At 66.1% G+C, this 45,532-nt stretch carries 38 protein-coding genes and 1 tRNA gene; 18 read left to right on the top strand and 21 right to left on the bottom strand.

Annotated features, from left to right (window positions below; all coding sequences use genetic code 11):
* Window positions 1–109 precede the first annotated feature (109 nt).
* The 3 genes from drt3a (at window position 110) to C6P61_RS05595 (ending at window position 5,063) form a co-directional block, all read left to right on the top strand.
* Window positions 110–1,462 carry an antiviral reverse transcriptase Drt3a gene (drt3a, locus tag C6P61_RS05605; protein WP_211296929.1) on the top strand — a complete coding sequence of 451 codons (1,353 nt, stop codon included), beginning with the start codon at window positions 110–112 and terminating at the stop codon, window positions 1,460–1,462.
* A complete protein-coding gene (gene drt3b, locus C6P61_RS05600) occupies window positions 1,455–3,503 on the top strand; it encodes an antiviral reverse transcriptase Drt3b (RefSeq protein ID WP_105728950.1) in 2,049 nt (682 codons plus the stop codon). The genes drt3a and drt3b overlap by 8 nt, the downstream gene beginning before the upstream one ends.
* A gap of 468 nt (window positions 3,504–3,971) precedes the next feature.
* Window positions 3,972–5,063: an RNA methyltransferase gene (locus C6P61_RS05595; protein ID WP_105728949.1), complete on the top strand. Its 1,092-nt coding sequence runs from the start codon at window positions 3,972–3,974 to the stop codon at window positions 5,061–5,063.
* 48 nt (window positions 5,064–5,111) lie between these two features.
* Here the strand turns inward: C6P61_RS05595 and C6P61_RS05590 are convergent, their stop codons facing one another.
* Genes C6P61_RS05590 through C6P61_RS05565 form a run of 6 tightly spaced genes read right to left on the bottom strand, consistent with a single transcriptional unit; the run spans window position 5,112 to window position 11,371 of the window.
* On the bottom strand, window positions 5,112–5,633 hold the full coding sequence (locus C6P61_RS05590) for a molybdenum cofactor biosynthesis protein MoaE (RefSeq protein WP_244908781.1): 522 nt from the start codon (window positions 5,631–5,633) through the stop codon (window positions 5,112–5,114).
* Window positions 5,634–5,646: 13 nt separating this feature from the next.
* Window positions 5,647–5,898 carry a MoaD/ThiS family protein gene (locus tag C6P61_RS05585; protein WP_105728947.1) on the bottom strand — a complete coding sequence of 84 codons (252 nt, stop codon included), beginning with the start codon at window positions 5,896–5,898 and terminating at the stop codon, window positions 5,647–5,649.
* A gap of 6 nt (window positions 5,899–5,904) precedes the next feature.
* Window positions 5,905–7,284: a molybdopterin molybdotransferase MoeA gene (locus C6P61_RS05580; RefSeq protein ID WP_105728946.1), complete on the bottom strand. Its 1,380-nt coding sequence runs from the start codon at window positions 7,282–7,284 to the stop codon at window positions 5,905–5,907.
* 57 nt (window positions 7,285–7,341) lie between these two features.
* On the bottom strand, window positions 7,342–8,772 hold the full coding sequence (thrC, locus tag C6P61_RS05575; protein ID WP_105728945.1) for a threonine synthase: 1,431 nt from the start codon (window positions 8,770–8,772) through the stop codon (window positions 7,342–7,344).
* A complete protein-coding gene (locus tag C6P61_RS05570) occupies window positions 8,772–10,094 on the bottom strand; it encodes a homoserine dehydrogenase (RefSeq protein WP_105728944.1) in 1,323 nt (440 codons plus the stop codon). The genes thrC and C6P61_RS05570 overlap by 1 nt, the downstream gene beginning before the upstream one ends.
* 35 nt (window positions 10,095–10,129) lie before the next feature.
* Window positions 10,130–11,371 (bottom strand): pyridoxal phosphate-dependent aminotransferase, encoded by a 1,242-nt coding sequence (locus C6P61_RS05565; protein WP_105728943.1) that lies wholly within the window; start codon window positions 11,369–11,371, stop codon window positions 10,130–10,132.
* A 52-nt stretch (window positions 11,372–11,423) separates the two neighbouring features.
* On the opposite strand from C6P61_RS05565, the gene C6P61_RS05560 reads away from it, so the two are divergent.
* From C6P61_RS05560 to C6P61_RS05545, 4 genes are all read left to right on the top strand, one after another.
* Window positions 11,424–11,798 (top strand): Mth938-like domain-containing protein, encoded by a 375-nt coding sequence (locus tag C6P61_RS05560; protein WP_105728942.1) that lies wholly within the window; start codon window positions 11,424–11,426, stop codon window positions 11,796–11,798.
* Window positions 11,799–11,957: 159 nt separating this feature from the next.
* On the top strand, window positions 11,958–12,434 hold the full coding sequence (locus tag C6P61_RS05555; protein ID WP_105728941.1) for a peroxiredoxin: 477 nt from the start codon (window positions 11,958–11,960) through the stop codon (window positions 12,432–12,434).
* A gap of 192 nt (window positions 12,435–12,626) precedes the next feature.
* Complete coding sequence (locus C6P61_RS05550; protein WP_211296928.1) at window positions 12,627–14,618, top strand: PhoH family protein; 1,992 nt, start codon at window positions 12,627–12,629, stop codon at window positions 14,616–14,618.
* A 46-nt stretch (window positions 14,619–14,664) separates the two neighbouring features.
* A complete protein-coding gene (locus tag C6P61_RS05545) occupies window positions 14,665–15,420 on the top strand; it encodes a hypothetical protein (RefSeq protein ID WP_105728940.1) in 756 nt (251 codons plus the stop codon).
* Here C6P61_RS05545 and dnaB read toward each other — a convergent pair.
* The 11 genes from dnaB to C6P61_RS05490 form a co-directional block, all read right to left on the bottom strand.
* Window positions 15,402–17,867, bottom strand: coding sequence for a replicative DNA helicase (gene dnaB / locus C6P61_RS05540; protein ID WP_105728939.1), 2,466 nt, complete (start codon window positions 17,865–17,867; stop codon window positions 15,402–15,404). The genes C6P61_RS05545 and dnaB overlap by 19 nt on opposite strands.
* Before the next feature lie 108 nt (window positions 17,868–17,975).
* Window positions 17,976–18,428, bottom strand: coding sequence for a 50S ribosomal protein L9 (gene rplI / locus C6P61_RS05535; protein WP_105728938.1), 453 nt, complete (start codon window positions 18,426–18,428; stop codon window positions 17,976–17,978).
* Window positions 18,429–18,442: 14 nt separating this feature from the next.
* Window positions 18,443–18,724 (bottom strand): 30S ribosomal protein S18, encoded by a 282-nt coding sequence (gene rpsR / locus C6P61_RS05530; RefSeq protein ID WP_105728937.1) that lies wholly within the window; start codon window positions 18,722–18,724, stop codon window positions 18,443–18,445.
* Between the two features lie 12 nt (window positions 18,725–18,736).
* Window positions 18,737–19,027, bottom strand: a complete 291-nt coding sequence (priB, locus tag C6P61_RS05525; protein ID WP_105728952.1) for a primosomal replication protein N — start codon at window positions 19,025–19,027, stop codon at window positions 18,737–18,739.
* Window positions 19,028–19,051: 24 nt separating this feature from the next.
* Window positions 19,052–19,417 (bottom strand): 30S ribosomal protein S6, encoded by a 366-nt coding sequence (gene rpsF, locus C6P61_RS05520; RefSeq protein WP_105728936.1) that lies wholly within the window; start codon window positions 19,415–19,417, stop codon window positions 19,052–19,054.
* A 110-nt stretch (window positions 19,418–19,527) separates the two neighbouring features.
* On the bottom strand, window positions 19,528–21,612 hold the full coding sequence (locus tag C6P61_RS05515) for a sodium:solute symporter family protein (protein ID WP_105728935.1): 2,085 nt from the start codon (window positions 21,610–21,612) through the stop codon (window positions 19,528–19,530).
* On the bottom strand, window positions 21,609–21,875 hold the full coding sequence (locus tag C6P61_RS05510) for a DUF4212 domain-containing protein (protein WP_105728934.1): 267 nt from the start codon (window positions 21,873–21,875) through the stop codon (window positions 21,609–21,611). The genes C6P61_RS05515 and C6P61_RS05510 overlap by 4 nt, the downstream gene beginning before the upstream one ends.
* A 181-nt stretch (window positions 21,876–22,056) precedes the next feature.
* Window positions 22,057–23,046 (bottom strand): Bug family tripartite tricarboxylate transporter substrate binding protein, encoded by a 990-nt coding sequence (locus C6P61_RS05505; RefSeq protein ID WP_105728933.1) that lies wholly within the window; start codon window positions 23,044–23,046, stop codon window positions 22,057–22,059.
* A gap of 49 nt (window positions 23,047–23,095) precedes the next feature.
* On the bottom strand, window positions 23,096–24,010 hold the full coding sequence (locus C6P61_RS05500; protein WP_105728951.1) for an SDR family NAD(P)-dependent oxidoreductase: 915 nt from the start codon (window positions 24,008–24,010) through the stop codon (window positions 23,096–23,098).
* 8 nt (window positions 24,011–24,018) lie between these two features.
* Window positions 24,019–24,816: an enoyl-CoA hydratase/isomerase family protein gene (locus C6P61_RS05495; protein ID WP_244908780.1), complete on the bottom strand. Its 798-nt coding sequence runs from the start codon at window positions 24,814–24,816 to the stop codon at window positions 24,019–24,021.
* A 27-nt stretch (window positions 24,817–24,843) separates the two neighbouring features.
* Window positions 24,844–26,700: an AMP-binding protein gene (locus C6P61_RS05490; RefSeq protein WP_105728931.1), complete on the bottom strand. Its 1,857-nt coding sequence runs from the start codon at window positions 26,698–26,700 to the stop codon at window positions 24,844–24,846.
* A gap of 135 nt (window positions 26,701–26,835) precedes the next feature.
* Between C6P61_RS05490 and C6P61_RS05485 the strand changes: the two genes are divergently transcribed.
* From C6P61_RS05485 to C6P61_RS05470, 4 genes are all read left to right on the top strand, one after another.
* Window positions 26,836–27,612, top strand: a complete 777-nt coding sequence (locus C6P61_RS05485; protein ID WP_105728930.1) for a helix-turn-helix transcriptional regulator — start codon at window positions 26,836–26,838, stop codon at window positions 27,610–27,612.
* Between the two features lie 69 nt (window positions 27,613–27,681).
* Window positions 27,682–28,611, top strand: a complete 930-nt coding sequence (locus C6P61_RS05480) for a prenyltransferase (RefSeq protein ID WP_211296927.1) — start codon at window positions 27,682–27,684, stop codon at window positions 28,609–28,611.
* A 137-nt stretch (window positions 28,612–28,748) separates the two neighbouring features.
* Window positions 28,749–30,041: an exonuclease SbcCD subunit D gene (locus tag C6P61_RS05475; protein WP_105728928.1), complete on the top strand. Its 1,293-nt coding sequence runs from the start codon at window positions 28,749–28,751 to the stop codon at window positions 30,039–30,041.
* Entirely contained in the window at window positions 30,038–33,940 is a 3,903-nt protein-coding gene (locus C6P61_RS05470) for an AAA family ATPase (RefSeq protein WP_105728927.1), read from the top strand. Before C6P61_RS05475 ends, C6P61_RS05470 begins: the two co-directional genes overlap by 4 nt.
* On the opposite strand, the gene C6P61_RS05465 is transcribed toward C6P61_RS05470, so the two are convergent.
* Genes C6P61_RS05465 through C6P61_RS05455 form a run of 3 tightly spaced genes read right to left on the bottom strand, consistent with a single transcriptional unit; the run spans window position 33,941 to window position 39,466 of the window.
* Window positions 33,941–36,949 carry an Hsp70 family protein gene (locus C6P61_RS05465; RefSeq protein ID WP_105728926.1) on the bottom strand — a complete coding sequence of 1,003 codons (3,009 nt, stop codon included), beginning with the start codon at window positions 36,947–36,949 and terminating at the stop codon, window positions 33,941–33,943.
* Window positions 36,950–36,965: 16 nt separating this feature from the next.
* The gene (locus tag C6P61_RS05460) at window positions 36,966–38,867 is read right to left on the bottom strand and encodes an Hsp70 family protein (RefSeq protein ID WP_105728925.1); all 1,902 of its coding nucleotides are present in this window, start codon (window positions 38,865–38,867) and stop codon (window positions 36,966–36,968) included.
* On the bottom strand, window positions 38,864–39,466 hold the full coding sequence (locus C6P61_RS05455; RefSeq protein ID WP_105728924.1) for a DUF2760 domain-containing protein: 603 nt from the start codon (window positions 39,464–39,466) through the stop codon (window positions 38,864–38,866). The genes C6P61_RS05460 and C6P61_RS05455 overlap by 4 nt, the downstream gene beginning before the upstream one ends.
* Window positions 39,467–39,658: 192 nt before the next feature.
* Here C6P61_RS05455 and C6P61_RS05450 point away from each other — a divergent pair.
* From C6P61_RS05450 to C6P61_RS05420, 7 genes are all read left to right on the top strand, one after another.
* Window positions 39,659–39,735: transfer RNA gene (locus C6P61_RS05450), tRNA-Met, on the top strand.
* Between the two features lie 74 nt (window positions 39,736–39,809).
* Window positions 39,810–40,958, top strand: coding sequence for an ABC transporter permease (locus tag C6P61_RS05445; protein WP_105728923.1), 1,149 nt, complete (start codon window positions 39,810–39,812; stop codon window positions 40,956–40,958).
* Window positions 40,955–41,740, top strand: a complete 786-nt coding sequence (locus C6P61_RS05440; RefSeq protein WP_105728922.1) for an ABC transporter ATP-binding protein — start codon at window positions 40,955–40,957, stop codon at window positions 41,738–41,740. Before C6P61_RS05445 ends, C6P61_RS05440 begins: the two co-directional genes overlap by 4 nt.
* A 5-nt stretch (window positions 41,741–41,745) precedes the next feature.
* The gene (locus C6P61_RS05435) at window positions 41,746–42,687 is read left to right on the top strand and encodes an MlaD family protein (RefSeq protein WP_105728921.1); all 942 of its coding nucleotides are present in this window, start codon (window positions 41,746–41,748) and stop codon (window positions 42,685–42,687) included.
* A gap of 20 nt (window positions 42,688–42,707) precedes the next feature.
* Window positions 42,708–43,418, top strand: a complete 711-nt coding sequence (locus C6P61_RS05430) for an ABC-type transport auxiliary lipoprotein family protein (protein WP_211296926.1) — start codon at window positions 42,708–42,710, stop codon at window positions 43,416–43,418.
* Between the two features lie 121 nt (window positions 43,419–43,539).
* On the top strand, window positions 43,540–44,073 hold the full coding sequence (locus C6P61_RS05425) for a phasin family protein (protein WP_161126539.1): 534 nt from the start codon (window positions 43,540–43,542) through the stop codon (window positions 44,071–44,073).
* Window positions 44,074–44,327: 254 nt separating this feature from the next.
* Window positions 44,328–44,813, top strand: coding sequence for a c-type cytochrome (locus C6P61_RS05420; protein WP_105728918.1), 486 nt, complete (start codon window positions 44,328–44,330; stop codon window positions 44,811–44,813).
* A 61-nt stretch (window positions 44,814–44,874) separates the two neighbouring features.
* On the opposite strand, the gene C6P61_RS05415 is transcribed toward C6P61_RS05420, so the two are convergent.
* Window positions 44,875–45,532, bottom strand: a 658-nt coding sequence (locus C6P61_RS05415; RefSeq protein ID WP_105728917.1) for a succinate dehydrogenase iron-sulfur subunit, incomplete at its 5' end; no start/stop codon positions are given.

Below are 45,532 nucleotides of genomic sequence, written 5' to 3'. Positions count from 1 at the left end.
ACTTGTGTTAGCGGCTGTAAGGCTTATGCTTTAGCAGCTTGACCTGAGCAGAAACCGCTGGGTCAATACACGCATGGACAGCCACATTCGACTAACGGGGTAGTTAATAATGTCTATTGACCAGGCTTTTTCGTTAAAAAATCTAAATAAATTGCTTAATGAAGACCGCGAAAAGGGCGGCGATTTAGAAGAGCGGTACATCCCGGAAGCATACACCTTACGCACGCGTATTTATGAGTTAAAAAAATATAAGTCTCTCGTCCGTTACAAATATCGAACAGGTGTGGCAACAGCTCAACTTTACGAGCTTCGCACCGACCGATTAAATAAAGTCATAAAAGGGCGAAAAGAATCTCACTCTACGCTTGTGGATACCGTGCTGCAAAGAATTTCTGGCCAAATTTCGTCAAAAAATTTCAGGGTAGAACTTAATGTATTGCCAGCACCTATTAGAGACAAGACAGTATATGGGGTTGGCAGAGATCTAGCGCAAATTCTTGCTATAAGATTCGTGCAGAAAATTCTTAAGGATGTCTATCATATCGAGATGCCGCCTAGAGATATTTTAGTAGCCCAAGTCAAATCGCTGGCTATGGACGGTGCGCCAAAGATTATTCTGCGTGCGGACATAGAATCGTTTTATGAGTCTGTGCAGCATAAAGATTTGTTAGAAAGCATTCATCAATCACCCCAGCTCTCCGTATTTGTTAAGAGAATCATAACTCGGCTTTTAAGCGATTACTTAAAACTATCAGGTACAGATAGAGGATTACCTAGAGGGGTCGGGATAAGCGCATATCTATCGGAGATCTACCTAGCATATATAGACACCGAAGTCAGAAGGAATAATGAGATTTTTTATTATGCTAGATATGTGGATGACATGATAATTATGTTCGCACCCAAGAATAAGAACAAAGTCAATGAATATCTAACTTCCTTCGGCGAACTTCTCGCCAAGAAAGGCTTATCTCTGAATGATAAGACTAAAGTGTTAAATTTAATGGATGAACAGCAAGGAAAATTTACGTATCTTGGTTATGAATTTGACGTTTCCCCAAGCAACCGTGGCGTAAGAATGAGCACTGCTAAGCTCAAGAAGTATCGGGAGCGCATAGAAAAATCTTTTAACGACTATCATGCTAAAGTAGCGTTTATTCCCAAAAAGGCAGCCAGAGAACTTATCACAAGGAGCCTATTCTTAACGGGAAATATGCGGCTTTTTAATAGAAAAAGTAATGCGTTTATTGGCATATACTATAGCAACAAGCATATAACCGAACTTTCTCAACTGAGAGGTTTGGATGGTTTTTTTCTAGCCAAGATCAATTTATTAACGGATACTGCGCTAAAAAGGAAACTCTCTCGATTATCTTTTGAAAATGGATTTATCAAAAAAGAGTTTAGAAACCTCAGCACAAAAAATCTCTCAGAAATATCTCGAGGATGGAAGCATGCCTAAGAAAGCACTATCAATAAATTTTCCAATTCAGAGAGTGGTGCTTTCTGATGTTCTACCATATGAAGTACCTATTGTATTCTCAAACAAGTACTTCTATAGATTTCTTTGTGAGCACGACATAAGGTTCTTAGGCTCAAAAATAGAGTGGGAATCCAAGGATAGTGTTCTCGATAAACTGGTTAAGATATTACTGAGCATTCCACCAGATGTTATTGTGAAACGTGACACCACTAGCATCCGAGAGAAATCTTACGTTGATGTTTCTCAAACGAAAACGGATTATCACAGCGTTCCGTTTGCTTTCTTCACAACGCATAAGCAAGATCAGCTGCGACAACTTTCTCTTATGCATCCTAAAGCCCAACTATTGGTCGTGGAATTTTATGATCAATATAAAGACCTTATTATTTACTTTGCTGGAAAAAGTAATTTTAGCTTGCGATCCCCTAAGAGGGTTGCAGGTTGTACGTTCATAGATAGCAGAACCCTAATAGAAAAACAGGATCAACTTGATTCCTTGGTCGAGGTTTCTGGCGAAAACTACGAAAATTTAAGATCTTTTTTTGTTTACGAGAAGTTCAGTAATGTCTTTAAGTTTTATGAGTCTTCGGAGCATCTTCAGTGCGAGCGCGATTTTAAGTTTCTAACAAAGTATGATATCTCTGGTTGTTTTGATGGCATCTACACTCATTCTCTTCCGTGGGCTATATATGGAAAGAGCTACTCAAAGGTATACATGACGCCTTTGAAAGAATCTTTTGGCAGTAAATTTGATTCTTTGATGCAAAGGATAAATTACAACGAAACAAATGGCATCCTAATTGGCCCCGAAGTATCTCGGATATTCGCTGAAATTATTTCACAAGCTGTAGATGCAGAGGTGTCGGCTTGCCTCATGGAAAAAGGATGGAGGCTTAACCAAGACTTTAAAATCTACAGATATGTGGATGATTATTTCGTTTTTTACAATAGCGAGGAGTGCTGCCATCAAGCTAAAATGCTACTTCAAGAGATTTTAAAACGATTCAAGCTGTCTCTAAACAAAGGTAAGGAAGAAACCTTGTCGAGACCCATAATCACTCCAATATCAATTGCCAAGAAAAAAATATCAGACTTGCTTGACAAGTCGCTTACCTGGAACATTGCAAGCGATTTAAAAGATGGTGAGAGTCGTCCTCGAGGAGAGATCTATATAAGGCGATCAACCTTAGTTACCGACTTTAAGTCAATTCTTTCAGCCTCCGGTGTTGGGTACGGCGACGTGCTCAACTATTCGCTTTCCGTGGTTGAAAGGAAGGTAGGCGCATTAATTGATTCTTATGCCAAAATAGAAAAACTACCAGACCTTGATAAGGGATTATCTAAGGCGCTAGAGTCTCTATTGTGGTTTGTTTTTTTCGTTTACGCTGTCTCACCCAAGGTAAACACAACTATGAAGCTGTGCAGAATCTGTCAGCGAATATTGGCGTTTTACAGTGAGAATCCGATTGGACTTAACTATGGGGCTCTAATCTCACAAGTTATACATAAAAGATGCACTAGCATCATTGATAAGTATTCGGATGGCAAAGGTGCTCGGATTGAAATTATGTATCTATTGGTACTGATGGGGCAACTTGGAAAAAACTATCGCGTAAGCGAGAGCCTTCTTGCTCGTTGTTTCGGATTCGAGAAAATTGATGGGGTTTATACAGTAAAAAATGAAATAGATTACTTCTCCATAATCACATTATTATTCTATATAGGCAAGAAAGTTAGATATTCCGGGATTAGATCAGCATTGGAAACCTGTATTCTCCAACGCTTCTCTCAAAATCGCGGATCTTTGATTGGTAACTCAGAGATGACTCATCTGGCATTAGATCTTTTGGTGTGCCCATACGTTAGAAGAGAAACGAAAGAGTCCATACTGAGTTATTATGGAATGCCCGGCTCAGATCTTTCGCGACTCCAATCTTATAATGACTACTGGTTTACTAAATGGGCTAACTTCGATTTTTCCAAAGAGCTGGACGCCAAGGTTAGCCAGGAGGTATACTGATACTACGCGCTGCATGCACTACGAAGACCGTTTGCGGTCGCACACACCAGCGTTTTGGGCGAGTTGTTCTATGTACGAAAGCTTGCTCTCCTAAGGTCCGCATGCATCTTGGGGTCTTGACTCCTCGCCACCTCTCAGGAAGCCTAGGCTGACTGAAGAGGTGGCAGGGGGCTAGATTGTGAAATCCTCAGTTTTACTGCCCCGCCAAGCGGCGCGGTATCTTTTCACCCTCTTTACTAGGCTTCTTGTGGCCGCTTTATTGGCGCCTGCGCGGCGTGTCAGCAGCAGGCATGCCCCGAAAATGGGGTAAATTTGTCGCGCAGGTCACCAAACTGGCCAGCGGGCCGTCAAAGAACGCCGCTCTGGCTCACTGAAGAATTTTTCCGGGACGACTAGGTATCGGCTTCCACGCGGAACCAGACCCTGAGCCAGAACACTGTGCGCCCGTAGTGCTAGCATCCCCCCTCCATGCAGATCCAAGACATCAGGCAGCGCCTGCGCGCGCTCGCCGCCCGCCCCGTCCACGAAGACCGCATCCTGCGTGCCTGGCTGCAGGCGCGCCCGCTCGACCAGGGCCGGCGCCAGGCCGAGCATTTCTTTCCGCTACCGCTGCGCGAAGGCCTGCCGGCGCTGTCGGCCGATCTCGACGGGCTGGCGCGCGTCAACAGCGTGCACCCAGGCTCTGACGGCTCGGCGCGGCTGCTGGTCGAACTGTCAGATGGCCAGACGGTCGAGAGCGTGCTGCTGCCGCGCGGCGGCGTCTGCGTCTCGACCCAGGTCGGCTGCGCGGTCGGCTGCCAGTTCTGCATGACGGGCCAGAGCGGCCTGCTGCGCCAGATCAGCTCGGCCGAGATCGTGGCCCAGGTCGTGCTCGCGCGCCGGCTGCGCCCGGTCAAGAAGGTGGTGTTCATGGGCATGGGCGAGCCCTCGCACAACCTGGACAATGTGCTCGAAGCGATCGAACTGCTCGCCAGCCATGGCGCGATCGGCCACAAGAGCCTGGTGTTCTCGACCGTTGGCGACCCGCGCGCCTTCGAGCGCCTGCCGCAGGGCCGCGTCAAGCCCGCGCTCGCCGTGTCGCTGCACACGACCGATGCCGCACTGCGCGCGCGCCTGCTGCCGCGCGCGCATCGCATCAGCCCGGTGGAACTGGTCGAACGCGCCGAGGCCTACGCGCGCGCCACGGGTTATCCGATCCAGTACCAGTGGACGCTGCTCGAAGGCATCAACGACAGCGACGAGGAACTCGAGCGCCTGGTGCCGCTGCTGAAGGGCAAGCTGGCGATGATGAACTTCATCCCGTTCAACTCGGTCGAGGGTTCGGGCTTCAACCGTCCTTCCGAGCAGCGCGCCTGGGAGATGACCCAGCATCTGCGCCGCCACGGCATCATCGCCTGTCTGCGCGATTCGGCCGGGCAGGATGTGGATGGCGGTTGCGGCCAGCTGCGCGCGCGGGCGCTGGGCCAGCAGCCGGATCAGGAGACGGCTGGCAAGCCCATGACCGAAGCCCCGCTGAACTTCATGAAGCGGGAAAAGACCCCGGCGACCCCGACCTGTTGACCGCCCCTTGCAGCGGGAGGTTTACCGCGCGATTGATCAGGATCTCGATCAGGCGTTGCCCGAGGCGATGCCCCAGCGCGCCAGCGCGGCGTCGTCGCTGACGCGCGCATCGACCCAGCGCGCGCCCGCTGGCGTGACTTCCTTCTTCCAGAACGGGGCCTGAGTCTTCAGGTAGTCCATCAGGAATTCGCAGGCCTGGAAGCTTTCTCCGCGATGCATCGAGCTGACCGCCACCAGCACGATCTGGTCGAGCGGCTGCAGCAGGCCGACCCGGTGCACCACGCGCGCGCCCAGGATGTCGAAGCGCTCGAAGGCCTGCTCCATCATGGCCTCGATTGATCGCTCGGTCATGCCGGGGTAATGCTCGAGCTCCATCGTCGCGACCGACGCGCCCTCGTTGCGGTCGCGCACGGTGCCAACGAAGCTGCAGACCGCGCCGACGGCCGGCATGCCTTGGCGCAAGGCCGCGACTTCTGCGCTCAGGTCGAAGTCCTCGTGCCGGATGCTGACGCTGGCGCGGCGTGCACCCAAGCCGGCCCCTCCCCCTTCGGCGTTGTGGGATACTGCCAACGGCGTACCCATATTAGCCCCCCGTCACGGGCGGAAAGAAGGCCAGCTCGGCGCCTGGGCGCAGGGCAGCTTCGTCGCTGACCATGACCTGATCGAGCGAGGCCCGCACCGCGCGGCCACGCGCCAGCACCTCGGCCCAGACGCCACCGCGTGCGATCAGCTCATCGCGCAGCGCGCCGACGGTCGCGGCCTCGGTCTGCCAGCTCAGGCTGGAACTGCCGAGCGCCTCGCGGATGGAGGCAAAGAATCGGATCTCGATCTGCATGCGGTTTCAGCCCAGCAGGGCCGCCATGGGAATGAAGGGCACGCTGTCGCCGCGCGCGATGGTGCGCCCGGCCGGCAGGTCGACCAGGCCATCGCACCAGGCCACCGAGGTCAGCACGCCCGAACTCTGGTTCGGGAACAGGTCGAGCCCGCCCGCGGCATTGAGCCGCGCGCGCAGGAACTCGCGCCGGCGATCGGCACGCGGCCAGTCGAAATGCGCCGGCAGGAAAATGGCGGGCGGCAGCCCATCGGCCGCCACCGGTACGATCCCGAGGCCGGACGACACGCCCTGCAGCCGCTGCAGCAAGGGCCGCACCAGCAACAGGAAGGTCACGAAGCTAGAGACCGGATTGCCCGGCAGGCCGACGAAATGGCAGCGGCCGGCCGTATTGCCCGCCTCGCCTACCTTGCCCGCCTCGGCCGACTCGGTCGCTTGGCCGACCTGACCCGCGCGCGCGATCCAGCCATGGGCAAACGGCTTGCCGGGCTTGATCGCGATCTGCCACAGGTCCAGCCCGCCGAGTTGCTGCACGGCCGGCTTGACATGGTCTTCCTCGCCGACCGAGACGCCGCCGCTGGTCACGATCAGGTCATGCGATTCGGCAGCCTGGCGCAGCGCCTCCAGCGTGGCCTCGCGCCGGTCCGGCACGATGCCCAGATCGCTGACCTCGCAGCCCAGGCGCTTGAGCAGCACAGCCAGGAAATAACGGTTCGAGTTGTAGATGGCACCCGGCGCCATCTGCTCGGGCGCGACCTCGCCCGGCATGACCAGCTCGTCGCCGGTCGAAAACAGCGCCACGCGCAGGCGCGGGCGCACCGGCAGCTCGGCCAGGCCCAGGCTGGCGGCCAGGCCCAGCTCGGCCGGTCCGAGGCGTGTACCAGCCGGCAGCACCGTGTCGCCCAGGCGGATATCCTCGCCGCGGCGGCGGATGAAGGCACCCGGCTCGGGCACGCTGGAGAAACGTGCCAGGCCCTGGCCCTGCTCGTCGAGGCTGGCCTCGACCTCCTCCTGCATCACCACCGCGTCGGCCCCCGCGGGCAGCGGTGCGCCGGTGAAGATGCGCGCGACGCTGCCCGCCTGCAGCGCCGGGCCGAAATGGCCGGCCGGGATGCGCTGCGACACCGCCAGCGCCTGGCCGGCGGCCACGGCGGCCGCCAGCTCGGCGCGGTTGACCGCGTAGCCGTCCATCGACGAGTTGTCGAAGCCCGGCACGTCAAGCGCCGAGCGGATGTCCTGCGCCAGCACGCGGCCGTCGGCCTCGAGCGTGGCCACCGTCTGCTGACCGCCGAGCGGCTGCGCGGCGCCCAGCAGCTGCTCGAGCGCCTGCTCCAGGCTCATCAGGCCGGGACGGCGCGGGACTGGAACTGCAGGAACTTCATGACTCATGGCGGCAACCGGACTGGTGAAGGGACAGGCAAGCGAACGGTGACAGGCCGGAAGGCCTCAGTCGGCGCAATGAGCGACGATATAGGCCTTGACCTGCGCGACATCGGCCGGCATCACCAGCACGCGCTTCGGGAGCGCCTCGATGCCGTCGAACTTGGCCGGACGGCTCGGTTCCTGGCCCAGCGCCTCGACGATGGTGCCGGCAAACTTGATCGGCAGCGCGGTCTCGAGCACGATCATCGGCACGCCCGCGCTCAGATGCTCGCGCGCCACCTTGACGCCGTCGGCGGTGTGGGTGTCGATCATCTGGCCGAAACGCTGGTAGGTGTCGCGGATGGTGTCCAGTCGATTCGCGTGCGTGCTCTTGCCGCTGACGAAGCCGTAGCGGGCAGCAGCCTGCGCGAACTGCGGGTCGGCGCTCAGGTCGAAGCGGCCGTCGCGGTTCAGTGCGTCGCCGAACAGCGCCTTGACGCGCGCGCCATCGCGGCCCAGCAGGTCGAACACGAAGCGCTCGAAATTGCTGGCCTTGGAGATGTCCATCGACGGGCTCGAGGTCTCGAAGGTATCGGCGCTGCCACGCACGCGGTAGATGCCGGTGCGGAAGAACTCGTCGAGCACATCGTTCTCGTTGGTCGCGACCACCAGCTGGTCGATCGGCAGGCCCATCATGCGCGCGACATGGCCGGCGCAGACGTTGCCGAAGTTGCCGCTCGGGACCGTGAAGCTGACCTTCTGCGCGTTGCTCTCGGTCGCGTACAGGTAGCCGGCAAAGTAGTAGACCACCTGGGCCAGCAGACGGGCCCAGTTGATCGAGTTGACGGTACCGATCTTGTACTGGCGCTTGAACTCGAGGTCGTTGCTGACCGCCTTGACGATGTCCTGGCAATCATCGAACACGCCATCGATCGCGATGTTGTGGATGTTGGCGTCGAGCAGGCTGAACATCTGCGCCTGCTGGAACGGGCTCATGCGACCGTTCGGGCTGGTCATGAAGACGCGCACGCCCTGCTTGCCGCGCATCGCGTACTCGGCTGCGCTGCCGGTGTCACCAGAGGTCGCGCCCAGGATGTTGAGCTGCTCGCCGCGGCGCGCCAGTTCGTATTCGAACAGGTTGCCCAGCAGCTGCATCGCCATGTCCTTGAAGGCCAGGGTCGGGCCGTTGGACAGGGCTTCGATCAGCAGGCCGTCTTCGAGCTTACGCAGCGGGACGATTTCCTGGGTGCCGAACACCTGCTCGGTGTAGGTCTTGGCGCACAGCGCGCGCAGGTCGTCAGCCGGGATGTCGTCGATGTAGAGCGACAGCACTTGATAAGCGAGTGCAGCATAGCCCTGCTCGCGCAGGATCTTGCGCCAGGCGTCGAGCGTAGCGCCGTCGACCTGCGGGTAGGACTCGGGCAGATACAGGCCGCCGTCGGGCGCCAGGCCCTCGAGAAGGATTTCGCAAAAGCGCTTGCGCTCGGCGTGGCCGCGGGTGGAGAGGTAGCGCATCAGGCCAGTTCCTCCTTGCGGATGCGGGCGATCGGCGCCAGCACCGTCGGCAGCGCCTGCATCTGGGCCAGCGCGTCGTTCATCGTGCCTTCGCGCGTGTCATGGGTCAGGATGATCAGGTCGGTCTGGGCCGCGCCCTCGCCGGCCACCTCGTCGGCCTCGCGCTGCAGCACCGCGTCGATGCTGATGCCCAGGCCGGCCAGGATGCCGGTCACCTGGGCCAGCACGCCTGCCTTGTCGGCCACGCGCAGGCGCAGGTAGTAGCTGGTCACGACTTCGCTCATCGGCAGCACCGGCAGGTCGCTGAGCTCGCTGGGCTGGAAGGCCAGGTGCGGCACGCGATTCAGCGGGTCAGCGGTGTGCAGGCGGGTGATGTCGACCAGGTCAGCGATCACGGCGCTGGCGGTCGGCTCGGAGCCGGCACCCTTGCCGTAGTAGAGCGTGGTGCCGACGGCATCGCCCTGCACCACGACGGCATTCATCGCGCCTTCGACGTTGGCGATCAGGCGCTTGGCCGGCACCAGGGTCGGGTGCACGCGCAGCTCGACGCCGCCCTCGACGCGCTTGGTGATGCCCAGCAGCTTGATGCGGTAGCCCAGTTGCTCGGCGTACTTGATGTCGGCCGCGCCGAGCTTGGTGATGCCTTCGACATAGGCCTTGTCGAACTGGACCGGGATGCCGTAGGCGATCGCGCTCATGATCGTGGCCTTGTGCGCCGCGTCCACGCCCTCGATGTCGAAGGTCGGGTCGGCTTCGGCATAGCCCAGGCGCTGCGCTTCCTTCAGCACCACCTCGAAGTCCAGGCCCTTGTCGCGCATCTCGGACAGGATGAAGTTGGTGGTGCCGTTGATGATGCCGGCCACCCACTGGATGCGGTTGGCGGTCAGGCCTTCGCGCAGCGCCTTGATGATCGGGATGCCACCGGCCACCGCCGCTTCGAACGCCACCATCACGCCTTTGGCCTGCGCCGCGGCGAAGATCTCGGTACCGTGCACGGCCAGCAGCGCCTTGTTGGCGGTGACCACATGCTTGCCGGCGGCGATGGCTTCGAGCACCAGCGCCTTGGCGATGCCGTAGCCGCCGATCAGCTCGACCACGATGTCGATCTCGGGGTTGGCGATCACGGCGCGCGCGTCGTTGACGACCTGCACGCCCTCGCCCACTGCCGCCCGGGCACGCTCGACGTCGAGGTCGGCGACCATGGTGATCTGGATGCTGCGGCCGGCACGGCGGGTGATTTCTTCCTGGTTGCGCTTGAGCACGTTGAACGTGCCGCTGCCCACGGTGCCTATGCCCAGCAGGCCGACTTGGATCGGTTTCATCGGATGTTTTCCAGTTGCAAAAATTGAAAGGGAGGTCAGGCGCGGTCGGTACCGTGGCGCTTGCGGAAGTTGGCCAGGAAGCGCGCGATACGACCGACCGCATCGGCCAGGTCGTTCTCGTGCGGCAGATAGACCAGGCGGAAGTGATCCGGCGTCGGGTAGTTGAAGCCCGTGCCCTGCACGATCAGCACCTTCTCCTCGGCCAGCAGTTCGTAGGCGAACTGCTGATCGTCGGCAATCGGATAGATCTCGGGGTCCAGGCGCGGGAACATGTAGAGCGCCGCCTTGGGCTTGACGCAGGTCACGCCCGGGATCTCGGTCAGCAGCTTGTAGGCGAGGTCGCGCTGGCGGCACAGACGCCCGCTCGGCGCCACCAGGTCGTCGATGCTCTGGTAGCCGCCCAGCGCGGTCTGGATCGCGAGCTGGCCCGGCGTGTTGGCGCACAGGCGCATCGAGGCCAGCATGTTCAGGCCCTCGATGTAGTCGCTGATGCGGCGCTTGTCGCCCGAGACGATCATCCAGCCGGCACGGTAGCCACAGCTGCGGTAGTTCTTCGACAGGCCGTTGAAGGTGATGAAGGGCACGTCATCGGCCAGCGAGGCGATCGAGGTGTGGACATTGCCGTCGTACAGCACCTTGTCGTAGATCTCGTCGGCAAACACGATCAGGCCGTGACGGCGCGCGATCGCGACGATCTGCAGCAGCACCGCGTCCGGATACAGCGCGCCGGTCGGGTTGTTCGGGTTGATGATCACGATGCCCTTGGTGCGGGGCGTGATCTTGCGCTCGATGTCGGCCAGGTCCGGGTTCCAGTCCGACTGCTCGTCGCAGATGTAATGCACCGGCGTGCCGCCCGACAGCGAAATCGAGGCCGTCCAGAGCGGGTAGTCGGGCGCGGGCACCAGGATCTCGTCGCCCGGATTGAGCAGCGCGTTCATCGACATCGCGATCAGCTCGCTGGCGCCGTTGCCCAGATAGACATCCTCGACCGTGACGCCGGCGATGCGCTTTTCCTGACAGTAATGCACGACCGACTTGCGCGGCGCGAACAGGCCCTTGCTGTCGGTGTAGCCGGCGGCCTGCGGCAGGTTGCGGATCATGTCCTGCACGATCTCCTCGGGCGGCTCCAGCCCGAACACCGCCAGGTTGCCGATGTTGAGCTTGATGATCTTGTGGCCGTCTTCCTCCATCGCCCGCGCTTTGTCCAGCACGGGTCCACGGATGTCGTAGCAGACGTTGTCCAGCTTGGCGGATTTATGGATGATGGGGGCTGGCATGGTCTCAACCTCGGTGAAACCTATAATTTCACCACACTTTTGAGCTCACGCCATGAAACTCCAGCCCGACCGCTTCGACACCCTGTTCATCAATGCCTATGCAGAGGACTGGATCGCCGTCAGCGGCGAGAAAAAACACCACAGCCTGGTCGTGAGCTCGCAGGGCCGCTGCAGCGACTGGGGCTGCCAGAGCTTCGCCGAGCTGAGCGCCGCGCATTTCGCCCGCCTGGCCGACGAGGCGCCCGAGGTGGTGATCTTCGGCAGCGGCGCCAAGCTGCGCTTTGTCTCGCCCGCGCTGCTGCGCGGCCTGATCGAGCGCGGCATCGGCGTCGAAACCATGGACACGGCAGCAGCCTGCCGCACTTACAACATTTTGGCCCAGGAGGGTCGCCGGGTGGTTGCCGCGCTGCTGCTGGAGACCTCCTGAGCCAACGCGCAGCCGCCCGCCTGGGAGATGGGCGCGCTTCGGGGTAAAATAGCAGGCTGATTCCCGTAGCCATGCGCGCATGGACGGCCCTTGACAAGGTCGTCAAATGTCGTGCACGGCGGCATATTACCTTACCCGATCCGAGCAGGGAGCCGAACAATGGCCGTTGTCGTCAATAAACTTATTCCTGAATTTGAAGCCAATGCGACCGGGGGTGTCAAGGTCAGCAACCAGTCGCATCACGGCCAAGTCGTGGTGCTGTACTTCTATCCCAAGGACAACACCCCGGGCTGCACCACTGAAGCGCTGCAGTTCCGCGAGTATTTCAAGCATTTCGTCGAGGAAGGCGCTGTCGTCTTCGGCGTCTCGCGCGACAACATGAAGTCGCACGACGAGTTCAAGCTCAAACTCGAACTGCCGTTCGAGCTGATCGCCGACACCGAAGAAAAGATGTGCCACATGTTCGGCGTGGTCAAGAACAAGATCATGTACGGCAAGAAGGTCAAGGGCATCGAGCGCAGCACCTTCCTGATCGGCGCCGACGGCCAGCTCAAGCAGGAGTGGCGCGGCCTCAAGGTTCCCGGCCATGTCGAGGAAGTGCTGGCTGCGGTCAAGGCGCTCAAGCAGGCCGCCTGAGTTTCAGCCAGGCCGGACCCTGCGCCTGGTCGCAGCAGACCCGGCAGGCAGCAGCGGCCTCTTGCCGCCGACAGGCATGGTGCTGATGCATAATGGTTCGCATGTCACAAGGCATTGAAACGAACCCCTTTGCCACCCCATCATCCCTAGCCGCCCGGTGATCCTGGCGGCTTTTTGCTTTCTGGTCAGCCCATGCCCCTGCCCCCCGCCCCCTCCCGCAAAGCCGCACGAGTCCCGACCGAGGCCTTCGAGGTCAAGGCCAGCCGCAAGACCGTGGCAAGCCAGCCAGTCGCCGATGCCGACAGCTCGAGCCCGGACTTGTCGCTGGCATTGCCCGTGACGGTCGCGAGCGCCCCGGCTCCGGCCAAGACCGTGCGCCGCCGCCGCGCAGCCGCGCCTGCCGCTGAAGTCGTGCTGGCGGCGGAGACCGGGACCGCCGCAGTCGGCACGCTGGTGGCCGCCCAGGCGACAGCCGAGCCGCAGATCGGCACGGCAAGCGGGACCGCCACCCAGGCCAGCCCGGCAGTCAAGCCGGCGCGCAAGGCTGCTGCACGCAAGAAGGTCGCCGCGGCCAGCGCGGTCGCACTGCCCAGCGCACAGCCGCTGCCTGTTGCGGCTGCTGCTGTTGTGGTCACCGACGCCGTGGCGCCAGCCAAGCCACGGGTCGAAGCCGTGACCAGCGCCAAGGTCGCCAAGGTCGCGGCTGCAGCAAGCGCCGCCCTCCCCGCCGAGGAAGCGGTCCAGCCGACGCGCAAGGCCAAGGCGGCTATCAGGCCGCGCAGCCATCAGGCGCGCGCCGCCTCCTGCCTGTTCGTGCTCGACACCAATGTGCTGATGCATGACCCGATGTCGCTGTTCCGCTTCGAGGAGCATGACATCTACCTGCCGATGATCGTGCTCGAGGAGCTCGACGGTCACAAGAAGGGCATGACCGAGGTCGCGCGCAACGCGCGCCAGGTCAGCCGCTCGCTCGACCAGCTCGCAGCCAAGAGCGGCGGCGACATCACGCAAGGCCTGCCGCTGGCGGCGATCGGACACAAGGAGGCCACCGGCCTGCTGCTGTTCCAGACCGAACCGCTCGACGTCACGCTGCCGGCCCTGCCCCAGGGCAAGGCCGACAACCAGATCCTCGGCGTCGTCAAGGCCTTGACCGAACGCTACCCCGGGCGCGGCGTGGTGCTGGTGTCCAAGGACATCAACATGCGGGTCAAGGCGCGCGCGCTCGGCCTGCAGGCCGAGGACTATGAAAACGACAAGGCGCTGGCCGACGACGAACTGCTCTACCCGGGCTGGCTGGCACTGCCGGCCGACTTCTGGACCCACCAGAGCCAGAAGATCGAGAGCTGGACCCAGGGCCCGCATACCTTCTACCGCATCAGCGGCCCGATGGCCGAGCAGATGAACCTGAACCAGTTCGTCTACTTCGAGGCACCGGGCGAACCCGCGCTGCACGCACGCGTGACCGAGGTGCGCGGCAAGACCGCCGTGCTCAAGACGCTCAAGGACTACAGCCACCTGAAGAACGCGGTCTGGGGCGTCAGCAGCCGCAACCGCGAGCAGAACTTCGCGCTCAACCTGCTGATGGACCCGGAAGTCGACTTCGTGACGCTGGCTGGCACGGCCGGCACCGGCAAGACGCTGATGGCGCTGGCCGCCGGCCTGACCCAGGTGCTCGACGAGCGCCGCTACACCGAGATCATCATGACGCGCGCCACCGTCAGCGTCGGCGAGGACATCGGCTTCCTGCCCGGTACCGAGGAAGAGAAGATGGGCCCCTGGATGGGCGCGCTCGACGACAACCTCGAGTTCCTGGCCAAGGGCGAAGGCGGCAATGCCGGCGAATGGGGCCGCGCGGCCACCAACGAGCTGATCCGCAGCCGCATCAAGATCAAGAGCCTGAACTTCATGCGCGGGCGCACCTTCATGAACAAGTACGTCATCATCGACGAGGCGCAGAACCTGACGCCCAAGCAGATGAAGACGCTGATCACGCGCGCCGGCCCCGGCACCAAGATCATCTGCATGGGCAACCTGGCGCAGATCGACACGCCCTATCTGACCGAAGGCAGCTCGGGCCTGACCTATGCGGTCGACCGCTTCAAGGGCTGGCCGCATGGCGGCCACATCACGCTGGCGCGCGGCGAACGCTCGCGCCTGGCCGACTACGCCAGCGACGTGCTGTAAGCCATCACCCCCTCTCAATCAGCGCCCGCCTCGTGCGGGCTTTTTCATGAGCGAAGATCGCGTGCCAGACCTGCTTGTTGCCTATTTCTCGACCGATGATGCGCTGCGCAGCCGAAGCGTCAGCGACCGCTTGCTGACGGGACTATTGGAGCTGCCAGCGCCCCCGGCAAGACTGAGCGCCGATTGGCAGCGCGAGACCTTGCGCCTGGGCCTGGAAGCGGGCGATGTCGAGCCGCTGTCGCTGGCCAGGTCGCGCACGCGCTGGCCGGACTACCGGCTGTGCCTGCAGGCGATCAGCGACTGGATGGATTCACTCGGCCTGCCAGGGCTGCTGGAGCACTCCGAGTTGGCCTTGATGGCCTGCCGCGGCGCGCGCTATCACCATGACGCGGCACAGTACGGATCGGCGGCCTTTTGCAACCTGTTCCTGAGCGAGGACCGGGGGCAGGACCTGCATTTTCCGGCCACGGGGCAGCGCATACCGCTGCAAAGGGGCCGGGTGGTGATCTTCGACACCGCCCAGCCGCATGCCGTGATCAACCGGCACCAGGATGGCTTCGATCCGGACGATTTCCCGGCCGAATCGGACTGCAGCCAGGTGTTCCTGAGCTGGGAGCTGCCGATCGAGCAGGCCGGACTGGCACGCGCACTGGGAATCGACTTCGACATCGACCCGACGACCGCCGCACGACTGGATCAGCAGCAGGTCTGGCTCGACGGCGCGCCAGCCGAGCCATGCCCGGAAACGGGGCGCTGGCGCCAGATCGACGCCAGGCAGTCGGCTCAGAAATCGTCCGAGTAGCTCGCCAGACTCTCGAAGCGGGTCAGCATGTTCATGAAGGCGAGCTTGACGGTGCCGGTCGGGCCGTTACGCTGCTTGGCGATGATGATCTCGGCCACGCCGGGCTCCTTGCAGGCCTCTTTCGTGTAGTACTCGTCGCGGTAGATGAACATGATGATGTCGGCGTCCTGCTCGATCGCACCCGATTCGCGCAGGTCGGACATCATGGGCCGCTTGTCGGCACGCTGCTCGACCGAGCGGTTCAGCTGCGACAGCGCAATCACCGGACATTGCAGTTCCTTGGCCAGCATCTTGAGGCCGCGCGATATCTCGCCGAGCTCGGTGGCGCGGTTGTCGTTGTCCGAACTGCTGCCGCTCATGAGCTGCAGGTAGTCGACCACGATCAGGCCGAGCTTGCCGCACTGGCGCGCCAGGCGCCTGGCGTTGGCGCGCAGCTCGCTCGGCTTCAAGCCTGGCGTCTCGTCGATGTGCAGCGAGACGGTGCGCAGGCGCTCGATCGCCTCGGTCAGGCGCGGCCATTCGTCATCGGTCAGCTTGCCGGTGCGCAAGTGGCCCTGGTTGATGCGGCCGATCGAGCCCACGATACGCACCGCGAGCTGGGCGGCGCCCATTTCCATCGAGAAGATCGCAACCGGCAGGCCTTCGTTCAAGGCCACATGCTCGGCGATGTTGACGGCGAAAGCGGTGTTGTGCGTGACGACATCGCCGTCGGTGATGTAGAGCCGGTCCGGATGGCTGACCGCGATGCACTGGCAATCCGCCTCGCGGCTGGGCATGATCGACTGAACAGTCAGCAGCTTGCGGCGTTGCCGCGTCTCGGGCAGGCGCGCCAGCTTGTCGGACAGCAGGAACAGCGACCGGGGTTGCGGATGCGCGATGTTGCAGACATAGGCCGGCAAGCCAGCGATCCGCATGCCAGCCAGGTTGCGGCAATGGGGCTGCTTTTCGTTGATCGAGCACCAGCCACCCAGCGAACGCACCAGCTCGGCCATGTCCTCGGCGAGTTGGCGGCTCGCAGTGGAAAAGCGCACGCTGCCCCAGCGCTCGACCCAGCCATCGGTGTCGAGCAGGCCGCGCAGCAGGTCCAGTCTTGCCTCGCGTCCGGCTTCCAGGTAGAGGCGCGGAATGAACTTCTCGTCGCTGGCCAGCCCGGACAGGCGCAAGCTGTCGAGCGCCGTGCGCAGCGGATTGGGCTGCGAGCCCTTGATCCCGGTCGGATGGCCCCGGTCCTCGCGCACGATCCGGTAGTCGTAGCGGTCGGCATGGGTGATTTCCATGCCGGCGCCGACGCGCGCCTCCAGCGTGGCCAGGATCTCGGTCGAGGCGGTGGCAAAGCGCACCGTTCCGGTCCCCGTCAGGTTGCCGTCGCCCAGCAAGGCGCCGAGCACCCAGGGATCAACCGGCAGGGCTTCCTGGTGGCCGAACTGACCGTCATGCGGCTCGATCCAGAGCCGATCCTGGTAGCGCTGGCGGGTCAGCAACTGACGGATCTCGGCCGTCGCAAGCACGCGCGGCGCCTCCCAGTGTCGGCAATTGACGCGCCAGAGATGCTCGTCGCAGCACTCGGCCGAGCGCCCGTCGGACAAGGTCACGCGCCAGACCGCCTTGCGGCCCTGCGGAAAAATGCCGGTCACGATCGAGGGCCGGCCATCGACCGAGGCCAGCGCCATGCCGATCTCGAGTTCGCCCATGGTTTTCCAGCCCGTCAGCGTGCGAACCCGGGCATCAAGCGGCTGCGCCTTGCCCATCGAGGGTCTGGCCGCCAGCACCACCATGTCGCCGGCCTGCAGGCCCGAGGTCATGCGGTCGAGGTCGACGAAGCCGGTCGGCACTCCGGTGACATCGTTCGGGTTGTCGGCCATCTCGTTGACGCGGTCAAGCAGGTCGACCACCAGCGTATCCATCGACTGGAAGCCCTGCTTCATGCGGGTGCCCTCCTCGCCGATGTTGAACACCTTCTGTTCAGCCTCGTCGAGGATCTCGGCGACCTTGGAGCCCTTCGGGTTGAAGGCGCGGGTCGCGATGTCGTCGCTGACCTTGATCAGCTTGCGCAGGATCGAGCGCTCGCGCACGATCTCGGCATAGCGTCGGATATTGGCCGCGCTCGGCACATACTGGGCCAGCTGGTTCAGGTAGCCCAGCCCCCCGATCTTGTCGGCCTGCCCCTCGCTCTCGAGCTGCTCGAACACCGTGATCACGTCGGCCGGCTTGTTGGCGTTGATCAGCTTGGCGATCGCGCCGTGGACCAGTTGGTGCTCGAAGCGGTAGTAGTCAGAGTTCTGCAGCAGATCGCCGACGCGGTCCCAGGCGCTGTTGTCGAGCAGCAAGCCGCCGAGCACACTGGACTCGGCTTCGATCGAGTGCGGCGGCACGCGCAGCTGGGCGACCTGTCGGTCCTCGGAGGGCGCAGACAGGAATGCATCGTCGGGCGGAAAAACGTCTGACACGGGGGGTCCTTTCGAGCCTGGATCTTAAGTCCTGCGCATGACGCAGACGAAGGCAGAAACAAAAACAGCCGGCATCAGCCGGCTGCTCTTGTTGCGCGAAGGCAGGTATCAGGCAGTTTCGCCCAGCACCGCAACGTTCACGTCAACGACCACATCGGTGTGCAGGCCAACGGAGACGGTGTACTCGCCGACGTTCTTCAGCAGGCCGTTGGGCATGCGGACTTGAGCCTTGGCGACAGCGAAGCCTTCCTTGTTCAGGGCGTCTGCGATGTCGTGGTTGGTCACGGAGCCAAACAGGCGACCGTCGACGCCGGCCTTCTGCGACAGCTTGACGGTGAAGCCAGCCAGCTTCTCGCCGACGGCTTGCGCCTCGGCCAGCTTGGCAGCGGCTGCCTTTTCGAGTTCGGCGCGGCGAGCTTCGAATTCGGCAATCGCGTTCTTGGTGGCGCGACGGGCGCGGCCGGACGGGATCAGGAAGTTACGGGCGTAACCGTCCTTGACCTTGACGATATCGCCCAGGCCACCCAGGTTGACAACTTTGTCGAGCAGAATGATTTGCATGGTATTCGCTCCTATCAGACGCGGTGCTGGTCGCTGTAGGGCAGCATGGCCAGGAAGCGCGAACGCTTGATGGCGGTGGTGACCTGACGCTGGTAGATCGCGCGGGTGCCAGTCAGGCGAGCCGGGATGATCTTGCCATTCTCGGAGATGAAGTCACGCAGGACATCGACGTCCTTGTAGTCGACTTCCTCGACGCCTGCCACGGTGAAGCGGCAGAACTTCTTGCGCTTGAACAGCAGCGATTGGGTGTTGCGCTTGGGGCGCTTGTCTTTGTTGAAACGCTTGGGTGCAGCCATGATGGTGCTTCCTTAACTGAGAGGTGTGAAATCCTGGATCTGGAGAACGACGCCTTTGCCGTTGCGCGAATTGACGAGGAACCCGGAGAACTCGAAACCCTTGCCCAGCGTTTGCCGGGCCAGTGACTCGGCTTGGTGACCGAAGGCGGTGGCCCTCAGCTCCAGCCTGACTTGGCGGGCTTGCCCCAGTTGCTCGGCCTGTGACTGGTGTTCGAGCACCATGTCCAAGGCGGGCAGTCCGACTGGCGTATGACGCAGGGGGTAGACCTGCGCGATGACGGCAGCCAGTACGAGGCGGTTCACTTCATCCTGTGCGCGCGGCAAAAATTAGGCGGCGTTTTCCTGCTGCTGGGACTTGCGAGCTTCTTCGCGCTCGACAGCCTTCATCATCGAAGACGGGCCGGTTTCAGCCTTCTTCTTCTGGATCGTCAGGTGACGCAGGACGGCGTCGTTGAACTTGAAGGCGTGCTCCAGCTCGGACATCACAGCCTGATCGGCTTCGATGTTCACGCACAGGTAATGTGCCTTGGACAGCTTGTTGATCTGGTAAGCCAGTTGACGGCGACCCCAGTCTTCCACGCGATGGATCTGACCGCCACCGGTGGTGATCATGCCCTTGTAGCGCTCCAGCATGGCCGGAACTTGTTCGCTTTGATCCGGATGGATCAGCAGAACGATTTCGTAGTGACGCATGGTCTCTCCTTTTGGTTGAAACAGCCGCCCCCAGCGTCAACAGGGGTACGGCAAGGCAAGCCTGCGATTATAAGCCGAAACCAGCTCTGTCGCAAAGGCTGAGGCACTGGTCAGGCCTGGCCCGGGCTGCGCAGGCGCTCGACCAGGGCCTGCGCCTCGGGCGGCGGCGGCGGGGTCAGCCAGCTCACCAGCAGGATGACGGCAAAGCCCAGCGGCACGCCGAAGACACCGGCCGAGATCGGCTCGATGCCCCACCAGAGCTGGACCGGTCCGTCCAGCCCGAACAGCGAGCGCAGCCAGGGCTGGGTGGTCGCGACGTAGTAGACGGTCAGGCCCAGGCCGGCCAGCATGCCGGCGGCGGCGGCCGGACCGGTCGCGCGCTTCCAGAAGATGCCCAGCACCAGCGCCGGAAAGAAGGCCGAAGCCGCGAGCGAAAAGGCGGCCGAGACCAGGAACAAGATGTCGGCCGGCTTGAGCGCGGCGATATAGGCCGCGATCAGCGCCATCATCAGCAGCACGACCTTGGTCAGCGTGACGCGGCGCGCGGTCGAGGCGCTCGGGTCCACCATCTTGAAATAGAGGTCGTGGCTCAGCGCATTGGCCATGGTCAGCAGCAGCCCGTCGGCGGTCGACAGCGCGGCGGCCAGCGCACCGGCGGCGACCAGGCCCGAGATCACGAACGGCAGGCCAGCGATCTCGGCCGAGGCCAGCATGATCACGTCGCTGCCCAGGCTGAGTTCGTTGAACTGCAGCAGGCCGTCGGCATTGATGTCCTTGAAGTGGATCAGGCCGGCATCGACCCGGCTCCAGGCCGAGACCCAGGCCGGCAGCTGGTCGATCCGGGTGCCGACCAGCTGATACAGGATCTCGTGCTTGACCAGCACGGCCAGCGCGGGTGCGGTGAAATAGACCAGCGCGATGAAGAACAGCGTCCAGGCGACCGAGTTGCGCGCAGCCTTGACGCTGGGCACGGTGTAGTAGCGCGCCAGCACATGCGGCAGGCTGGCCGTGCCGACCATCAGGCAGAACACCAGCGCCAGGAAGTTCAGCCGCGAGGACTGGAAATCGAGCTGCTGGGCGGCGCTACCGGCCGGATCGCCCGCATAGGGCTGCGCATGCGGCGGCATGCCGCCCAGCGGCAGCATCTTGGACTCAGCCTCCTCGAGCTCGCGGCTCCAGAGCCGGCGCGCCCCGGCCTCGTCGCGCGGCAGCTGATAGAGCGCGCGCTCGGCGGTCGCGATGTCCTCGGGCGTCGCTGGCAGCTGGCGCAGGTCGTCGAGCCAGAGCTGGGCCAGCGCGCGGTCCTGGGCCAGGGCCAGGGACGGGTTCTCGAGCTTGGAGCGCAGCAGGTCAGCCCGGTGGCGATACAGGCTCATGACCTCGCGCTCGCGCGGGTCGCGCGCCAGTTCGCGCTCGCGCTCGCTGACACGCTCGAGCTGCTGGCCGTAGACCAGCTGCGGCAGCGGCGAGCCGGTCTGCTTGACCGAGAGCCAGGCCACCGGCAACAGGAAGGCCACCAGCATCACCAGGTACTGCGCGACCTGGGTCCAGGTGATGGCACGCATGCCGCCCAGGAAGGAGCAGATCAGCATGCCGCCCAGGCCGAGGAAGACGCCGAGCTCGAAGGCCAGGCCGGTCAGGCGCGAGGCGATCAGGCCGACCCCGTACAGCTGCGCCACCACATAGGTGAAGGAACACAGAACCGAGGCAAGCACGCCCATCATGCGCGGCCAGTGGCCGCCGTAACGCTCGCCCAGGAAGTCGGGAATCGTGAAGCCGCCAAAGCGGCGCAGATAGGGCGCCAGCAGCAGGCTGACCAGGCAATAGCCGCCGGTCCAGCCGAGCACGAAGGCCAGCCCGTTGTAGCCCTGCAGGTAGAGCGTGCCGGCCAGGCCGATGAAGGAGGCCGCCGACATCCAGTCGGCCGCGGTGGCCATGCCGTTGTAGAGCGCCGGTATACGGCGGCCGGCGACATAGTATTCGACCGGATCAGTAGTGCGGCTGATGATGCCGATGCCGGCATACAGCGCCACCGTCGAGAGCAGGAAGATCAGGCCGATGGCCTCGCGCGACAGGCCCAGGCTCTCCAACCAGGACAGGCTCAGGATGAAGACGACGAAGCAGGCCACATAGGCGCGGTAGACGCGATTGAGCTGGCGGCCGTAGCCCGGCTCACCAGCGCCAGCTGGCCTCATGCCGGAGGCCGCCCGGGGGCATCGAGCTGGCGGTCATCGAGCCGGTTCATGATCCAGGCGTAGCCGGTCACGATCAGCAGATAGACCAGCAGCGCGCCCTGGGCCGCGAGCCAGAAGTTGAAGCCCCAGCCTAGGAAGATGAAGTCGAGCTCGCGCGCGAACCAGCCCAGGCCGAAGGTCACGACAAAGCCCAGCAGCAGGCCGGCAGCGATCAGCCAGCGGTTCAGGCGCCAGTAGCGTTCGGGGCTCAGGGGTGTTGACATCGGAGGGCGAATATAGCAGCAGCGTCAATCCCGACCGCGGGCACGACTGTCACGCTATTGTCGTGTGTACTTCCCTACGCGATCCTGACAGCAAGAAACAGCAGGAAAATGGTCCCTGAATCAGATTTCACCCCATGCATTGATTCAGAAAACCATTCCCATCTACTCGAATCGAGCGCCGTCAGTCGCCGCGAAAGCCGCTGTTGCGCACGACCTCGGCCCAGCGCACGGTCTCGGCCTGCACCATCTTGCGCGCCTCGGCCTGGCTGCTGCCCGAGACGGTGAAGCCAGCCTCCTCCAACCTCTTGCGCGTCTCGGGGGTCTGCACGGCCTTGACCATCTCGCGCTGGACCAGGTCCATGACTGGCTGGCTGGTGCCAGCCGGCACGAAGATCACGAACCAGGCCGAGAAGTCCGCCTTGGGATAGCCGCTTTCAATGAAGGTCGGCACTTCGGGCAGCAGCGCTGAGCGCTTGGCGGCCGTGGTGGCGAGCGCGCGCATCTTGCCGCCCTTGACCTGGGCCATTGCCAGCGGGGTGGACATCAGGGCGCCTTGCACCTCGGCGCTGCCGAGCGCCGTGATCACGTCAGCGGTCTGGCGGTAGTGGATCACCTCCGTCTTGTAGCCGGCCATCTCGGCCAGCATCACGGCACCGAAATGGCCCGGAGTGCCGGCACCGAAGGTGGCGAAGTTGACCTTGCCGCCCTGGGCCTTGGCCAAGCGGGCGAACTCGTCCATATTCCTGGCCGGCGAACTGGCCGGGACCACCAGCACAAAGTCGGTGCGGGCGATTTCCGTCACTGGAATCAGCTGCTTTTGCGGGTCGTAAGGCAGCTTGGAGAAGGCCGCGGGCGCGATGCTGATGGATGACAGGTCGGCCAGCAGCAGGTTGTAGCCGTCGGCCGGGCTCTTGGCTGTCGCGGCAGCGGCGATCTGGCCGCCAGCGCCGGAGCGGTTGTCGACCACGACCGACTGCTTGATCAGGTCGGCGAATTGCTGGCCGGCGGTGCGGGCCAGCAGGTCGGGGCCGGTGCCGGGCGCAAAGCCGACCGCCAGCTTGACCGGCTTGTCGGGATAGACCTGGGCCCAGGCCGTTGGCAGGGCGGAGCCCAGTGTCAAGGCGATGCTGCCGGCCAGCAGGTGGCGGCGGGTGACGTGGCTGTTCTTCATGGTGTCTCCTCTTTTTCTCTGTGGGTGATGAAATCAAACTGAGGCAGGTCTAGAGCGGCGGCATTCCGAGGCTTTGCGGCTCGATGCCCACCGAGCTGTCCCAGACCCGGGCGATGTCCTCGGCGCTCCAGCCGCCTTCGCGGTAGGCCGAGCGCAGCTCCTGCGGGTGCGACCACAGGCTCAGCTTGTCGCCGCCCAGGCCGATGCACTGGCCCGTGATGTGGCGTGCCTGCTCCGAGGCCAGGAAGACCAGCAACGGAGCGACATCGGCGGACGTGCCCAGGCCCATGCGCTGGCGCAGCTCGGTCGGCAGCGGCTCGCCGCGCGCCACCGCTTCGGCATAAGGCGCGAACGCCGGCATCGAGACCACCATCTGGGTATAGGCCACCGGCACGATGGCGTTGACCGTGATGGCGGACTTGGCGCATTCCATGGCCCAGGTGCGCGCGAAGCCCGCGATGCCGGCCTTGGCCGCCGAGTAGCTGGTCTGGCCGAAGTTGCCACGCTGGCCGGCCGGCGAGGCGATCAGCAGCAAGCGCCCGCCTTGTCCCTGCTCGCGCATGCGGCGCACAGCCGAGCGGGCACAGGTGAAGGTGCCGCGCAGGTGGGTGTGGATGACGGCGTCGAAGTCCTCGTCGCTCATGTTCCACAGCACGCGGTCGCGCAGGATGCCGGCATTGGCGCACAGGATGTCGAGCCGGCCCCAGGTGTCGACGGCCTTGCTGACCAGGCGATCGGCCGCTTCGGCCGTGCCCACCGGCACGACCTCGTGCACCGCCTGGCCCCCCTCGGCCAGGATGGAGGCGACGGCGGCCTCGGCCGTGGCGGGATCGATGTCGTTGACCACGACGCGGGCTCCGGCGCGGGCCAGGGCCTGCGCGAAGGCCAGTCCCAGGCCGCGGCCACTGCCGGTGACGATGGCCACCTGGCCGCTCAGGCTGATGGGTTTCGATGGATGGTTCATGTCGTCCTTCAACGGCCGCGGTAATGCGGCGCACGTTTTTCCATGAAGGCGCGCGGTCCCTCGCGCGCGTCTTCGCTACCCAGCACGATGCGCTTGGTTTCGTCCTCCAGCGCGAAGCCCTCGGCCAGCGACCGGCCGCTGGCTTCGGTCACGGTCTGCTTGAGCCGGCGCACCGCCAGCGGACCGTTCTGTGCGATGCGCTCGGCCAGTTGCAGGGCACGGGTCATCACCTCGGCGGCCGGCAGCACATGGTTGACCAGCCCGATGGCGAGTGCCTCACGGGCGTCGATCGGGTCGCCGGTCAGCATCAGCTCCATGGCCTTGGCATAGGGAATCTGCCGCGGCAGGCGCACCATCGAGCCGGCAAACGGCACAACGGCCCGCTTGACCTCGGGCAGGCAGAAGGTCGCATGTTCGGCGGCGATGCGGATGTCGGTCCCGAGCATGAGCTCGAAGCCGGCGGCAAAGCAGGCGCCGTTGATCGCGGCAATCACGGGCTTGTGCAAGGGATAGTCACGCAGCGAGGAGGCTCGCATGACCTCGGGGTCCTCGAGCACGCGGTGATCCCAGGGGTCGGCGGGCGCGCGCTCGCCGCTCATGAGCGGGAGGGTGCGAGCCAGGTCACCACCGGCGCAGAAAGCCTGCTCACCGGCCGCGCCAATCACCAGCACCTGCAAGCCGTCGTCACGCTCGAAATCGATCACGGCATCGGCCAGGCGGCAGAGCATCTCGGGCGTGAGCGCGTTGCGCGCGGCAGGACGGTTCAAGGTGAGCACGGCCACCGCGCCCTGGCGGCGGTACAACAAGGGGGAATCCATATAGGTCCTGTTCAGTCAAGAGATCGTTGCCAGCCCCGCTTCGATGCGGTAGCGCAGGGCAAAGGGCGCCATGATCCGGCGCACGGCCTCGGCCAAGGCCTGCGGGGAGGCATCCGGGGAAGCGTGTGGCTGCAGCATGAAGATCACCGTGGTGACGCCAGCCTCGTCGCGCACCTCGACCTGGGCCTGCTCGGACAGGCCGGCGCGCTCGAGGCGCTCGCGCAAGCCGCGGCCGATCGCGGCCTGGCGCAGCGCTGGCTTGTAGATCTTGCCGATGGCGGTCTGAGGCAGCGCGGCCACCCGCTCGATGCGCTTGGGACAGGCCGGGCGCTCCGGGATGTACTGCTGGGTGAACCGGAGCAGCTCGGCCGGTTCGATGTCGGCACCGTCCTTGAGCACCACATAGGCGACCGGCAGTTCGCCGGCGTATTCGTCGGGCTCACCGACGGCGGCGGCCATCAGCACGGCGGGGTGGCGCATCAGGGCATCCTCGATCAGGTGCGGATCAATGTTGTGGCCACCACGCACGATCACGTCCTTGGCCCGGCCGGTGATGAAAACCCGGCCGTCGTGGTCGACATGGCCGATATCGCCCGTGATCAGCCAGCCGTCGTGGAAGGTGCCGGCATTGCGTTCGGCCTCGGTGTAGCCCGGCCCGACCGCGGGCCCCTGGACGCACAGCACGCCGGTGGCGCCCGCTGGCAAGGGCTGGCCCGCGCCATCGATGCTGCGCACCCGGGTATAGGGCAATGGCAAGCCGCAGGACCCCGGAACGCGCACACCGGCCACTGGCTCGATCGAGATCACGCCTGCGCATTCGGTCATGCCCAGGATGTTGCGCACCGGGATCGAGAACTGGCGCTCGAAGCCGGCGGCCACTTCGTCTGGCAACGGAGAGCCGCCGGTCAGCATGGCGCGCACCCGCGCGGCTTGGCCCGGCGCCGGCAGCGGCCCGGCCATCAGGCCGGACATCACGGTCGGCACCCCTGCCAGCAGCGTGATGCGGTGGCGCGCGACGAAGTCCCAGTAGCGCGCGACGAAGGCCTTGTTGCGCATGCCCAGCAGCGTCGGCAGCACCAGCTCGGCACCAGCCATCAGCGTGGACAGCCCATAGACGAAGGAGCCCGCGACATGGAACAGGGGAAAGCCGTTGAGCATCACGTCTTCATGGCCCATGCCGTACATCTGGGTCGCCCCCAGGGCCACATGCAGCTGGTTGCCATGCGTGTGCTGCGCCAGCTTGGGGCGGCCGGTCGTGCCGCCGGTGTGGAACAGCGCCGCCAGGCGGTCGCGCTCCAGCGGAACCTCGAATTCGAGCCGGTCGCCGCGCATGCGGGCCAGCGCGGCGTCGAAATCCTGTGCGCCGTCGGCAGCGCCCACCACCAGCACCTGCTTGAGCAGGGGGCAGCGCCGACTGATCTCGGTCACGCGCGACCAGATGTCGAGCTCGGGATGAGGGCCCAATGCGACCAGGATGTTGGCACCGGTGGCATGCACCAGCTCGGCCACATGCTCGGCGTCGAGCTGGTAGTTGACCGGACACAGCACGCCGGCGGTCTCGGCGCCGAGCAGAGTGAACCAGGCTTGCGGGATGTTGGGCAGCAGCGTCGCGACACGCGCGGGCTTGCCATCCGACAGCTGGCGAAACAGGTTGGCAGCGCGCCGGACCTCGGTCGCGAATTCCGCGTAGCTCCAGCGCCTGGCCGGCCGCTCAGGGTCGGGCGCTTCGATATAGGTCAGGGCCGTGCGCTCTGGCCAGTCACGGGTCGCCTGCTCCAGCGCCTCGAGAACGGAGCGATGGGGCTGATAGCTTTCGTAGGGCTGGCTTTCCAGCCTGGCGATGTCGATCGGAGCGGCAATGGCGGCGGTCATGGACGGGGGTCTCCTCGGGTCATGGCCGGCGGTCCGGCCTCTTGTTCTGGACCGGATGGAGATTAGAATCTGCGCGCGCTTCTGTCTGTCCACCCAGAAGAGGACAGGGAAACCCCCTGCACCTCCTTACACCCCATGCAGCTCATCGAATTGCCCCGTTCCCACGGTCTCCAGGCGGGCGGCTTGTCGGCGCTGGCTGGGGTGATCGGCCATGTCGGCAACCCGCATTTCGGCCAGCAGGCACTGGCCGACCTCAACCGCTGGATGCCGCTGGCCTGGTGGTCGGTCTACACCCTGTACCAGGATGCACCGCCCAGCCTGCACGCCCACGGCAGCATCCAGGCCTTTCCCGATGGCACGGCGGCTTCCTGGCGGGTGTATCGCGACTCGCTCTACCGGCGCGATGCCACCTTTGCCGTGGCGCGCGACCGGGTCGCGCCTGGCACGACGGCCATGGTGCACTGGAACGCCAGCGAGATTCCGATCGAGCACCGCTCGGCCATCTACAGCGCGCACGGCCTGCAGGAGCGCTTGTCGATCGTCACGCCCAGCGAGCGCCACGGGCTGCTCGCGATCAACTTCTACCGCCATGAGCATCAGCCGGTCTTCTGTGCCGACGCGATCGATGCGGTGGCCGACATGGCGCCGCCGCTGCTGGCCTGCGTGCAGCGCCATGTCACGCTGAATGCCAGCCTGCCGGCACAGTCTGACGCGCTCGAGGGTCTGACCGCGCGCGAGCGCGATGTCTGCCAGCGCCTGCTCAAGGGCTGGACCCAGGATGGCATCGCGGCCGACCTGGGCTTGACCGCGCCCACCGTCAAGACCTATCGCGACCGCGCGTTCAACAAGCTGGGGATCCGCTACCGGCACGAGTTGTTCGCGCGCGTGGCAGCCGCCCCCCAGGAACGCTAGCCGCGTCCAGTCCAGTCCGGCAGGGCTGGCGCTGGCGCTGGCGCTGGCGAGTCTTGCCACAATAGACGCATGACAACGAAACCCCCTACCCGCCTCGACTGGAAACTGCTGCTGCGCATGACCCGGCCCGGCTTCCTGACCATCACCGCGGTCGCCTGCCTGCTGGGCATCGCATCGGCCGCCAGCAGCAACGGGTCGACCGACTGGCGGCTGGCCCTGCTGACGCTGGTGCTGGCGCTGGCAGCGCATGCCGGCGCCAATGTGCTCAACGACTACCACGATGCGCTCAACGGCGCCGATGCGGCCAACCAGAGCGGGCTGTTTCCGTTCACGGGCGGCTCGCGGCTGATCCAGCAGGGCCAGGTCACGCCGGAGCAAACCCGTGCGCTGGCCTGGGGGCTGCTGGCCGGCGTGGCGCTGGGCGGACTGCTGCTGGCCTGGGTCACGGGTGGCGGGCTGCTGCTGCTCGGGCTGGCCGGGCTGGCACTGGGCTGGGCCTATTCGGCCCCGCCGCTCAAGCTGATGTCGCGCGGCCTGGGCGAGCTGGCCGTGGCGCTGGCCTGGGGGCTGATCGTGGTCGGCGCCGACCAGGTGCAGCGGCGCGACTGGCTGCTGCTGCCGGGAATCGCGGCATTCGGCTTTGCGCTGCTGATGGCCAATATCCTGCTGATCAACGGCTACCCCGATGCCGCCTCGGACGCGGCAGTCGGCAAGCGCACGCTGGTGGTCAGGCTCGGCGCTCGAGCCAGCGCCCGGCTCTATCTGCTGATGGCGCTGCTGGCGCATGGCTGGGTGGTGGGCGCGGCATGGCTGGGCTGGCTGCCGGCTCCGGCACTCGCGGGTCTGGCCTCGTTGCCGCTTTCGCTCGCAGCCAGCGGGCTGCTGTGGCTGCGCGCCGATCGGCCCTCAACGCTGCAACCGGCCATCCTGCTGACGATCGCGGCCGGAACGGTGCACGGGCTGGGGCTGGCAGCGGGACTGGCCTGGGTCGCCGGCTGAAGACCGGGCCAAGCCGGGACAGGCGGTCTGGGCGGTCTGGGCGGTCTGGGCGGTCTGGGCGGTCTGGGCCAAGACAGGATAGAGCAGGACAGGCCACGGATCAGTACGCCGGCCGGCTGCAGCAATAATCTCAGTCAATGAAGATCCTGCACACCTCCGACTGGCACCTGGGGCAGACGCTGCACCAGTACGAGCGCGGCTACGAACACGCCCGCTTCCTGGACTGGCTGCTCGAGCAGCTGGAGGCCGAACAGGTCGATGCGCTGCTGATCGCGGGCGACCTGTTCGACCACACCAACCCCTCGGCGGCCTCGCAGCGCCAGCTCTACGATTTCCTGACCCGGGCGCGCGCGCGGGTGCCGCAGCTGGCGATCGTGATGATCGCGGGCAACCACGATTCGCCAGGCCGGATCGAGGCGCCCGGGCCGCTGCTGTCGCTGTTCGACGCCAGCGCGATCGGTGCGATCGGTGCGGTCGGCAGACCGGCTGACGGCGCCAGCGACGCGAACGACGAAGATTCGGCAGCCCAGCTGGACCGGCTGATCCTGCCGCTCAAGGACCGCAGCGGCGCCGTCGCGGCCTGGTGCATCGCGATGCCCTTCCTGCGTCCGGCCGATCTGCCGCGCCTCGCCGCCAGCGAGACAGAAGCGCTCGACAGCTACCAAGCCGGCATGGCGCAGCTGTATCGCCAGGCCTGGCAGCGGGTGCAGGCGCGACGCCAGCCCGGCCAGGCCGTGGTCGCGATGGGCCACTGCCACATGCGCGGCGGCCAGGTGTCCGAGGAATCCGAGCGCCGGCTCGTGATCGGCGGCGCCGAGGCGCTGCCCAGCGCGCTGTTCGATCCCGGCATCGCCTATGTCGCGCTGGGACACCTGCATCTGGCGCAGCGCGTCGGCGGCGACCCGACGCGGCGCTATTGCGGCAGCCCGCTGCCGCTGTCCTTTTCCGAGGTCGACTACCCGCATCAGGTGCTACTGGTCGAACTCTCAGGCGAGGCAGTGACCGAGGTCAGGGAGCTGCGCATCCCGCGCGCGGTCGAGCTGCTGCGCCTGCCGCGGCAGCCGGCGCCACTCGAGCAGGTGCTGAAACAGCTCGAAGCGCTCGAGCTGCCGCAGCGGCCCGAGGCCGAGCAGCCCTATCTGCTGGTGCGGGTGCAGCTGGAACAGCCCGAGCCCGGACTGCGCGCCAGCATCGAGGCCGCGTTGGCCGGCAAGCCGGTGCGGCTGGTGCGGATCGAGACCAGCCATGTCCGGGCGGCCGAACTGTCCGAGGCCAACCCAGCACCCAAGGTCTCGGTCGAGGAGCTCGCCTCCCTGGAGCCGGCCGACTTCTTTGGCCGGCTCTACCGGCACCGCTTCGGCGCCGAGCCGGCACATGAGCTGCTGCAGGCCTTCGATGAACTGCTGCTCCAGGCGCAGGAGACAGCATGAAGATACTCGCGATCCGGGGCCGGAATCTGGCCTCGCTGTCGAGCGAATTCGCGCTCGACTTCACGGTCGAACCGCTGGCCTCGGCCGGCCTGTTCGCCATCACAGGTCCGACTGGCGCGGGCAAGAGCACCCTGCTCGATGCCCTGTGCCTGGCGCTCTATGAACGCACGCCGCGGCTGGCACGCGCGACTTCGCGCAGCGAAAGCGTGCCCGATGTCGGCGCCCATGCCGTCGGCAGCGCCGACCCGCGCAACCTGCTGCGGCGCGGCGCAGCCGAGGGCTGGGCCGAGGTCGACTTCATCGGCAGCGACGGCACCGGCTACCGCTCGCGCTGGAGCGTGCGGCGCGCGCACGGCAAGCACAGCGGCAAGCTGCAGGCCAGCGAGATCCGCTTCAGCCGGATCGCGGGCGACCAGGTGCTGGGCGACCACCGCAAGACCGAGACGCTGCGCCAGATCGAGGCCGTGATCGGACTGAACTTCGAGCAGTTCACGCGCGCGGTGCTGCTGGCGCAGAACGACTTCGCGACCTTCCTGAAGGCCAGCGACGACGAGCGCGCCGAGCTGCTGCAGACCCTGACCGGGACCGAGACCTTCTCGCGCCTGTCGACCCTGGCCTATGAGCGCATGAAGTCCGAGAAGACGGCACTCGAACGGCTGCAACTGCAATTGCAGGACTGCCAGCCACTGGAGCCGGCCGAGCGGACGCACCAGGAAACCGAGCTACAGGAGGTCAAGCGCCAGCTCGAAGCACTGGAGCGGGACCGATCGGCGCTGGCCGAGCGCCAGCGCTGGCAGCTGCAGCTTGAGCAACTGCAAGGCCAGCAGGCCGAGGCCGAGCGACTGCTGGCGCATGACCAGGCGGCCTGCGAGGCGGCACGACCACGCCGCGCCCAGCTGCAGCGCGTCGAGCGGGTCGAGGCAGCGCGACCGCTGCTGGTCGAGCTCGATCGCGTCGGGCAGGCGCTGGCCGGCGAACAGGCGCTGCTGGCAGACAGCCAGCTCAAGGCCGGACAGCTCGGGCAAGAGGTCGAGCAACTGACGGCCGCGCATGAGCAGGCCGGACTGGCGCTGCAGGTGCTAGAGCGCGAACAGGCCGCCGCACAGCCGCTGCTCGAGCAGGCCCGAGCGCTGGACGGGCGCATCGCCCTGACCCGGCCGCGCCTGGAGTCGGCGCGGCAGTCGCACCAGCAAGCGGCCGACGAGCTGGCACAGGCGCTGACGCGCCAGCAGCAGGCCCAGGCACGCCAGCAGCGCGAAGCCGCCGAACGGCAACACCTGCTGGCCTGGCTCGAACAGCACGAGGGCTGGCGTGCGCTGGCACAGGGCTGGCCGCGCTGGGAAGCCCTGCTGGCCCAGGCCGGTGGCTTGCGCGAACAGCAGCAAGACCTGCTGGCCGAAGAAGCCGAACAGGATTTGCAGGCCAGGCAGATCGCAGACGCATTGGCCCAGGCCAGCAGCCGGCAAGCCGATGCGGTAGCCGCCAGCGCGGCCGCAGCGGCCAGCCTGCAGGCGGCCGTCCAGGCCTGCGCGGCATTCGATCCGGAGCAGCTGGCGCGTGACAAGACCGCCTGGCAGGCCCGGCGCGAGTCGCTGCAAGCGCTGGCGCAGCTCTGGAGCCGGCGCCAGGAACTCGAGGCGCGCGCCGCCAGCCTGGCCGCACAGCAGGCGCAACAGGCGCAGGCCTTGAGCCAGGCCCGGGAAGCGCTGGCGGCCAGCGCCAACGGACGGGTGCTGGCCGAAGCCGAACTGCGCTCGGCCGAACAGGCCTGGCAGGCAGCCAGCCTGGCCGCGAGCGACAGCGCCGAGGCACTGCGCGCCAGCCTGCAGCCGGGCCAGCCCTGCCCGGTCTGCGGCGCCACCGAGCATCCGCAGAGCTCGCCGGTGGCCGATGCGGTGCTCGAGGCGCTGCGCGCCCATGCGCAAAGTCGCCGACTGGCGCTCGACGGACTGCTGCAGCGCCAGGCCGGCGCGCAAGCCGAACAGACGCTGGCCGAACAGGCGCTGCAGCAGATCGATACCGAGCGCTCGACGCTGGCGAGCCAGCAGCAGGTGCTACAGACCGATTGGAATGCACATCCGCTCCATGCAGAATGCTCAAGCCAGCCAGCCGAAACCATTCCAGGCTGGCTGGAGCAAAGCCAGGCCGAGACGCTCGCAGCCCTGCAGCACGCCAACGAACAAGAAGCCGGCCAGCGCGAAGCCTTGCGCGCCAGCGAACAGGCGCGGCTGGCGTTTGATGCCGCCAAGGCGCGCCAGGATCAGACGCGGCACAGCCAGCAACAGCTCGAGCAACAAGCCGCCCAGCTGGCACAGCAGGGACAGTCCCGCCAGCAACAGCTGGCACGGCTCGAACAAGCGCTCGAATCGGTGCTGGCCCAGCTCGATCAGGCCTTCACCCGATCGGCCTGGCGCGAGCAATGGCTGGCCGACCCCGAGGGCCATGGTGCCCGCCTGCGGCAATCGGCGCAGGACTGGTCCGGCGCCAGCGCGCAAGCCGAGGCGCTGCAGGCCAGCCTGCAGCTGCTGGCACAGGAAGCCGACAGCCGGCAGGAGGCCAGCGCCCTCGCGCAGCGCCAGCAGCAAAGCCAGGCCGAGGCACTGCAGCAGATCGAAAACGAACTGGCGGACTGCGAGTCCGGGCGCGCCGCACTGTTCGGCGGCCAGGCGGTGCAGGCCATCGACGCCGCGATGACGGCGGCGCTGGAGCAGGCCAGGACCAGGCTGGCCGGGCAGCTGGAGGCATTGAACCAGCTCCGCCAGCAACAGGCCCGGCTGCAAGAAGCGCTGCATCAGGCCGGATTCAGGCGCCAGCGCGAGCAGGACGCGCAGCGACAGGCGCAGCAGGCGCTGCAGGACTGGCTGGCCGGCTTCAACCGGGAAGCCCGGGAATCGAAACCATCCCAGCCGCCCGAGCAGGCTGAGCAGGCTGAGCAGGCTGAGCAGGCTGAGCAGGCCGATGCTGCCGCGCTGACGCTCGAAGGCCTGCAGCAGCTGCTGGCCACACCCGCCGCCTGGCTGGCGCGCGAGCGCGATCAGCTGCAGCAACTCGAACGGGCGGTGCAACAGGCGCAAGCCGTGCTGCAGGACCGCCGCGAGACGCTGGCGCGGCATGAGGCCAGCCGCCCCATGCCCGAATCGACCGATCAGGCAGATCAGGCAGATCAGGCAGATCAGGCAGATCAGGCAGATCAGGCCGGGAAGATAGCGAAGGAGCCGCAGGCAGCCGACCTGGCGCTGGCCGATCTCGAGCGACAGCGGCTGACGCTCGATCAGGCCTGTGACGCGGCGACGGCGCTGCAAGCCGGGCTCAGGCTCGCGCTTGCGCAGGACGATCAGCGGCTGGCGCAATCGGCCGGACTGCGCCAGCAGATCGAGACCCAGTCGGCACGGACCCGGACCTGGGAGCAGCTAGGCGAGCTGATCGGCTCGGCCGACGGCAAGAAGTTCCGCAACTTCGCGCAGCAGCTCACGCTCGACTTGCTGCTGGACTATGCCAATGCGCACCTGCAGGGGCTCACACGCCGCTACCGGATCGAACGGCAACGCGACAGCCTCGGACTGCTGGTGGTGGACCAGGACATGGGCGACGAGCTGCGCTCGGTGCATTCGCTCTCGGGTGGCGAATCCTTCCTGGTCTCGCTGGCACTCGCGCTCGGGCTGGCCTCGCTGTCGTCGCACCGGGTCAAGGTCGAGTCGCTGTTCATCGACGAAGGCTTCGGCAGCCTGGACGCCGAATCGCTCAATGTCGCGCTCGACGCGCTCGATCGGCTGCAGGCGCTCGGGCGCAAGGTCGGCGTGATCTCGCATGTGCAGGAGATGACCGAGCGCATCGGCACCAGGGTCCGGGTCAGCCGCCTCAACGGCGGCGCCAGCCGGGTCGCGGTCGAAGGCCCCTGATCAGCCCGCCAGCAGCCGCAGCCCGGGCGGCAGCGCCTCGCCATAGCTCAGGCGCTGTTCGGCCGCGTCGGGTTCGACCCGCTCGCGCAGCATGCGGCACCAGAGCTCGGGCGCCTTGATCTCGACCAGGCGCTGCAATACACGATCGCGCCATTCGGGCGCCAGGTCGCGCGCGCGGTCACCACTGACGCGCGCGATATGCACCGCGGCAAAGGCGGCCGGCTCGACCCGACGCCAGTCCAGCGCCAGCAGCGCCTGCAGCCAGGCGGTCGCAACCTCGGGCGAAACCAGGTTCTGCGCCTGGCCGTAGAGCGAGACCCGCGCCCCCAGCCGGCCGACCACCCACCAGGCGCTGGCTGGCTCGGTCGGCTTGCCGCCCGATTTAGCTCCTGCCTTGCCTTCACGGGCCGAAGCGCCGGCAGCGCTGGCGCCACTGGCCTGGGCGGTTTTCTGCAGCCGTCCGACCAGCCACTGACCCAGTTCGGCACGATAGGCCTGCGGCACCCGCTCGAGCGCGGCCACCAGCCGCAGCATGTCGTCATAGCTGCCCTTGAGCGGATGGGAGGCCTGGCGGCTCGTGACGATCTGCTCCAGCGTCGCCCCGACGGTCTGCAGCAGCTCGAGCTGTTGCGCCTCGCCCAGGCCGCCAGCGGCCCGGCGCCAGAGCGTCCACCATTCGGACCAGTTATTGCTCTCGGCACCGAACTGCAGGCCTTGCGGATAGAGTTCCCACAGCTGGGCCACGCGCCAGTCATCGAGCGGCGCGCCGGTTCCCGGGCGCAGGCAGTAGCCGGCCAGGTTCAGCCAGGCGCGCTCATGCTCGGCCGAACGGCGCCGGCGCTGGGCCCGCGCCAGCAGCGCATCGAACAGCGCGCGCAGCAACGCCAGCTCCCAGGCCTCGCGCGGCCCCAGCAGTCGCTCCAGACCGGCGCGCAGCTGGCGCACCTCCTTGGCCTCGACCCGCTGCGAGCCCTCGCCAAAGACGCGCTCGAGCAGCGCCAGCGCCTCGGCCAGCCGGGGATGTGCAGTCGGCCCGGTATCGGCCCCACCAGTCCCACCAGTCCCGTCAGTGGCATCAGCCGCGTCCGATTCGGCAGCACCGGCGCCGCGCAGCTGGAATGCCAGCTGCCAGCGCTGGGTCGGGTCATCACAGGCCACGCAATGCACCTCGAGCGTGCCGACCTCGGTCATGCGGGTCAGCAGCTCGACCGTGACCTCGGCGCGGCGCTGCCCCTGCCCTTGCCCTTGCGTAGGCGCGAGCACGGCCGCGAGCGCGGGCAGGCGAACGAAGCGCTCGGCATCGAGTTCGACCAGCTCGCCGGCCTGCCAGGCGCCGTCACCCGAGGCCGATACCAGATGGAAGCGCACCGCCTGGCCCAGCCGCAGCGCAAAGCGCCGGCCCGGCAAGGCCAGCTCGCTGCCCTCGGGCGTGCCGCGCGGCAGCAGGCACAGGCCCTGGGTGCGGCCCTGCTGCTCGAGCAGCAGGAAATAACTGCGCGCCGCGCCGCCGCCAATACTTGGGCCCAGTCCGGGCAGGCGGCTGGCGCGCAGCAGCGCCTGCGCCACCGCACCGCGCGCGACCGCGAGGTCGGGGTCGGCGTTGTGCAGCAGGCGCAGCGGCTGGCCACGCCAGGACTCGAGCAGCTGGCACAACCGGCGCGCCAGTGCCGGGGCGCGGAACACGCCGCCATTGAGCAGCAGCGTATCGGGCAGCGGAAAACCGCCAACGCCATCCGGCACGCCAGGCCCCAAGGCCTCGCGCGCGGCGGCGGCATGGCGCTGCAGGAATTCAGCCAGATGATGCGTGATCGCCGGATCGGCCGGATAAGGCAAGCCGAACTCGACCAGGCCGGCACGCCGCTTGCGCGGGCGTTCGGAGGCCGGCGCTAGCGGCAGGAAGCCATCGACCACCAGCCGCTCGACCTCGTCGCGCGCCAGATCGACCGAACGCGCGCTGCCGACCAGGCGCGAACCGCTGCCCAGCAACGTGACCGACACCGATTCGGGCGCCTGGTCCGACAACAGCAGCTCCTTGGCGGCGCGGCAGCGCTGGACCAGCTGCGACAGGCCGGCCGCCGGCAGCGGCGCGCTGCCAGCCAGGCGACGCTCGACCTGATGCGCCAGCGCCAGGTCCATGTTGTCGCCCCCGAGCATCAGGTGGTCGCCGACACCGACGCGGGTCAGCTGTGGCGGGCCGCCCGCGGCATCGGGCTCGACCCGCACCAGCGTCAGGTCGGTGGTGCCACCGCCGACATCGACCACCAGCACCAGCCGGGAGTCCGCCAGTTCAGCGGCCAGCCGGTCGCGATGGCGCAGCAGCCAGTCATGAAAGGCCGCCTGCGGCTCCTCGAGCAAGCGCAGCGCACCGAGTCCGGCCAGCCGCGCGGCTTCGAGCGTGAGCGCGCGCGCGCCCTCGTCGAACGAGGCCGGCACCGTCAGCGTGAGCGCCTGTTGTTCGAGCGGATGGTCGGGAAAGCGCGCCTGCCAGGCCGTGCGCACATGGGCCAGATAGCTCGCGCTGGCCGCGACCGGCGAGACCTTGGCCACCTCGTCGCCAGCGCCCCAGGGCAGGATGGCCGCGCTGCGGTCGACGCCCGGGTGCGACAGCCAGCTCTTGGCGCTCGCCACCAGCCGCCCCGGCCGCTGCGCGCCGAGCTGCTGGGCCCAGCGCCCGATCACCGCTGGCGGCCACTGGACAGCAGCTTCGCGACCGCCACCGGCATCGGCATCGGCATCGGCATCGGCACCATCGTCGTGCCCGATCAAGGCCGAAGCCGAGGCCAAGACGGGATCAGGCCAGGGCAGCTGCAAGTCGGACTCAGCCAGCTCGCCCGGCGCCGGGTGGTAGCGCAGCGAAGGCAGCAGCGCCAGCGCCGCGACCTGGCCCGACGCGACCAGCTGCTCGATCTCGAGCAGCCGGACCTCGGGCTGGTCCGCCGCCAGATCGGCCCAGGCCACCACCACATGGCTGGTGCCCAGGTCGACGCCGACCGCGTAGCGCGGGCTCAACTCGGGACCTGCCACCTCAGGCCGGCACCTGGGCCAACGCCTCGGCTCGCACGTCGAGCTCGACCTTCCAGCGCTCGTGGCCACCGACCGGCAGCGCCTCGAGCTCGATGGTGCCGGTCTCGGTCACGCGCGCCTGCAGCCGCACCGCGACCACCTCGCCCGGCGCGCGGCCCTCGGCCGGCAGGCTGACCTCGATCTCCTGCAGCTCCTGCAGCTCGTCCGGGCTCCAGAAGTCGAGCAGCGCGCCGACCGGGTCCTGGCGCCGCACGCTCGAGCCGAAGAAACGAAAACGCACCGGCTCGCCGACCACCAGGCCGAACTGCTGCTCGGGCAGCGGCGCCTCGGTCCCCTCCTCCATGCCGAACGGCGCCAGGCACAGCGCCTGCAGCGGCGGCTCGAAGCCCGGGATCGCCGGCATCGATGACTCGACACCGACGTAATAGGACTGGGCCGTGCCGCCACGAATGCGCACGCCACGGCCGCGCCGCACATAGCCGTAGTAGGCCGCGCCGCGCGCGACCGCCAGGTCGAGGTCGGCGCCCGGCAGCAGGCGTGCCGGCGGCGCGCCGTCGGCGACCAGCCAGCCATTGAGCGTCTCGAGCAGGCGCTCGGCAATCAGCCCCGACTTGAGCACGCCGCCGTTGAACAGCACCGCGGTCGGGTGCAGGAAGGTCGCGGCATAGGGCTGCGGCACGCCAAAGCCTTCCAGCGACTCGGTCGCGCCGAGCTGGCGGCTCAGGAAGGCCGCCAGGTGGCGCGTGACCGCCGCATCCTGCGCGTAAGGCAGGCCGAGCTGGGTCAGGCCGGCGCGCGCGCGGCTGACCGGCTGGTCGCTGGCCTGTGCCGGCGGGAAGAAGCCTTCGAGCAGCAACTTGCTGAGCTCGGCGCGCGTGACCTCGGTCCGGATGCTGCCGCCGATCAGCTTCGAGCCGCGGCTCGGCACCACCACCGGCACCGCGTCGAGCGTCGCGTCATTGAGCAGCGCCTCCTTGGCGCCGCGGCAGGCATGGGCCAGCGCGCGCGTCTGCCAGGCGTCGAGCCGGCTGCCCTGCTGCGCCAGCTTGGCAGTCACGCCATAGGCCAGCGCCAGGTCCATGTTGTCGCCGCCAAGCAGGATATGCTCACCGACCGCGACCCGGTGCAGCTCGAGTTCGCCGTCGCGCTCGAGCACCGCGATCAGCGACAGGTCGGTGGTGCCGCCGCCGACGTCAACCACCAGGATCAGGTCGCCGCGCCGGACCGACTGGCGCCAGCCGCCCGCGCTCTGCTGAATCCAGCTGTAGAGCGCGGCCTGCGGCTCCTCGAGCAGGGTCAGCTGTTGGAAGCCCGCCGCCTGCGCCGCCTCGGCGGTGAGCTCGCGCGCGACCGGATCAAACGAGGCCGGAATCGTGACCGTGACCTGCTGCTGCTCGAAAGGCGCTTCCGGATGCGCCTGGTTCCAGGCCGCCTTCAGGTGCGACAAATAGCGCACCGAGGCTTCCAGCGGCGAGACCCGCTCGACCTCGGCCGGCGCCTCGGCCGGCAGGATAGTCCCGCGCCGGTCCACGCCCGGGTGGCAGAGCCAGCTCTTGGCGCTCGCGACCAGCCGGATCGGCGTGGCCGCGCCGCGCGTGCGGGCAAATTCGCCCACCGCGTAAGCCTGGCCAGCCGCCCAGGGCAGGCCCAGGTCGCCCGGCGCGAGTTCGCTCTCGTGCGGCAGATAGAGGAAGGACGGCAGCAGCGGCTTGTCCTCGACCGAGCCAGGGCCGGTCAGCTGCGGGATCGGCAGCACGCCCTGCACCACCTTTTCTCCGTCGCTGGCCTCGGTATCGACCCAGGACAGCGCGCAATGCGTGGTGCCCAGGTCCAGACCCAGGCTGTAGCGCGGCTGCGCGGCTGGCTGATCCGCTGCGGGATTCTGATTCGGAGTCTGGTTCACAGCTCGACCTCCGCCTGCGCCAGCACGCTCGCATCATGACCCTGGCCCAGCTTGGGCAGATGAGTCTCGGTCGCGCGCCAGCCACGGTGGCCCAGCGTGCCGGTGAAGGGCGGCTGGCCGACCACATGGCCCGTGACGCGCACGGCAGCGGCATCGAAGCCGGGCTGCAACGTCAGGCGGCTGCCCTCGGCCTCGGCGCGCACCGGCTCGAAAGTGAAATGCTCGCGCAGCACCTTGCGGCAGCCCTCGTGCACGACGCGGGCGGCGGCGCCGATCTCGGCATCGCCATAGGCCTGGACATCTTCCTGCACGAAATCGATGAAGCGGGCCTCGCGTTGCAGCAGGCCCAGCAGTTGCAGCGCGGCAGTCTCGGGCGCGAGCTGGGGCTGCGGGATGGGCGCAGGCGGCGCTGCCACCGGCGCGACAGGCGCCACAGGGGCAACGGGCGCGACCACAGGAGCCGGTGCGACCGGCGCGGGCCAGCCCTCGCGGCGCAGGCGCTCGACATCGGCGGCGAAGCCGGGCCGTGACAGGATGGAGAAGAAGCTGGCCAAGGCCAGCGACAGGCGGCTCAGCAGATTGGGGCTGTGGGTGCTCATGAAAAAGTAAATCCGGTTCGAGATAGGGGGGCCAGCCCGGCAAGGCGGCCCTTGGCGGTGACCTGTCTGGTGCAGGCCCTCTGGCTCTGGGTGGCTGCGATATTACTAAATGGTGACTGGCGCGCTAACATGAAACATTTTTGACCCAGGTCCGGGCATCGGACCCGATCTCAGGCATAATAGAGCCTCTGACGCGCGGTGGAGCAGCCTGGTAGCTCGTTGGGCTCATAACCCAAAGGTCGCAAGTTCAAATCTTGCCCGCGCAACCAAACATCATACGCCCAGCAGTTTCGACTGCTGGGCGTTTTGGTTTTTGTCGCCTCAGCCCGGCTATAGTCGGCCCATGTCGTCAGATCCCGGCCCAGGGCAGTTCCAGTTCACCCCGATGGCGGGCGCAGCCTGCCTGCGGCTGAGCGGCGACTGGACCCTGGCCCACCATGGCGCGCTGGCGCAGCAGCTGCAGACCCTGCAGCCGCCGCTGGCGGCAGACTGCCAGATCGACTGCAGCGAACTCGGCGCGCTCGACACCGCAGGCGCCAGCCTGCTGCTGCAACTGCTCGGCAGCGAACGGCTGCAGCAACTGAGCCAGGACACCAGCGCCTTGACACCCGAACGACGCGCCCTGCTCGGCGCGGTCGCGCGCGCCATGCAGGCGACGGAGGCCCAAGCAACGCCAGCGCCGGCAGGCAGCGCGATCGGCGACCTGCTTGAGCAAGCCGGCCGGGCGATGCAGGGCTTCTGGCACCACGGCGTGGGCCTGTCGGGCTTCATCGGACTCACGCTCGAAACCGGACTGCGCCTGCTACCGCGCCCGCGGCGCTGGCGCCTGACCGCCTTCGCGGCCCAGCTCGAAAGCACCGGACTCCATGCCTTGCCGATCGTCGCGCTGCTGACCTTCCTGGTCGGCGCGGTGGTCGCCTTCCTGGGCGCGACCGTGCTGCAGACCTTCGGCGCCAGTCTCTATACGGTGCACCTGGTCGCATTCGCCTTCCTGCGCGAGCTCGGCGTGCTGCTGGCCGCGATCCTGGTCGCGGGCCGCACCGCCAGCGCCTTCGCGGCCCAGATCGGCTCGATGCGCGCCGACGAGGAAATCGACGCACTGCGTGTGATGGGGCTCGATCCGGTCGAGCTGCTGGTGCTGCCGCGCGTGCTGGCGCTGCTGGTCGCGCTGCCGATCCTGGGGCTGGTCGCAATGGCCTCGGGCGTCGCGGGCGGCATGCTGGTCTGCGCACTGCAGCTCGACATCTCGCCGGCGATGTTCTTTTCCGTGATCGAACAGCAGATCGGCCTGCGCCACTTTGTCGTCGGCCTGAGCAAGGCGCCGGTGTTCGCCTTCCTGATCGCCGTGATCGGCTGCCTCGAGGGCTTCAAGGTCGCGGGCAGCGCGCAGTCGGTCGGCGAGCACACCACCTCGGCCGTGGTGCAATCGATCTTCGTCGTGATCGTGGTCGATGCGGTCGCCGCGCTGTTCTTCATGGAGATGGGCTGGTGAGCGCCGTGATCGAGGTGCGCGGGCTGCGCAACCAGTTTGGCAGCCAGATCGTGCACGAGAACCTGGAGCTGGATCTGCTGCGCGGCGAGATCCTTGGCGTGGTCGGCGGCTCCGGGACCGGCAAGTCGGTGCTGCTGCGCACCCTGGTCGGGCTGAACCGACCCCAGGCCGGCAGCGTGCACCTGTTCGGCCAAGACCTGCTGACGCTGGCTGGCGAGCCGCGCCTGGCGCTGGCGCGGCGCCTGGGCGTGCTGTTCCAGCAAGGTGCGCTGTTCTCCTCGCTGACGGTGAGCGAGAACATCGCGCTGCCGCTGATCGAGCACGCCGGCCTGTCGCGCCCTGATGCCAGCCGGCTCGCCGCACTCAAGATCGCGCTCGTTGGCCTGCCGGCAAGCGCCGGTGCCAAATACCCGTCCGAGCTCTCGGGCGGCATGATCAAGCGCGCGGCCTTGGCGCGCGCGCTCGCGCTCGACCCCGCCATCCTGCTGCTCGACGAACCCACCGCCGGGCTCGATCCAATCAGCGCGGCGGCGTTCGACGCACTGATCCTGACCCTGCGCGACGCGCTCGGGCTCACGGTCTTCATGGTCACGCACGACCTCGACACCCTGCACGCGATCAGCGACCGGATCGCGGTGCTGGCCGGCCGGCGCGTCCTGGTCAGCGGCACGCTGGCACAGGTCGCCGCGACCGATGACCCCTGGGTGCGCGACTATTTTCACGGCCCACGCGGGCGCGCTGCCGCCAGCGGCCAGCCGCCGCCACGAACCCACCCGACTTGAATGCCATGGAAACCCGAGCCCACCATATCCTGATCGGCCTGTTCACGCTGCTGGCCGCCGTCGCCCTGCTGGCGATTACGCTCTGGCTCGGCAAGGCCGGCGGCGAGCGTGCCAGCGACCTGTACGACATCTGGTTCGAGGAAGCCGTCTCCGGCCTGTCGCGCGGCAGCAAGGTCGAGTTCAACGGCATCCGCATCGGCGAGGTCTCGGACCTGCGGCTCGACCCCAAGGACCCCCAGCGCGTCTACGCCCGCGTCAGCGTCGAGCACAGCGCCCCGATCCGCAGCGACACCCACGCGCGGCTGGTGCTCGCTGGCGTGACCGGCACCTCCTTCATCCGCCTGAGCAGCGGCAGCGATCCGGACAGCCGCCCACTGCAACCGCAGGGCGGGCAGGTGCCCGTCATCGTCGCGACACCGTCCCAGATCAGCAAGCTGATGGACCAGGGCGAGGACGCGGCGCTCAACGTCAACGAACTGCTGATCCAGACCCGGGCCATCGTCTCGGCGGAGAACGCCGAGAGCCTGCGCCGCACGCTCAAGCATGTCGAGCAAGCCAGCGCCACGGTGGCCGAACAGCGCGAGGAACTGGCGCGGGCCATGCGCGCGCTGGCCCAGGCCAGCGAGCGCGCCAACGCCGCGCTCGAGCAGGCGACCCGACTGCTGGCGACCAGCAACCGGCTGCTCGATGAACAGGGCAGCCAGACCCTGCAGGGCGCCCAGCGCTCGCTGGCGGCGGTCGAACAAACCATGACCACGGTCCAGCAGCTGGTCGCCGACAACCGCGGCTCGCTCGACAGCGGCGCGCGCGGACTCAGCGAAATCGGCCCGGCGCTGGCCGAGCTGCGCGCCACCCTGGCCTCGCTGCGCCAGATCAGCCGCCAACTCGAAGACAGGCCCGCCGATTTCCTGCTGGGCCTGGAACCGATCAAGGAGTTCCAGCCGTGATGCCGACCCGATCCTCCCCCTTGAACGCAAGCCGCCGCCAGGCGCCGCAACCGCTGTGCCGCCCTGCCCTGGCCCGCACCTTGGCCCTGGCACCGCTGCTGGGACTGCTGCTGGCGGGCTGCTCGTTGCTGCCCAAGTCGGCACCGGTCGATCTCTACCAGCTGCCGTCGGCGCTGCCGCTGCAGGCGCCTAGCGCAAGCAGCACTGCGCAACGACCGGAATCGCTGCGCGTGACGCGGCCGACCGCCGGTACCCTGCTGGCCGGGCAACGCATCATCGTGCTGCCCGAAGGCGACCGGGTCAGCTATTACAAGGGCGCGCAGTGGAGCGAGCCGGCACCGCTGCTGCTGCGCAACCGCCTGCTCGACGCGCTGCGCCACGACGGACGCCTCACAACGCTCAGCAGCGACGACCGCATGCTGCAGGCCGATTTCGAGCTCGACGGCGAGCTGCGCGCCTTCCAGAGCGTCTACCAGGGCGGCTCGCCGCAGGTGCTGCTGCAGCTGGACCTGCGGCTGGTGCAGCCCGCCACGCAGCGCATCGTCGCCAGCCGCCGCTTCGAGCAGCGGCAGCCCGCCGCGGATAGCGCGCTGCCCGCGGTGGTCAGTGCCTTTGGCCAGGCCAGCGACCGGCTCGCGCTGCAGGTCGTGGACTGGAGCGTCGAGCAGATCGCCCAGACACCGCGCCCAGACGACCGGCCCGCAACGGCGACGGCAGTCGAACAAAAATAAACACCACCGGGGCAAGAAAAGCTTTGCCAGACTCGGCCGGTCCCCTTAGAATGAGCTCATGTTGCAGTGCAACATAAATAATCGCACTTCCCTTCTACTACCGCTACCAAAGGCCCGAGTCATGCTGAACAACGAACAATTCTTCGCCAACTACAAGAACACCATCGAGCAAATGCTCGCCAGCAACCCGGCCGCTCCCGAAAGCGTCAAGAAGCTGGTCGAACTGAACCTGCAGACGGCCGAATCCGCCGTTGAAGATGCCAGCAAGCTGGCCCAAGCCATGACCGGCGCCAAGAACCCGCAAGAAGTGATGGACCTGCAGACTTCGATGCTGAAGTCGGTCACCGAGCGCACCATGTCCTACAGCCAGAAGCTGGTCGAGATCGTCTCGAGCACCGCGGCTGACGTCAACCTGGGCAAGTTTGCTCAAGGCTTCGCCGGCAACGGCCAGCAGCCCTTCATGGCTGCCTTCGAGAACATGACCAAGTCGGCACCGGCCGGCACCGAGCCGATGGTCGCCGCCATGAAGAACGCCATGTCCGCCGCCACCAGCGCGATGGAATCGATGCAGAAGGCCATGACCCAGGCCAGCTCGCAAGCTCAAGCCAGCTTCGGCGCCATGACCGGTGCTGCCAAGGGCGGCAAGAACGCCTGAGGCCTGACCGGGCCCGAGCGCCGCGACAGCCGCGCTAGCTTCTGCTGCGTGGCCTGTCACAGGCGCCAGACCAAAAACCCCGCCCAGCGAGCCTGGCGCGGGGTTTTTTGTTGGCGCTGCCGATTCCGGGCACCCAGTTCCTGGCGCATGAACCCGCCCGCGCCTCGCTGCTGTTGCCTTTCTTGTTGGATGACTGCATTGATGGGTGCAGAATAGCTTCAATCTACGACAGCATGCCTTGGGCAAGGAGCAGGATGAACAAGAAGATCGGGACATGGCGCTGGCGCGCTGCGGCTGTGGCAGCCATGGCGGGCACAGCGCTGCTGCTGGGCGGCTGTGCGCTGGAGTTCGGCAATTCCAAGCCCGCGCGGGCAGTGGCGCGCTGGTTGCAGCCCACCGGATCGGTCTACAGCGGCTGGCGGGTCTATCAGAGCCGCTGTGCGAGCTGCCATGGCACGGCCGCTACCGGCACCGAGCTCGGTCCCGACCTGATGCCGCTGATGCGCACCATGGGACCACGCCGCTTCGTCGGACTGGTGCTGCAGCGCTATGACTGGGCCCGTCCCGTGGGCCAGAGCCCGGAGAGCTGGATCGACCAGGCGGTGCAGCGGCGCGAACACCCGGTCGCGATGCCGGCCTGGCAGGAAGAGCCGGCCGTCAACGCCCACATCATGGACCTCTATGCCTACCTGTCGGCACGCGCCGACGGCAGGCAGAACGGCGACCGGCCGACGCCCTGAAACCGGCCCGCCATCAGCCGCCCTGCACTGCTGGGCAGAGCGGCCTGGTGCTCGCCGACCGTCAGATGGCGCGGCGGATCATGAGTTCCTTGATCTTGCCGATGGCCTTGGTGGGATTCAGGCTCTTGGGGCAGACGTCGACACAGTTCATGATCGTGTGGCAACGGAACAGGCGGTACGGGTCCTCGAGGTTGTCGAGGCGCTCGGCCGTCGCGTCATCGCGGCTGTCGGCGATGAAGCGGTAGGCCTGCAGCAGACCGGCCGGGCCGACGAACTTGTCCGGGTTCCACCAGAAGCTCGGGCAGGAGGTCGAGCAGCTCGCGCACAGGATGCACTCGTACAGGCCGTTGAGCTCCTCGCGCTCCTCGGGCGACTGCAGTCGCTCCTTTTCCAGCGCCGGCGTCTGGTTGATCAGGTAGGGCTTGACCGAGTGGTACTGCTTGAAGAACAGCGTCATGTCCACGATCACGTCGCGGATCACCGGCAGGCCCGGCAGGGGCTTGAGGGTGATCACGCCCGGCAGCGTGTTCATGTTGGTCAGGCAGGCCAGGCCGTTCTTGCCGTTGATGTTCATCGCGTCCGAGCCGCAGACGCCTTCGCGGCAGCTGCGACGGAAGGAGATCGAGGGGTCGACCGCCTTCAGCTTCATCAGCGCGTCCAGCAGCATGCGCTCATGGCCGTCGAGTTCGACCTCGATGGTCTGCATGTAGGGCTTGGCG

Origin of the sequence: Malikia spinosa, assembly GCF_002980625.1 — a bacterium.
In the GTDB taxonomy this organism is placed as follows: Bacteria; Pseudomonadota; Gammaproteobacteria; order Burkholderiales; family Burkholderiaceae_C; genus Malikia; species Malikia spinosa.
Note: the sequence above shows the minus strand (reverse complement) of the source record. Positions and strands in the feature narration are given on the sequence as shown.

Bases quoted from the DNA above. Each gene is read 5' to 3' on its own strand.
- drt3a (WP_211296929.1), top strand. From the start codon at position 110: ATGTCTATTGACCAGGCTTTTTCGTTAAAAAATCTAAATAAATTGCTT.
- drt3b (WP_105728950.1), top strand. From the start codon at position 1,455: ATGCCTAAGAAAGCACTATCAATAAATTTTCCAATTCAGAGAGTGGTG.
- C6P61_RS05595 (WP_105728949.1), top strand. From the start codon at position 3,972: ATGCAGATCCAAGACATCAGGCAGCGCCTGCGCGCGCTCGCCGCCCGC.
- C6P61_RS05585 (WP_105728947.1), bottom strand. From the start codon at position 5,898: ATGCAGATCGAGATCCGATTCTTTGCCTCCATCCGCGAGGCGCTCGGC.
- C6P61_RS05580 (WP_105728946.1), bottom strand. From the start codon at position 7,284: ATGAGTCATGAAGTTCCTGCAGTTCCAGTCCCGCGCCGTCCCGGCCTG.
- thrC (WP_105728945.1), bottom strand. From the start codon at position 8,772: ATGCGCTACCTCTCCACCCGCGGCCACGCCGAGCGCAAGCGCTTTTGC.
- C6P61_RS05570 (WP_105728944.1), bottom strand. From the start codon at position 10,094: ATGAAACCGATCCAAGTCGGCCTGCTGGGCATAGGCACCGTGGGCAGC.
- C6P61_RS05565 (WP_105728943.1), bottom strand. From the start codon at position 11,371: ATGCCAGCCCCCATCATCCATAAATCCGCCAAGCTGGACAACGTCTGC.
- C6P61_RS05560 (WP_105728942.1), top strand. From the start codon at position 11,424: ATGAAACTCCAGCCCGACCGCTTCGACACCCTGTTCATCAATGCCTAT.
- C6P61_RS05555 (WP_105728941.1), top strand. From the start codon at position 11,958: ATGGCCGTTGTCGTCAATAAACTTATTCCTGAATTTGAAGCCAATGCG.
- C6P61_RS05550 (WP_211296928.1), top strand. From the start codon at position 12,627: ATGCCCCTGCCCCCCGCCCCCTCCCGCAAAGCCGCACGAGTCCCGACC.
- C6P61_RS05545 (WP_105728940.1), top strand. From the start codon at position 14,665: ATGAGCGAAGATCGCGTGCCAGACCTGCTTGTTGCCTATTTCTCGACC.
- rplI (WP_105728938.1), bottom strand. From the start codon at position 18,428: ATGCAAATCATTCTGCTCGACAAAGTTGTCAACCTGGGTGGCCTGGGC.
- rpsR (WP_105728937.1), bottom strand. From the start codon at position 18,724: ATGGCTGCACCCAAGCGTTTCAACAAAGACAAGCGCCCCAAGCGCAAC.
- rpsF (WP_105728936.1), bottom strand. From the start codon at position 19,417: ATGCGTCACTACGAAATCGTTCTGCTGATCCATCCGGATCAAAGCGAA.
- C6P61_RS05515 (WP_105728935.1), bottom strand. From the start codon at position 21,612: ATGAGGCCAGCTGGCGCTGGTGAGCCGGGCTACGGCCGCCAGCTCAAT.
- C6P61_RS05510 (WP_105728934.1), bottom strand. From the start codon at position 21,875: ATGTCAACACCCCTGAGCCCCGAACGCTACTGGCGCCTGAACCGCTGG.
- C6P61_RS05505 (WP_105728933.1), bottom strand. From the start codon at position 23,046: ATGAAGAACAGCCACGTCACCCGCCGCCACCTGCTGGCCGGCAGCATC.
- C6P61_RS05500 (WP_105728951.1), bottom strand. From the start codon at position 24,010: ATGAACCATCCATCGAAACCCATCAGCCTGAGCGGCCAGGTGGCCATC.
- C6P61_RS05490 (WP_105728931.1), bottom strand. From the start codon at position 26,700: ATGACCGCCGCCATTGCCGCTCCGATCGACATCGCCAGGCTGGAAAGC.
- C6P61_RS05485 (WP_105728930.1), top strand. From the start codon at position 26,836: ATGCAGCTCATCGAATTGCCCCGTTCCCACGGTCTCCAGGCGGGCGGC.
- C6P61_RS05480 (WP_211296927.1), top strand. From the start codon at position 27,682: ATGACAACGAAACCCCCTACCCGCCTCGACTGGAAACTGCTGCTGCGC.
- C6P61_RS05475 (WP_105728928.1), top strand. From the start codon at position 28,749: ATGAAGATCCTGCACACCTCCGACTGGCACCTGGGGCAGACGCTGCAC.
- C6P61_RS05470 (WP_105728927.1), top strand. From the start codon at position 30,038: ATGAAGATACTCGCGATCCGGGGCCGGAATCTGGCCTCGCTGTCGAGC.
- C6P61_RS05455 (WP_105728924.1), bottom strand. From the start codon at position 39,466: ATGAGCACCCACAGCCCCAATCTGCTGAGCCGCCTGTCGCTGGCCTTG.
- C6P61_RS05445 (WP_105728923.1), top strand. From the start codon at position 39,810: ATGTCGTCAGATCCCGGCCCAGGGCAGTTCCAGTTCACCCCGATGGCG.
- C6P61_RS05435 (WP_105728921.1), top strand. From the start codon at position 41,746: ATGGAAACCCGAGCCCACCATATCCTGATCGGCCTGTTCACGCTGCTG.
- C6P61_RS05425 (WP_161126539.1), top strand. From the start codon at position 43,540: ATGCTGAACAACGAACAATTCTTCGCCAACTACAAGAACACCATCGAG.
- C6P61_RS05420 (WP_105728918.1), top strand. From the start codon at position 44,328: ATGAACAAGAAGATCGGGACATGGCGCTGGCGCGCTGCGGCTGTGGCA.